We start from the raw sequence: 57671 nt of genomic DNA, 5'->3' as shown, positions 1-57671 counted from the left end.
GCTCGCTGATGGCGATGCGCTGGGGAGCGATAGCTTCCGGCACGTTGCGGCTGATGTCGATATGCAGCAGCCCGTTATTGAAGGTGGCTCCGGAGACCTCCATATGGTCGGCCAGCGTAAAGCTCAGGCTGAACGGCTGGATCACCAGCCCCTGATGCAGCCACTTCGGCTCGTTGGCCGGTTTTTCCGGCGTGCCTTTGACGCTGAGGCGCGTGCCCTCCAGCTGGATCTCCAGATCGTCCTGACGGAAACCGGCCAGCGCAAGGGTAATGCGGTAGTGGTTATCGTCGCTCTTCTCAATGTTATAGGGCGGGAAGGTCTGGCCTTCGCTGGCGTTTTGCAGGGCGTTGGCCAGTTTGTCAAAACCGATCCATTGACGCAGCAGCGGGGATAAATCGTAGTTACGCATGGTGTTTCTCCTTCTTTGAAGCAAGAAATATTCTACGCATCATGCGACGCGCATCTGCTCCCTGACGGCGAGCAAGGTGTAATCTGGGCCGCCGTGGCGACCCGGGGAATTAGTTAATTTCGATACGGCGCGGTTTTTTCTCTTCCGGAATGACGCGTTCCAGTTCGATAAACAGCAGGCCGTTGACCAGGTTAGCGCCACGAACGTGAATGTTCTCAGCGATCTGGAATTTACGTTCGAAGTTACGTTCGGCGATACCCTGATAGAGATAGCTACGCTCTTTCTGCTCGGTCGCGCGAGCGCCTTTCACCACCAGCAGGTTGTCCTGAGCGGTGATCTCCAGTTCGCTTTCGGCAAAGCCGGCTACGGCAATCGCGATGCGATAGTGGTTTTCGTCAACGAGTTCAACGTTGTACGGAGGATAGCCGCCGTTACTCTGGCTCTGATTGTTTTCTAACAGGTTAAACAGGCGGTCAAAACCAATGGCAGAACGATAAAGCGGAGAGAGATCGAAGTTACGCATACAATAAGCTCCTGAAATCAGCGAGAAATTTTTGAACCTTCCACCATGGACAGGCTCTTAGAACCAGAACACCCCGCAGGCATGTTCTTCCGGCTACGTTGTAAAAATGGGTGCAGCGGTCGGTTTTTCAAGGGCGAAAGTCTGACTTTTTTTTGCACTTTCTCACTCAGTGCTTAGACTGGATTACGACACTTAACGTTAAATTACGATTGCCGCCACAGAGCGGCACACGAAAGCTATTCATTTCCCTTAAGGGTCGCTATAAGCAAGGAGTGCACGATGATAAGAAAAAAACCATCATGAAAAATATTCTGTTAAAAGTGGCGATTGTCAGCGGAATGGTGACGCTGGGCGGCTGCTCCAGCGTGATGTCGCATACCGGCGGCAAAGAGGGACTCTACCCCGGCACACGCGCCAGCTCAAAAATGCTGATGGATGACGACGCGAACCTGGCGGTGAAATCGTTCGTGGTGCTGGATATGCCATTTACTGCCGTAGCCGATACGCTGCTGCTGCCCTGGGATATGTTCCGCAAAGACAGCTCGGTAAAATCTCGCGTCGAGAAGGCGGAGGAGGCCAACCTGGCAACCAACTCCGTTATTCCACCTGCGGCCATGCCCGCACCTTAAATTCGCTCTTACTGATTAGAGGCCGGTATCGGCCACCCAGAGCTGGCGGAAGCCTGCGGCCAGTGCCATCCACGCGATCTTCTTACCATCTGGCGAGAAGACTACCGCATCGGTCGAGGGCTGGTGCTCGGGGTTATCATCGGTTAAAAACATGATTGCGCCAGTCGCGCTATCGCAAAGCACCAGCCGATTCTCCAGCACAAAGCCAAGCGCTGCGCCGGAGGGGTGCCAGTTAAACGCCGACTGGATGTCCGTTGCATTATGGGTTAGCTGACGCGGCTCGCCACCCTCTGCGGCAATCAGCCAGAGCTGCACCACTCCTGCATCGTCACGCATTAAAAAGGCAATCTCGGTGCCCTGCGGGTTGCTGCGCACCCAGTGGCGCGGCACGCTGACCAGCCCAGGATAACGACGCGAGTGGGTAAAGGTGAGACGTCGCTGCTGCACGCCCGCAGGTGGCGACGGCATCGTGTCTGGCGTTCCAGCCAGCGGGGCATCTCCCGCCTGCTTCCAGCCCTGCTCGTCAGTGGGCAGGTCGACGATAAACAGCTCAGGCACTTTTTCACCGTTCAGCGCCAGCGTGTCGCCAATAAAGGCGAGCCGACTGCTACCTACCCAGCCCTCCTCATAGGCGCGGTTGATCTCGTCGCTGCCGGGTGCAGGCGTTGGCGTCGTGCGGCTGACCAGCACGCACCAGTGGCTGCCAGCGTACTCACGCGGATGGTTGCCCCCAGGCGTGACCGGGCCAAAGGGCACGGCAACGCCAACGTTGCGCAGATCCAGCCTTGGGTCGCGCTCGTGCAGCACGTGATCGTTATAGGTAAAGCTGACCTTGTCGCCGTCCGGACTGAAGACATGCACATGGCTGCCACCGCGTAGCGCGCCAGGCGTATAGGGTTCGGTGATATCCAGCGCATCAAGGTTGCTCGCCCTGCCGTTTTGCACAATAACGCCCTGGCGATGGTGAAAATCGTACTGCCAGCTCTCATCCGGATTTTGCGGCCCGTGGATAAAGACATATTTCTCTTCGGCCGGATGAACGGTCACCACGCCAACGTGCGCGTCCTGGGTCGCGGTGTAGAGCGTCTCTACCTCTCCGGTCTCCACGTTGACCCGCTCGATGGTCGCCCCGGTAAAGGAGGCTCCTGAGGGACGCACATCAAACACCAGCCACTGGCTGTCGGGGGTCCAGGTATTGATATTGGTAAGCTGATGATTGCGGAGAGCGAAGGTGATTTGTTTCATGAGGATACCCTGATGCGCAGATGTCGCATCAGGGTATAGCATTGCGGGGGTTTAGCCTACGCGTTTCACCTCACCCACCAGCAGGATGTAGGAGAGCGCGCCGAGCAGCGCTACGGCGGAGATATAGACCAGCGCCGGGGCAAAACCGTAACCCTGCGCCAGATAGCCCACTACCAGCGGCACGGTAATACCACCCAGGCCGCCAACAAAGTTAAATACGCCGCCGGTAAGGCCAATCAGACGCATCGGCGCAAGGGAGGAGACCAGCGACCAGGTGATCGACGCAAAACCATTGCCGAAGAACGCAATCGCCATCAGGGTCATAATCCACACCGGATCGTTGGTGTAGTTGGCTCCCATGATGCAGGTGGAGATCAGCAGCCCGCAGATGATCGGCGTTTTACGTGCCGCGCCGAGGGAGAAGCCTTTTTTCACCAGCTTATCAGCCAGCCAACCGGAGAGGAGCACCCCTACGAAGGCGGCAAGGAACGGTACGGTGGTCATAAAGCCCGCCTTCAGCGCGGTGATGCCCTTCTCCTGGGTCAGATAGTTCGGGAACCAGGTGAGGAAGAACCACAGCGTGGAAGTTACGGCGAACTGACCGAGATAGACACCCACCAGCTTGCGGTTGAATACCAGCTTCCAGTCTGCCTTAGTCAGAGGCTGACGCGCCTCTTTTTTAACCGGGGCATCGCCATCTACCAGACCGCCGCCGTCACGAATGTAGTCCAGCTCCGCGGTGCTGATACCTTTGGTCAGGCGCGGCGGTTGATAGACTTTCAGCCAGATCAGCGACCAGATAATGCCTATCCCGCCGGTGATGATAAACACCCAGTGCCAGCTCAGCATCTCCTGGATCCAGATCAGCATCGGCGTCAGGAACGCCAGACCCACAAACTGCCCGGAAGTGTAGAAGCCCACCGCCGAGGCGCGCTCATGCTCAGGGAACCAGCTGGTCACCATCCGGTTATTGGTTGGGAATGCCGGGGCCTCAAACACGCCGGTGATAGCACGCAGGCCAATCAGCGACATCAAGCCGGTAGCAAAGCCCTGGAACAGGGTCGCAACCGACCAGCCCATGATGGCGATAAAGTAGGTGAGGCGTGAGCCAACACGGTCAAGGAACCAGCCGCCGGGGATCTGACACAGGGTATAGAGCCACGCAAAGGCAGAGAAGACGTAGCCCATCTCCGCTTTGGTGATGCCAAACTCCTCCTGAATATGGGCTGATGCCACCGCCAGGTTGGCGCGGTCAACGTAGCAAATCACTACGGTAACAAAGATCATGAACAGCGTCAGATAACGACGACGTCCGGGTTTTGCAGCAGTAACTGAAATATCCATCGTAATCTGTCTCCAGATTTTGGGCATAGCGAGGCCGCTCACCATGCCCTGTAAATTACAGAGGGTGTATTTGATTTTTTAATTAAAAACTTAATTGGAATGCGTTAAATAATTCGTGCTGAGGGAAGGCGGCAAGTTTTCTTATCCCCGGGAGCATACAAAAGTATGTGACCGGGGTAAGGAAACGCAGCCAACGCACCATCAGTGCGAAGTATGACGCGCATTTACCACTCCGCTACGCTGCCATCTTCATGGCGCCACAGCGGATTACGCCAGTCGGTCACGTCTTTACTGCGGGCAATAACCTGCTCTTCGTCAATCTCTACGCCCAGGCCTGGCTTCATCAGCGGTTTAAAGAAGCCGCCTTCCATGTTGAAGTCCTCTTTGTTTTTCACAAAGTCGAGCAGCTCCGCGCCCTGGTTATAGTGAATCCCCATGCTCTGCTCCTGGAACACCGCGTTGTGGGAGACAAAGTCCACGTGCAGGCAGGCCGCCAGCGCAATCGGGCCAAGCGGGCAGTGTGGGGCCAGCGCCACGTCATACGCTTCCGCCATACCGGCAATTTTGTAGCACTCGGTGATGCCCCCAGCGTGGGAGAGATCGGGCTGGAGAATGGCCAGACCGCCCGCTTCCAGCACGCGCTTGAACTCGAAGCGTGAGAACATACGCTCCCCGGCAGCAATCGGAATATGGGTCTGCGCAGCCAGCTTCGGATAGTATTCCGCCTGCTCGGCCAGCACCGGCTCTTCAATAAACAGCGGACGGTACGGCTCCAGCTCTTTAATTAAAATTTTCGCCATTGGCGCGCTGACGCGGCCGTGGAAATCGAGGCCAAATTCAATCTTATTGCCAAAGGCTTCGCGGATCTGCGCGGCGGTATTTACCGCGGTTTCGACTTTACGGAAGTCGTCGATGATCGCCAGCTCTTCACAGCCGTTTAATTTAAAGGTATCGAAGCCAATTTCGCGCAGCTTACTAATTCCGTTAATCGCGTCCGCCGGGCGATCGCCGCCCACCCAGCTGTAGGCCTTAATTTTATCGCGCACCAGGCCACCCATCAGCTGCCAGACCGGCGCATTCAGCACTTTACCCTTGATGTCCCAGAGCGCCTGGTCAATACCGGCAATGGCGCTCATCAGGATCGGGCCGCCACGGTAGAAGCCCGCGCGGTACATCACCTGCCACAGGTCGTTGATACGGGAGGGATCCTGGCCAATCAGGTACTCGCCCAGCTCGTGAACGGCAGCCTCAACGGTACGCGCCCGGCCTTCGATCACCGGTTCACCCCAGCCCACTACGCCTTCGTCGGTTTCGATTTTCAGGAACATCCAACGCGGAGGTAAACGGTAGGTGGTTAGTTTAGTAATTTTCATTGCACTGCCTCTCGATACGCTTTTACAAATGCGGCTGCCTGCTGCGCGGTGCGCTCCACGGATTGTCCGGCACGGTAGAGATCGCTGCCCAGTCCGGCACCGGCACAGCCTGCCTTGATCCACTGGGACAGGTTGTCCGGCGTGACGCCACCCACGGCGAACACAGGGATTTCCGGCGGAAGCACGGCCTTCAGGGCTTTGATGTAGTCCGGACCAAACGCGGAAGACGGGAATATTTTCAGCGACTGAGCACCGGCCTCAATCGCCGTAAAGGCTTCGGTCGCCGTGGCACAGCCAGGGCTGACCGCCATGCCGTATGCCACCGCCCGGCGGATAATTTCCGGATTGATGTTGGGGGTCACTAGCAGAGTGCAGCCCATTTCGGCGAGCGTATCGACCTGCTCGGGCTTTAATACCGTGCCCGCGCCAATTAAGGCTTTATCACCAAAGGCTTTCACCATCGCCGGAATGCTCTCTTCCCAGCGCGGGGAGTTAAGCGGAATTTCGACCGCTTCAAACCCGGCCTCGATCACCGCCGCCACGTGGGCGTGCGCCTCTTCTGGCGTGATGCCGCGCAGAATTGCGATCAGCGGGAGTTTATTTTGCCACTGCATGAGCGATGCTCCTTATACCTGCCTGAAATGCGTCGTCGCCGCGTAGCGCCTGCGTATCGTGGCCCAGCAGGGCAAACGCCTGCTGATAGCGCGCGGTCAGCGAGGGGTTGGCGACGAGAGTGATGGTCTGCTGCGGCGCGATCCAGGCTTTCATACTCGCCACTTCGCTGCCTATCAGCAGGCCGGAAAGAAATTCGCTCACCTGTTCCCGCGCCAGCGTGCCGAGCACGTGGGAAGCGCGGACCTCAAACAGGCGAGGCAGCAGATCGGGGGCATCAAGACCGCGGGTTAAACCGGCGGTAAAGGCGTCCGGAGAGGCAACCTGCTCAGGCAGGCCCGCGCCTACCAGCGTATGGTTGAGCAGCACGTGGTGCAGCTCGCCGGTCATCACGGTGCGGAAATCACTCACCTGCTCACTATCTGCCAGCACCCATTTGCAGTGGGTACCGGGCATGACGTAAACCTGGGCAGGCTGAAGATCGCGCGCGCCGAGCAGCTGGGTCTCTTCGCCGCGCATCACGTTGTGATTATCTTCCCGATTGACGCACAGTCCGGGAACGATCCAGATATTGTCGGCAACGGCGGTAAGCTGCTGGCCAATGTCGTCAAAGCGGGCCGGGCAAGGCAGATACGGGACGTTAACCCAGCCGGCATTGCTGCCGACCATGCCTGCCATCACCACGGGGGTATTTTCCTGCGCCCAACCCTCGGTGATCTGCGCTAATACCGCCTCGAAGGTTCGCCCGTTCAGGCGGGTTACGCCCGCTTCGGATTGCCTGCTCTCCAGGCACTCATCGCCCTGATAGAGCCAGGCGCGAAGATTGGTAGAGCCCCAGTCGATAGCGATATAGCGTGATGTCATGTTATTTCCTTGAGCCTTTGGGTTGAGCTGGCGATCATAGTTAGCGCCGCCTGCTCTGCTGCATCGCCGTCCTGATGCCGGATCGCATCAAACAGCGCCTTATGTTCCTGAAGCGTCTTCGGCATGTTGGCTTCGTCACCGCGCCAGGTCTGTTCAAAAACTGCCCGCTGCAGGGAGCCAATCGCTACCGTCAGCTGCTGGAGTACCGGGTTGTGCACCGACTGCAGCACGGCGTCGTGATAGCGAATATCCGCTTCGTTGAACGCCTCCCGGTTCTGGTTATTGGCGATCATGTCGTTGAGCGCCGCCTCAATCTGAGCCAGGTCGCTGGAGGTGGCTCGCTCGGCCGCCCAGCGGGCAATGGCCGGTTCGACCAGGTTACGCACCTCGCTCATCGCGCTGATCAGCCGAGGGTCGTAGTCGTTCTCTAATACCCACTGCAACACCTCGGTGTCGAGGTAGTTCCACTGGTTGCGTGCCGCGACAAACGCCCCGCGATAGCGCTTCATCTCAATGAGCCGCTTCGCCATCAGGGAGCGAAAGACCTCCCTGATAATGTTGCGCGAGGTTTCAAACTCTTCGCACAGGTCAGCCTCGGAAGGCAGCCCTGCGCCAGGGACATATTTGCCGCTGACAATCTGCCGCCCAAGGGTGGCGATGATGCGGTCCGTTTTGGTAATGGTCATCTCAGATCCTTTAAGGAGTTGCTTTACCACTACTTTATCCCCGTTGGCGTAAAAGTCCGCACTATTGAAGTACAAATATGCGAGCCGTTCGCCATACCGTGAGCCGATAGTAGTACAATCGCTTTGAGTTGTACTACAATCCAGATCACAAAAACGACAACTGGTAAATAAAATGTGAAAAGCGGGTGACAATAAAAAACCCGCAGCGAGGTGCGGGCTTATGGCAGGCGGGAAAAGCTAAATTTAGTTCAGGACAAACTTCTCGATAGCGTAAGCCACGCCGTCTTCGATATTGGTTTTGGTCACGAAATTGGCGACCTCTTTCACCGACGGGATGGCATTGTCCATGGCAACGCCCATACCAGCATACTCCAGCATGGCGATGTCGTTCTCCTGATCGCCAATCGCCATGATCTCTTCCGGCTTGATGTCCAGCGCATCGGCCAGGGATTTCACGCCGGTGCCTTTGGTGACGCTTTTATTGAGGATCTCAAGGAAGTAAGGCGCGCTTTTCAGCACGGTGTACTTCTCTTTTACCTCGGCCGGAATGCGGGATATTGCCTGGTCGAGGATCGCCGGTTCGTCAATCATCATCACCTTCAGCAGCTCGATGGCTGGATCCATCTTCTCGGCCTCGCAGAACACCAGCGGAATGGTGGCAACGTAGGATTCGTGCACCGTGTAGTAGCTGATGTCGCGGTTGGCGGTATAGAGCGTGTTGCGATCGAGAGCGTGGAAGTGCGAGCCAACCTCGCGGGAGAGCTGCTCGAGGTAGCGGTAGTCGTCATAGCTGAGCGTGGTTTGCGCCACGGTGCTGCCGTCGCTGGCTTTCTGCACCAGCGCGCCGTTATAGGTGATGCAGTAGTCACCCGGCCTGTCCATATGCAGCTCTTTCAGGTAGGTGTGCACGCCAGCATAGGGACGCCCGGTCGTCAGCACCACGTTGACCCCACGCTCGCGCGCGGCGGCAATCGCATTTTTAACGGCAGGTGAAATGGTATGGTCCGGCAGCAACAAAGTGCCGTCCATGTCGATTGCAATGAGTTTGATAGCCATGGGTTCCCCAGCGTAAAAGAGTTAACTCTTATGCTAGCGTGATTCTGCTCAAAAGACAGTAAGCGCGTCGGGGGAAAAGGGGGACAGGAGCGGGGCGATATATTCCCCATTTACAAGAAGGGTAGCCCCGGCAGGCGTAGCGCCGCCGGGGTACAAACCGATTAGATATCGATATTGGCCGCTTTCAGGGCGTTCTCTTCGATAAACGCACGACGCGGTTCAACGGCGTCGCCCATCAGGGTAGTGAAGAGCTGGTCGGCTGCGATCGCATCCTTCACGGTCACGCGCAGCATGCGGCGGCTCTCCGGATCCATCGTGGTTTCCCACAGCTGCTCCGGGTTCATCTCGCCCAGACCTTTGTAGCGCTGAATAGCGAGGCCACGGCGCGACTCTTTCACCAGCCACTCCAGCGCCTGCTCAAAGCTGTCTACCGGCTGACGGCGCTCGCCACGTTCAATAAAGGCATCATCCTCAATCACATCTTCCAGCTGCTTACCCAGAGAGCGAATGCGACGGTATTCACCACCGGTCACAAACTCACGATCCAGCGGGTAGTCGGAATCCACGCCGTGGGTGCGCACGCGGATCACCGGCTCGAACAGTTGCTGTTCCGCATTTTCGCTGATATCGAACTTCCACTGGCTGCCGTGCTGCTCTTTTTCGTTCAGATCGCTTACCAGCGCGTTGACCCAGCGCGTGACCGCTTGCTCATCCGCCAGGTTCTCTTCCGTCAGCGTCGGCTGGTAAACCAGCTCCTTCAGCAGAGCTTTCGGGAAGCGGCGCTCCATACGGTTGATCATCTTCTGCGTCGTGTTGTACTCAGACACCAGCTTCTCTAACGCTTCGCCGGACAGAGCAGGCGCCTGGGCATTGGAGTGCAGGGTAGCGCCATCCAGCGCGATGGAGATCTGGTACTGATCCATCGCCTCGTCATCTTTGATGTACTGCTCCTGCTTGCCCTTTTTCACCTTATAGAGCGGCGGCTGGGCAATGTAGACGTGACCGCGTTCGATGATCTCTGGCATCTGGCGGTAGAAGAAGGTCAGCAGCAGCGTACGGATGTGCGAGCCATCGACGTCCGCATCGGTCATGATGATGATGCTGTGATAGCGCAGCTTATCCGGGTTGTACTCGTCACGGCCAATGCCGCAGCCCAGAGCAGTGATCAGCGTCGCCACTTCCTGAGAGGCCAGCATCTTGTCGAAACGGGCTTTCTCAACGTTAAGGATTTTACCCTTCAGCGGCAGAATAGCCTGGTTCTTACGGTTACGACCCTGTTTCGCCGAGCCGCCCGCCGAGTCCCCTTCCACCAGGTAGAGTTCAGAGTGGGCCGGGTCGCGCTCCTGACAGTCCGCCAGCTTGCCCGGCAGGCCTGCGAGATCGAGCGCGCCTTTACGGCGGGTCATCTCACGGGCGCGGCGTGCCGCTTCACGGGCGCGGGCAGCGTCGATAATTTTACCGACCACGATTTTGGCATCGGACGGGTTTTCCAGCAGGTATTCGGACAGCAGCTCGTTCATCTGCTGTTCAACCGCCGACTTCACCTCGGAGGAGACCAGCTTGTCTTTGGTCTGGGAGGAGAACTTCGGATCCGGCACCTTCACCGAGACCACGGCGATCAGGCCTTCACGGGCGTCATCACCGGTGGCGCTAACCTTGGCTTTCTTGCTGTAGCCCTCTTTGTCCATGTAGGCGTTCAGGGTACGGGTCATCGCCGCACGGAAGCCCGCAAGGTGGGTACCGCCGTCGCGCTGCGGAATGTTGTTGGTAAAGCAGTAGATGTTTTCCTGGAAGCCATCGTTCCACTGCAGGGCCACTTCCACGCCAATCCCATCTTTTTCGGTAGAGAAGTAGAAGATGCTCGGGTGGATCGGCGTTTTGTTTTTGTTGAGGTACTCAACAAACGCCTTGATGCCGCCCTCGTAGTGGAAGTGATCCTCTTTGCCGTCGCGCTTATCCACAAGGCGAATAGAGACGCCAGAGTTCAGGAACGACAGCTCGCGCAGGCGCTTGGCCAGGATCTCATACTCAAATTCGGTGACGTTGGTGAAGGTCTCAAGGCTAGGCCAGAAACGCACCACGGTCCCGGTGACGTCAGTGTCGCCGGTGATCGCCAGCGGTGCCTGCGGCACGCCGTGCACGTAGGTCTGCTGGTGCACTTTGCCTTCGCGGCGGATCAGCAGCTCAAGCTTCTGCGACAGGGCGTTAACCACGGAGACGCCCACGCCATGCAGGCCGCCGGACACTTTATAGGAGTTATCATCAAATTTACCGCCTGCGTGCAGCACGGTCATAATAACTTCGGCGGCAGAGACGCCCTCTTCCGGGTGAATACCGGTGGGGATCCCACGGCCATCATCCGAGACCGACACGGAGTTATCGGCGTGGATCGTCACGACGATATCTTTACAGTGACCCGCGAGCGCCTCGTCGATAGCGTTATCTACCACCTCAAATACCATATGGTGCAGGCCGGTACCGTCATCCGTGTCGCCGATATACATACCCGGGCGCTTACGCACCGCATCCAGCCCTTTCAGGACTTTGATACTGGAGGAGTCATAAGAATTCGACATCAACGTTTCTCGCTCAATTTGTCTTGGATTAGTCTGCTATTTTACCCTTTTCCACGGTGAACATCTTCGAATTTTTGTCCGACATGTCCATTACGTGTTCAGCGCTAATTGCGCTGACAAAGACCTGTGACTGGGTAGCTTTTAAGCGGCTCGCCAGTAGCGCGCGCCGCCTGTCATCAAGCTCTGAGGCAAAATCATCTATCAGGTATAAACAGCGCCGCCCGCTCTCGCGGGTCAGGAACTCCCCCTGCGCCAGGCGCAGGGCGCACATCAGTAGCTTAAGCTGCCCACGGGAGAGGGTATCCTCTACCGGCGCGCCGTCGGCACGAATGCGGAAATCCGCCTTGTGCGGGCCATGGGCGGTGTAGGTCAACGCCCTGTCACGCTCAAAGCTACGCGCCAGTACCTCGCCGTAATCGGCCTCTTTCTCCCAGCCGCGCTGGAAGGAGAAGCTCAGGGAGAACTCCGGCAGAAACTGCTTACAGGTGTCCGCCATGTCCTGGGCGATGGCGGTACTGTAGTCGGCCCGCCAGCGGCTGATCTGCTCCGCCAGCGGGATCAGCTCCTTGTCCCATGGACGGAGCTGGGAGTATTGCGTCACCTGCCGCAGGGCAGCGTTGCGCTGCTTCAGGAGTCGCTTCAGATTGCTCCAGGCAGTGAAGAACCCGGCTTCGTTATGGAAGCACCCCCAGTCGAGGAAGGCTCTTCTGTATTTGGGGCCGCCGTTGAGTAAAGTAAACCCCTCGGGGGTAATCAGCTGCATCGGCATCAGCAGCGCCAGCTCAGCCACCTTATGGCCGTCGGTGCCGTCAATGCGGACAGTGCTGTCCCCGTGCTTATCTTTGGTCAGGCCGATGGAGGTTTCACGCTCCTCACCCTGCAAACGGCCATGCAGGATAAACGACTCCTGCTCGTGGCGGATGACGCGACCAATCTGCAAGCTGCGAAACGCCCGGCCGTGACCGAGCGTATAGATCGCTTCCAGCACGCTAGTCTTGCCGCTGCCGTTAGCGCCAACCAGGAAGTTAAAGCCGGGGGAGAGAGCAAGATCCGCGCTTTCGATATTGCGAAAGTCGCGGATCAACAGGCGGGTGAGCGACATTACAGTCTCATTGGCATAACAACGTAAGCCGCACTCTGGCTGGCCGCATCTTCTATCTGCACGCTCGAAACCGAATCGGTCAGCAGGATACGCACGTTTTCGCACTTCAGCGCGTTGAGCACGTCCAGCACATAGCTGACGTTAAAGCCGATCTCCATCTCCGTCCCGGCATAGGTGACATCGAGGATCTCTTCGGCCTCTTCCTGCTCTGGGTTGTTAGCGGTGATTTTGAGCTGGTTTTCGCTAACGTAGAGGCGCACGCCACGGAACTTCTCGTTAGAGAGAATAGCGGCGCGGGCGAAGGCCTGCTTGAGAATATCGCAGCCGGCGTCGAGGTGCTTATCCGGATTCTTCGGCAGCACGCGGCGGTAGTCCGGGAAGCGACCATCCACCAGCTTGGAGGTGAAGATAAAGTCGCCCACGTGTGCGCGGATGTTATTGCTGCCGATCTGCACCTGCAGCGGCGTCTCCCCGCCGTCGAGCATACGCATCAGCTCAATTACGCCTTTACGCGGCACGATCACCGAATGGTTCGGCAGCGACTGCCCTACCGGCATGGAACAGACCGCCAGACGGTGACCGTCGGTCGCCACGGTACGCAGCTCTTCGCCTTCGGTTTCAAACAGCATACCGTTCAGGTAGTAGCGCACGTCCTGATGGGCCATTGAGAATTGGGTCGCCTCGATCAGGCGCTTCATGGTCGCCTGCGGCAGGGTAAACTCTACTTCGCTCTGCCAGTCGTCGAGGTTCGGGAAGTCCGCTGCTGGCAAGGTAGACAGCGAGAAGCGGCTACGCCCGGAGCGCACCAGCATCCGATCGCCCTCCAGCTGCACGGCGATCTCTGCGCCTTCCGGCAGGCCGCGGCAAATATCAAAGAATTTGCGCGCCGGGACGGTAGTTGCGCCTGGCTCATGCGGCTGGGCCAGCACGACGCGGGCGACCATCTCCATCTCCAGATCGGTACCAGTGAGGGACAGCGCGCCATCAGCCACCTGCAACAGCAGGTTGCCCAGGATCGGCAGCGTAGGACGGCCACCCAGCGGGCCACTGACCTGCTGAAGCGGTTTTAATAGGTGTTCACGTTCAACGGTAAATTTCATAGCATCACGACGATAGAGTTCGGATTAAATTGGAGAAATCTTCTTTGATATCATGGCTCTCTTCACGCAGCTGCTCGATTTTACGGCAGGCGTGGAGCACGGTCGTATGGTCGCGGCCGCCAAACGCATCGCCGATCTCCGGCAGGCTGTGGTTGGTCAGCTCTTTGGCCAGCGCCATTGCCATCTGGCGCGGACGCGCTACCGAGCGGGATCGGCGCTTGGAGAGCAGATCCGCCACTTTAATTTTGTAGTACTCCGCCACCGTCTTCTGAATATTGTCGATGGTGACCAGCTTTTCCTGGAGCGCCAGCAGATCGCGCAGCGCTTCACGAACGAAATCGATAGTGATGGCGCGGCCGGTGAAGTTGGCGTTGGCGATCACGCGATTCAGCGCCCCCTCCAGCTCACGCACGTTGGAGCGCAGACGCTTGGCAATAAAGAACGCCACCTCACCCGGCAGACGAATGTCGTTTTCGTCGGCCTTTTTCATCAGGATCGCTACGCGGGTTTCCAGCTCCGGCGGCTCGATCGCCACGGTCAACCCCCAGCCGAAGCGCGACTTCAGACGATCCTCGACGCCGTTGATCTCTTTTGGATAACGATCCGAGGTGAGGATGATCTGTTGGTTGCCTTCCAGCAGAGCGTTGAAGGTGTGGAAAAACTCCTCCTGGGAGCGCTCTTTATTGGCAAAGAACTGGATGTCATCGATCAGCAGGGCGTCCACGGAGCGGTAGTAGCGTTTAAACTCTTCGATGGCGTTGTTCTGCAGGGCTTTTACCATGTCCTGTACGAAGCGCTCGGAGTGCATATAGACCACTTTGGCATTGGGCTTGCGTGCCACGATGCCGTTACCCACTGCGTGCAGCAGGTGCGTCTTACCAAGACCCGTGCCGCCGTAAAGAAACAGCGGGTTATACGCCCCGCCTGGGTTATCGGCTACCTGGCGAGCCGCCGCGCGGGCCAGCTGGTTCGATTTACCTTCGACGAAGTTATCAAACGTGTGTTTAACGTTAACGTTAGAGCGGTAGGTAGGCTCAGCCGGGGCGGGAACGTTGTCCCAGCCCGCGCGCGGCGCAGGCGCTACGCGCGGCATCTGCACCGCCGCCACCTGGGCAGGCGCGGCAACGCTTGCCGGCTCCTTTAGGGTATGGGCGACCGGCCTGGTACCCACTTCAAAGCGCAGCTGTGGCGTATCCGAGCCACAGAACTCGTTCAGCAGTCCGTTGATATTATTGAGGTACTTGTCCCTGACCCAATCGAGTACAAAACGGTTTGGCGCATACAAAGCCAGCGTGTTGTCACTCAGTTCCGCCTGCAACGGGCGGATCCACATACTGAATTCTGTGGCTGGTAACTCATCCTGCAGTCGGGCAAGACACTGCTGCCAAAGCGAAAGTGACACGGCGGACTCCACTCGAACAAAAGTCGATAATAAAAGACGAAAGCTGAAATTAATGATTGTAGACACACGTCGAAAAGACCCCTGAAGGGTGACGTGCGAACCGCTATTTGCGGTTTTTTGCCCCGATCCGGATCCGGGATGCAGGATCGGGACCGCGGATCATAACGTAAACCGCCGAAGAGATCTTCTGTTTCTCACAGATTCTTCACGATTTATCCACAGGACGATCCGAATCGGCTAAGTGTAAACGATCCTGACGCCGGTGCGGCACGATTTAGGCCGCATATTGGAAAAATTAATGAGGATCGATAAAAATTTACGTAAAGGATCTCATGTTGATCCTGGAGGATCCTTGCGCTTTGGCCCTCAGCCCGTATAATCCTCCACCCGGCGCGCGCTGCTCGATTTCTTGCGTCGACTATCGTCTACTTTTCATGCGAAAACGGTGGAATTTAGGCGGTATATAAGGAAAGAGAATTGACTCCGGAGTGTACAATTATTACAATCCGGCCTCTTTAATCATCAACACTGAGGCGTAAGACGTTGGCACTGCCCAGCGGACCGACGCGAAATTCAGTGAATTCATTCAAGTTTAGGTAGAAATCGCCATGAAACGCACTTTTCAACCGTCTGTACTGAAGCGCAACCGTTCTCACGGCTTCCGTGCTCGTATGGCTACTAAAAATGGTCGTCAGGTTCTGGCACGTCGTCGTGCTAAAGGCCGCGCTCGTCTGACCGTTTCCAAGTAATAAAGCTAACCCTGAGTGGTTAAGCTCGCATTTCCCAGGGAGTTACGCTTGTTAACTCCCAATCATTTCACATTCGTCTTCCAGCAGCCACAACGGGCTGGCACGCCGCAAATCACCATCCTCGGCCGCCTGAATTCGCTGGGGCATCCCCGTATCGGTCTTACCGTCGCCAAGAAAAATGTTAAGCGTGCGCATGAACGCAACCGGATCAAACGTCTGACGCGTGAAAGCTTCCGCTTACGCCAGCATGAACTGCCAGCAATGGATTTCGTGGTGGTGGCGAAGAAGGGGGTTGCTGACCTCGATAACCGTGCTCTCACGGAAGCGTTGGAAAAACTATGGCGCCGCCACTGTCGCCTGGCTCACGGCTCCTGATAGCCCTCATCCGGGTATATCAGCGCCTGATCAGTCCGCTGCTTGGGCCGCACTGTCGTTTCACACCGACCTGTTCGCAATATGGAATTGAGGCATTGCGCAGGTTCGGGGTGATAAAAGGCAGTTGGTTGACGGTGAAACGCGTATTAAAATGCCACCCTTTACACCCGGGTGGTGACGACCCCGTCCCGCCAGGACCTTTTAATACCAGAGAACACTAACGATGGATTCGCAACGCAATCTTTTTGTCATCGCTTTGTTGTTCGTGTCTTTCATGATCTGGCAAGCCTGGGAGCAGGATAAAAATCCTCAGCCTCAGACGCAGCAGACCACGCAGACTACGACCACCGCAGCGGGTAGTGCCGCAGACCAGGGCGTACCGGCCAGTGGCCAGGGGAAACTCATTACCGTTAAGACCGACGTGCTGGAGCTGGTCATCAACACCCGTGGTGGTGATGTTGAGCAGGCCCTGCTGTTGGGCTACCCGAAAGAGCTGAAGTCTACCGAGCCGTTCCAGCTGCTGGAAACCACGCCAGAGTTCATCTATCAGGCACAGAGCGGCCTGACCGGTCGTGACGGCCCGGATAACCCGGCAAACGGCGCGCGTCCGCTGTATAACGTCAACAGTGACACCTTTGTGATGGCCGACGGCCAGAACGAACTGGCGATCCCGCTGACCTACACCGACGCGGCAGGCAACACCTTCACCAAAACCTTCACTCTGAAACGCGGTGATTATGCGGTGAGCGTGGGCTACAACGTGGCGAACAGCAGCACGAAGCCGCTGGAGATCTCCACCTTTGGCCAGCTGAAGCAGTCCATCAATCTGCCAGCCCATCGTGATACCGGCAGCAGCAACTTTGCCCTGCATACCTTCCGCGGTGCGGCCTACTCTACGCCGGACGAGAAGTACGAAAAATATAAATTCGATACTATCGCCGACAACGAGAACCTGAACGTCTCCTCTAACGGCGGCTGGGTCGCCATGCTGCAGCAGTATTTTGCCACCGCATGGATCCCGCGTAGCGACGTCGCGAACAACTTCTATACCGCTAACCTGGGCAACGGTGTAGCTGCTATCGGCTACAAATCTGCGCCGGTACTGGTACAGCCTGGGCAGACCGCGGCGCTGACCAGCACCCTGTGGGTCGGCCCGGAAATTCAGGACAAGATGGCTGCCGTTGCGCCGCATCTGGATCTGACCGTGGATTACGGCTGGCTGTGGTTTATCTCTCAGCCGCTGTTCAAGCTGCTGAAGTGGATCCATAGCTTCCTGGGCAACTGGGGCTTCTCCATCATCATCATCACCTTTATCGTTCGTGGCATCATGTACCCGCTGACCAAGGCGCAGTACACCTCCATGGCGAAGATGCGTATGCTGCAGCCGAAGATTCAGGCCATGCGTGAGCGTCTGGGCGATGATAAGCAGCGTCAGAGCCAGGAGATGATGGCCCTGTATAAAGCTGAGAAGGTTAACCCGCTGGGCGGCTGCTTACCGCTGGTTATCCAGATGCCTATCTTCCTTGCGCTGTACTACATGCTGATGGGCTCCATTGAGCTGCGCCATGCGCCGTTCGCCCTGTGGATCCATGACCTGTCTGCACAGGACCCGTACTACATCCTGCCGATCCTGATGGGCGTGACGATGTTCTTCATCCAGAAGATGTCGCCGACCACCGTGACCGACCCGATGCAGCAGAAGATCATGACCTTTATGCCGGTCATCTTTACGGTCTTCTTCCTGTGGTTCCCGTCTGGTCTGGTGCTGTACTATATCGTCAGCAACCTGGTGACCATTCTGCAGCAGCAGCTGATCTACCGCGGTCTGGAGAAACGTGGCCTGCATAGCCGCGAGAAGAAGAGCTCCTAATACGCTTCATTCTTTAGACAAGGCGGTCAAATGACCGCCTTTTTTATTTTGAAATTTCGGAAAACTATCATGAGCCATAACGACACTATCGTCGCCCAGGCAACCCCACCGGGACGCGGTGGTGTGGGCATTCTGCGCATCTCCGGCCTCAAGGCCCGCGAGGTAGCGCAGGCTGTGCTGGGCAAGCTGCCTAAACCGCGCTACGCCGACTATCTGCCGTTTAACGATGCGGACGGCACGGCGCTGGACCAGGGCATCGCCCTCTGGTTCCCCGGCCCGAACTCCTTTACCGGCGAAGACGTGCTGGAGCTGCAGGGGCACGGCGGGCCGGTGATCCTCGACCTGCTGCTAAAGCGCATCCTCACCCTGCCCGGCCTGCGCATCGCTCGCCCCGGCGAGTTTTCCGAACGCGCGTTTCTCAACGACAAGCTGGACCTGGCCCAGGCTGAAGCGATTGCCGACCTGATCGACGCCAGCTCCGAGCAGGCCGCACGCTCGGCGCTAAACTCGCTACAGGGGGCGTTCTCCACCCGCGTTAACCATCTGGTGGAAGCACTCACTCACCTGCGCATCTATGTGGAAGCCGCAATTGATTTCCCGGACGAAGAGATCGACTTCCTCTCCGATGGCAAAATCGAAGCGCAGCTTAACGGTGTGATGACCGATCTCGAGGCCGTACGAGCGGAAGCACGTCAGGGTAGCCTGCTGCGTGAAGGGATGAAGGTGGTCATCGCCGGTCGCCCGAACGCCGGGAAATCGAGCCTGCTGAACGCGCTGGCCGGGCGCGAGGCGGCCATTGTTACCGATATCGCCGGTACGACCCGCGACGTGCTGCGTGAGCATATCCACATCGACGGCATGCCGCTGCATATCATTGATACCGCCGGGCTGCGTGACGCCAGCGACGAGGTAGAGCGCATTGGGATTGAGCGCGCCTGGCAGGAGATCGAGCAGGCCGACCGGGTGCTGTTTATGGTCGATGGCACCACCACCGACGCCGTCGATCCGGCGGATATCTGGCCGGACTTTATTGCCCGTCTACCCGCGAATCTGCCGATCACCGTGGTACGTAATAAAGCCGATTTGACCGGCGAGACGCTGGGTATCAGCGAGGTGAATGGTCACTCACTGGTTCGCCTCTCCGCCTACACGGGCGAAGGCGTTGACGTGCTGCGTAACCATCTCAAGCAGAGCATGGGCTTTGATACGCAAATGGAAGGTGGCTTCCTGGCCCGTCGTCGCCATCTGCAGGCGCTTGAGCTGGCGGCAGAGCATTTACAGCAGGGTAAAGCGCAGCTGCTGGGTGCGTGGGCGGGCGAACTGCTGGCGGAAGAGCTGCGTCTGGCCCAGCAGAGCCTGAGCGAGATCACCGGCGAGTTTACCTCCGATGACCTGTTAGGACGGATCTTCTCGAGCTTCTGTATTGGGAAGTAAGCGTTATATAGACACGTGAAGAGTTGTTAACCCGCATTGACTGGTGTTGATGCGGGTTTTTTAATATCTCCTTAGTCATCACCCAGTTTGAAAATAATCCTCCCTGTCCCCATTTTAGTTTCTGAATCCTGTGAAAACTGTTTTACCGATATATCACCATCATCAGACAAACGAGGAAATCCTGGCCTGAATGTGATTCTGATTACACACGATGAATATTCACCTGATTTATTTTTCTGTCCTGCGACGCCAAAGCCACCCTCCAGAACTGCTTTTATCATCCACACAGATGATTCACTGTCGTAAAGGATATCAACCCGATCGCCTATCTCGATTCCTGTTGTATCCATTGCACTTCGACTGATTCTGAAGCCCAGCTCAATAGAACCAGCAGTGCGTCTGCGCTGAGTAACAGTGACATAGTTGCTTTGTACCACACGGCCGCTTTTCGCTGCCATTGTAGATAAAGACACGAAAGCCATAAAAACCTCTTAAGATATTTGTTTAATCGCATTGTACGACCGATTAATTTTCAATGACAATTCTTTTTGTGTGGTTTTGCTCCCCACCATTCACTTTAATTTTACCTACACCGATAAATTTAAAATTTAGCCTCGCTTGAATCCCGCACTAAAAAATATAAGTAAACGCTTACCAATTTGTATTTTATATAATTAATCTTCACTGGTTTTTAACTTCCTAAATATTAGAAACAGTATAAAAAGAGCATTGATAGGGGGAGCTTATGCCATAGCAAAGGCGCTGATGCGTGTCGCTTGCTTCTGCCCGCTCCTTACCCGAATTGTAAAAATCCCGCAGAGTCCTTTTTACCCCCTTTTTTCCGTGTTAAAACCTGCACACAATAGGCAATACTGCTTTACCGTGGCGAGCAGGCTAACCATTATCAAGGAGTGAAAAATGGCGACACACTTTGCAAGAGGGATCCTTACCGATGGACAGCTGGTCTCCGTCCGCCTGCCCTCGTCCTGTCACGATCGGGCCAGAGCGTTGCCGGAACACCACCGCACCCGCTATTTAGCCTCGCGCGCTCTGCTCGCTGAACTGATATTTATGCTCTACGGTTTAAGCGAGCTACCTGAAATCATCACCCAGCCCAATGGTCGCCCGGTCTTTGCCGATCGTAGCCTGCCCCACTTTTCGCTGGCCTATGCCGGGAATATGGTGGGCGTGGCGATCGCCACCAGCGGCATCTGCGGTCTGGATATGGAGTTGCAGCGGGCAACGCGCAGCTTTCACACGCCTCATGCTCCGGAGCGCCAGGTCTTCACCAGCAACGAAAGGCTGTGGATCAACAACCAGAGCGATCCCAACGAGGCGCAGGCGCAAATCATCACCCTGCGGCAGAGCATGCTAAAGATGGCCGGCCAGCCCCAAGATACCTCGGGTTTTCTACAGCTGCTGCCCGGCTCCGGCAAGCTGCGCGCGGCGCAGCCTGAACCCATTGAGGCGCTCTGTGATGCGGAGGACGTGCTAATCTGGTCGGTGGCGGTTTCACCCGCCATTGAAAGCCTGAAGATTTGGGAGTTTGATACGAAGCGGGGCTGGCGTTGCCTGCCAGATATACAAACCCGAGCAAACAATCCCGCCACTCGCCTGATGCGTTTTACCAGCCTGCCTGCGTAACTCGCTTCACTACACTTACCGGTAAGGAGTAGAGATGTCTGATTCACTGCACGTCGTTACGTTACTTGGCAGCCTGCGTAAAGGCTCATTCAATGCGATGGTAGCCCGCACGCTGCCGAAGGTTGCGCCGGAAGGCATGACGGTGGTACCGCTGCCGACCATTGCCGACATCCCGCTGTACGATGCCGATATCCAGCAGGAGGAGGGTTTCCCGCAGAGCGTTGAGGCCATTGCCGAGCAGATCCGCAACGCCGACGGCGTGGTAATTGTGACGCCGGAATATAACTACTCCGTACCGGGCGGCCTGAAGAACGCTATCGACTGGCTGTCACGTCTGCCTGCGCAGCCGCTGGCAGGTAAGCCGGTGCTGATCCAGACCAGCTCTATGGGCGCAATCGGTGGCGCACGCTGCCAGTATCATCTGCGACAGATTCTGGTATTCCTCGACGCGATGGTAATGAACAAGCCGGAGTTTATGGGCGGGGTGATCCAGAACAAGGTGGACCCGCAGACGGGCGAGGTTATCGATCAGAGCACGCTGGACCATCTGACCGGCCAGCTGACGGCGTTTGGCGATTACATCAAGAAAGTCAGGGCATAAAAAAAGCCCGGCAGCGCGAAGCCTGCCGGGCCAGTTTTTAGCGGTTAGTGCGCGTCGATAAACACAATCTTCAGCACAAACAGCAGCGCAACGATAATCACGCACGGGCTGAGATCGCGGAAACGTCCGGTACCGATCTTCATGATGCAGTAGGAGATAAAGCCCAGCGCAATGCCTTCGGTAATCGAGAAGCTAAACGGCATCATCACGGCGGTGATAAACGCTGGCACGGCTTCGGTCAGATCGTCCCACTTCACGCGGGAGAGGCTGGAGGTCATCAGCACGCCGACGTAGATCAGCGCACCCGCAGCAGCATACGGCGGTACCATCCCGGCCAGCGGCGACAGGAAAATCACCAGCAGGAACAGCACGCCCACAACGACAGCGGTGAGGCCGGTGCGCCCGCCGACGGAGACGCCGGAAGAGGATTCGATATAGGCGGTGACCGACGAGGTACCGATAAAGGAGCCTGCCACGGAGGAGACGCTGTCAACAAACAGGGCCTGCTTCATACGCGGGAACTTACCCTTCTCATCTGCCAGACCGGCTTTATCGGTCACGCCAATCAGCGTCCCGGAGGAGTCGAACAGGTTAACCAGCATAAACGAGAAGATCACGCCTGCAAGGCCAAGGTTAAACGAGCCTGCCAGATCAACGTGACCGACAACGCTGGTCACGCTCGGCGGCGCAGAGACAATCCCGCTGTAGTGCACATCGCCCAGCCACCAGCCCAACAGGGTAGTTACCACGATAGAGACCAGCACCGCCGCATGGACGTTACGCGAGGCCAGAATGGCGATGATAAAGAAGCCCAGCACACCCAGCAGCACGCTGTGGGAGGTCAGATTGCCGATGGTCACCAGCGTCTCCGGGTTCGCCACAATCACACCCGCATTTTTCAGACCCATCATGCCGATGAACAGACCGATGCCGCTGGTGATGCCGACGCGCAGGCTCACCGGGATATTTGCGATCATCCAGTAGCGGACGCGGAAGATAGTTAGCAGCAGCAGGCCGATAGCGCCCCAGAAGATAGCGCCCATTCCCACCTGCCACGGCAGGCCCATTGCGCCAACCACCACAAAGGCGAAGAAGGCGTTCAGCCCCATCGCGGGCGCAAGCGCCACCGGCAGGTTAGCAAAGAGTCCCATCAGAATGCTGCCAAAGGCGGCGATCAGACAGGTGGTAACGAATACCGCGCTGGTATCCATGCCAGCAACACCCAGAATCTGTGGGTTAACAAAGACGATGTAGACCATCGTCAGGAAGGTGGTAAAACCGGCGATCACCTCGGTGCGTGCCGTGGTGCCATGCTCGCGCAGTTTAAACACGCGGTCGAGCAACCCCTGGCCCGCGGCCTGGGTAGTGTGTTGTTGGCTCATTATCTATTTCCGAACAGGGAAGGAAAATTCGTCGCTATCCTATACCAAAATGCGACAATGTTGACGGTTATCACACACTTTTTTTCATTGATTTTGCTTATACGGCATCGATTGCGCGGAGAAATCTGCGTTAAGTAAACGTTAAACTTGCAATAAACAGGAAACGGCATGTCCCAAATAGAAGCGATTTTTTTCGACTGTGATGGCACGCTGGTCGACAGCGAGGTGATCTGTTCCCGTGCGTACGTGCATATGTTCGCGCAGTTTGGCATTACGCTCGATCTGGCGGAGATTTTTAAGCGCTTTAAAGGCGTTAAGCTGTACGAAATCATCGACATTATTAACGCCGAGCATGGCGTTAATCTGGCCAAAGCCGAGCTGGAGCCGATCTACCGCGCCGAGGTCGCACGCCTGTTCGATGCCGAGCTGGAGATTATCGCCGGGGCGGATGCGCTGCTAGAGTCCGTCAGCGTGCCGATGTGCGTGGTCTCGAACGGCCCGGTCAGCAAAATGCAGCACTCTCTTGGCAAGCTTGGGATGCTGCACCATTTCCCGGATCTGCTCTTCAGCGGCTACGACATTCAGCGCTGGAAGCCAGACCCGGCCCTGATGTTCCATGCCGCCAGCGCGCTGGACGTCGATCCGACGAGGTGCATTCTGGTGGATGACTCCGCGGCTGGTGCGCAGTCGGGGATTGATGCGGGAATGGAGGTGTTCTATTTCTGTGCCGATCCGCACAACCAGCCGATCGACCACCCGAAGGTGACTACCTTTACCGATCTGGCTCAGTTACCAGAACTCTGGAAAGCGCGTGGCTGGAACGTCACTCAGAAATAGACGTAGGCCGGATAAGCGTCAGCGCCATCCGGCGAATTGCCCGGTGGCGCAGGCTTACCGGGCCTACAAACGCTACAGAGGCGACAAAGCAGGTTACTCTTTCGGATCTTTACCGGCGAGCAGTTTATCCAGCTCGTCGCCGCCAACGTGACGGAAATCCTGGCCCTTCACGAAGTAGAAGATGTATTCGCAGATGTTCTGGCAGCGGTCGCCGATACGCTCGATAGAGCGAGCGCAGAACAGGGCGGTCAATACGCTTGGGATGGTACGTGAATCTTCCATCATGTAGGTCATCAGCTGACGCACAATGCCTTCGTACTCCTGATCCACCTTCTTGTCTTCACGGTAGATACGCACCGCTTCATCAAGATCCATGCGCGCAAAGGCATCCAGCACGTCGTGCAGCATCTGCACCGTATGGCGGCCCAGCGACTCCAGGCTTACCAGCAGCGGCTGGTGCTGCTGGGAGAACTTCTCCAGCGCCGTGCGGCAGATTTTATCCGCAACATCACCGATACGCTCCAGCTCGGCGATGGTTTTAATGATCGCCATCACCAGCCGCAGGTCGCTCGCCGTAGGCTGGCGCTTGGCGATAATGCGCACGCAGGCCTCATCGATCGCCACTTCCATCATATTGACCTGATGGTCACCGGCAATGACACGCTTGGCCAGCTCGCTGTCCTGATTGTGCATGGCGGTGATCGCATCAGAGAGCTGCTGCTCTACCATCCCGCCCATGGTCATTACCTGAGTGCGGATGCTCTCCAGCTCGGCGTTAAACTGGCCGGAGATATGTTTATTAAGATTGAGACTGTCCATAACGCACTCCTGAATCAGCCGTAGCGGCCAGTGATATAGTCTTCTGTTTGCTTTTTAGCAGGTTTGGTGAACAGATCGTCCGTGTTGCTGAACTCAATCAATTCGCCCAGATACATAAAGGCCGTATGGTCGGAGCAACGTGCAGCCTGCTGCATGTTGTGGGTCACGATCACTACGGTGTAATCCTGCTTCAGCTCGGTGATCAGCTCTTCAATACGCCCGGTAGAGATAGGGTCGAGGGCTGAACACGGCTCATCCAGCAGCAGCACTTCCGGACGAATGGCGATACCGCGCGCAATGCACAGACGTTGCTGCTGACCACCGGAGAGAGAGTATCCGCTCTGGTGCAGTTTATCTTTGGTTTCGTTCCAGAGTGCGGCCTTGGTCAATGCCCACTGCACACGCTCGTCCATGTCGGCGCGGGAGAGCTTCTCAAACAGGCGCACGCCGAAAGCGATGTTGTCATAGATAGACATCGGGAACGGCGTCGGCTTCTGGAAGACCATCCCGACTTTGGCACGCAGCAGGGCAATATCCTGGCTGTGGGTAAGGATGTTCTCGCCATCCAGCAGAATTTCACCCTCGGCACGCTGTTCCGGATAGAGAGAGTACATTTTGTTAAAGGTACGCAGCAGGGTAGATTTACCGCAGCCTGACGGACCGATAAACGCCGTTACCTGATTCTTCGCGATATCCAGGTTGATGTTTTTCAGGGCGTGGAACTTCCCGTAGTAGAAGTTCAAATCACGAACCTGAATCTTGCCGGAGGTGGTTTCAACCATACTCATTTTACTCTTTTCCTCAATCGGGCGCGGCCGGGGCCACGCCGCCTAATTTTAACCGTTCTTCTTCGCGAAGATAACGCGTGCCAGGATGTTCAGCAGCAGCACGCACAGGGTAATCAGCAGTACGCCAGCCCAGGCCAGCTGTTGCCACTCGGCAAACGGGCTCATGGCAAACTTAAATATGGTGACCGGAAGGTTCGCGATAGGCTGCATCATGTCCGTGCTCCAGAACTGATTGGAGAGGGAGGTGAAGAGCAGCGGCGCGGTTTCACCGGCGATACGCGCCACCGCCAGCAGCACGCCGGTCAGGATGCCGGAGATAGAGGCCTTCAGCGTAATCGCGGAGATCATCTTCCATTTCGGCGTGCCCAGCGCATAGGCAGCTTCACGCAGGCTGTCCGGAACCAGCTTCAGCATGTTCTCGGTGGTGCGGATAACAATCGGTACCTGCAGCAGCGCCAGCGCAATCACGCCCGCCCAGCCGGAGAAGTGCTCCATCTGCGCCACTACAATGGTGTAGACAAACAGACCCACCACGATAGAGGGGGCGGAGAGCAGAATATCGTTAATGAAACGGATCACCTCTGCCAGCCAGGACTTGCGTCCATACTCGGCAAGGTAGATGCCCGCCATAATGCCGAGCGGGGTACCAAACACGGTTGCCCAGAGGATCAGCAGGCCGCTGCCCGCCAGGGCGTTTGCCAGCCCACCGCCAGCGGTGTTCGGCGGCGGAGTCATCTCGGTGAACAGCGCCAGCGACATGCCGTCGATACCGCGCGTCACGGTAGAGAAGAGGATCCAGATCAGCCAGAAGAGGCCAAACGCCATGGTTGCCATCGACAGCGTCAGCGCGAGACGGTTTTTCATGCGGCGCTTAGCCTGCATTTTACGGCGCGACTCGGCCAGCTCCGTCGTGGTTTGCATTTCGAGCGTAGCCATTAGCGTGCCCCCTCGTTTTTCGCCAGACGCAGGATCATCACTTTCGAAATCGCCAGCACGATAAAGGTGATTACAAACAGGATCAGGCCCAGCTCCATCAGCGCGGCGACGTGTAGCCCTGACTCCGCTTCGGCAAATTCGTTAGCCAGCGCAGAGGTGATGCTGTTGCCCGGCATATAGAGTGAGGCGCTGTCGAGCTGGTAGGTGTTACCGATAATAAAGGTCACCGCCATGGTTTCACCCAGCGCACGGCCCAGGCCAAGCATCACCCCGCCGATAACACCGTTTTTGGTGAACGGCAGCACGATGCGCCAGATCACCTCCCAGGTGGTGCAGCCGATGCCGTAGGCCGACTCTTTCATCATCACCGGCGTCTGCTCGAATACGTCGCGCATTACCGAGGCAATGTACGGAATGATCATGATGGCGAGAATAATACCCGCCGCGAGGATACCGATACCAAATGCCGGGCCGGAGAAGAGCGCGCCGACAAACGGAATGGCGGAGAGCACGTTGCCTACCGGCTCCTGGAAATAAGTGGCAAACAGCGGAGCGAAGATAAACAGACCCCACATGCCGTAAACGATACTGGGGATAGCGGCGAGCAGCTCAATGGCGATACCCAGCGGACGCTTCAGCCAGCCGGGAGCCAGCTCCGTCAGAAACAGCGCGATACCAAAACTCACCGGAACGGCGATAAGCAGCGCGATAAAGGAGGTCACCAGCGTACCGTAGATCGGCACCAGCGCGCCGTAGATATCGTTCGGTGCGTCCCACTCTTTGGTCCACAGGAAGGAGAAACCAAATTTCTGGATGCTTGGCCAGGAGGAGACAATCAGCGAGATGATGATGCCGCCGAGCAGCAATAGCACAATCAGCGCAGCCAGTTTGACCAGCGCGCCGAAGATCATGTCACCTTGTTTACCCGGTGGGTTAAAAGCAGGCTTGGTTGCAGCCATAAAATACTCTTCTGTTATGTACGTCTTACGAATTTGCCCGGTGGCGCGAACGCTTACCGGGCCTACAGTTTTTATCCGTAGGGCGGGAAGCCTACGCCACCCGCCATCTTCGTTAAAAAGATCCTGTTAGTACAGCGCTTTACCGCTGCTGTCTTTCACATTCGTTTTCCATGCAGCACGAACCTGTTCAACCACGCTGTCCGGTAGGGTTGCGTAATCCAGATCGTTAGCCTGTTTAGCACCGTCTTTATATGCCCAGTCGAAGAACTTCAGCACTTCAGCGCCCTGCTCAGGTTTCTTCTGCTCTTTGTGGATCAGGATGAAGGTGGTGGAGGTGATTGGCCACGCATCGTCACCCTTCTGGTTGGTCAGGTCCTGAGCGAAGCTTTTGCTCCAGTCCACGCCTTTCGCGGCGTTAGAGAAGCTCTCTTCGGTCGGAGAAACCGGTTTGCCATCGGCAGAGACCAGCTTGGTGTAGGCCAGGTTGTTCTGCTTAGCGTAGGCGTACTCAACGTAGCCGATAGAGCCCGGCAGACGCTGTACGAACGCGGCGATACCGTCGTTACCTTTCCCGCCCAGACCAGTCGGCCAGTTCACAGTAGAGCCAGAACCGATTTTCGATTTCCACTCTTCGTTCACTTTCGCCAGGTAACTGGTGAAGACGAAAGAGGTACCGGAGCCGTCAGCACGACGCACTACGGCGATATTCTGTGAAGGCAGCTTCATGCCTGGGTTGAGCTTAGCGATCGCTTCGTCATCCCATTTTTTGATTTTGCCCAGGTAGATGTCACCCAGCGTTTTACCATCCAGCACCAGCTCACCGGATTTCACGCCCGGCAGGTTAACCGCCAGCACCACGCCACCGATAACGGTCGGGAACTGGAACAGGCCTTCCTGATTCAGTTTCTCGTCAGACAGCGGAGCATCAGACGCGCCAAAATCCACGGTGTTAGCAGTGATCTGCTTCACGCCGCCGGAGGAGCCGATACCCTGGTAGTTAACTTTGCTACCGGTCTCTTTCTGATAGGTATCCGCCCATTTGGCATACACTGGCGCTGGGAAGGTTGCACCCGCGCCGGTCAGGCTTGCCGCTGCATTAACAGCGAAAGCGCTCAGGGATAAGGTCGCGGCGACAACAGTAGCGACAGTGGTACGCATGACTTTCATAATGTCTCCTGAGGGATCGTAAATCGTTGTTTGGTTTCTACGATATGCAAAATAGGACAACCAGGTGACAGTTAAATGTACGTATTATGACATTTTTATGACAGGCGTTTATTTGACCGAAAATAGTCTATGGATTGTTTAAAAATAGCACAACGAGGAGAGACGTCCCGCCGGTAGCGACGGGACGTAAGAGGAAGATTACTCTACGGTTACAGATTTCGCGAGGTTACGCGGCTGGTCAACGTCGGTGCCTTTAATAAGCGCGACGTGGTAGGCCAGCAGCTGTAGCGGCACGGTGTAGAAGATCGGCGCAATCACCTCTTCCACATGCGGCAGTTCGATAATGTGCATGTTATCGCTGCTGGTGAAACCGGAATCCTGACCAGCGAAGACATAGAGCACACCGCTACGGGCGCGAACTTCTTCGATGTTGGACTTCAGTTTTTCCAGCAGTTCGTTGTTAGGTGCCACAACGATAACCGGCATATCGGCGTCAATCAGCGCCAGCGGGCCGTGTTTCAGCTCGCCTGCGGCATAGGCTTCAGCGTGGATGTAGGAGATCTCTTTCAGCTTCAGCGCGCCTTCCAGCGCGATAGGGTACTGATCACCACGGCCAAGGAACAGGGCGTGGTGCTTCTCAGAGAAGTCCTCTGCCAGCGCTTCAATGCGTTTATCCTGGGAGAGCATCTGCTCGATACGGTTCGGCAGCGCCTGCAGGCCATGCACGATATCCTGCTCGATAGAAGCATCCAGGCCTTTCAGGCGGCTCAGCTTCGCCACCAGCATCAGCAGCACGGTGAGCTGGGTAGTGAAGGCCTTGGTGGAGGCCACGCCGATCTCGGTTCCGGCGTTGGTCATCAGCGCCAGGTCGGACTCACGCACCAGCGAGGAGCCAGGCACGTTACAGATCGCCAGCGAACCGAGGTAGCCCAGCTCTTTGGAGAGGCGCAGCGCGGCCAGAGTATCCGCCGTCTCTCCGGACTGGGAGAGGGTGATCATCAGGCTGTTGCGGCGCACCGCCGACTTGCGGTAGCGGAACTCAGAGGCGATTTCCACATCGCAAGGGATGCCGGCCAGTGATTCAAACCAGTAGCGAGACACCATCCCGGAGTTGTAGGAGGTACCGCAGGCGATAATCTGGATATGCTCAACCTGAGAGAGCATCTCGTTGGCTTTCTCGCCCAGCTCGCTGAGGTCGATCTCGCCGTGGCTGATACGCCCGGTCAGGGTGTTTTTAATGGCGTTCGGCTGCTCGTAGATCTCTTTCTGCATGTAGTGGCGGTAGATACCTTTATCGCCAGCGTCATATTGCAGGTTAGATTCGATGTCCGGACGTTTCACTTCTTGGCCTGAACGATCAAATACCACGACGCTACGGCGGGTCACTTCCGCGATATCACCCTCTTCGAGGAAGATAAAGCGGCGGGTCACCGGCAGCAGGGCCAGCTGGTCGGAGGCGATGAAGTTTTCGCCCATGCCAAGGCCGATAACCAGCGGGCTACCGGAGCGGGCAGCCAGCAGAGTGTCAGGATCGCGGGTATCCATGATCACCGTACCGTACGCGCCGCGCAGCTGCGGGATAGTACGCAGAACGGCATCACGCAGGGAGCCGCCTTTAGCCAGCTCCCAGTGCACCAGGTGAGCGATCACTTCGGTATCGGTTTCGGAGACAAATTCATAGCCGCGCGATCTTAACTCTTCGCGCAGCGGCTCGTGGTTCTCAATAATGCCGTTATGCACCACCACGATATGTTCAGAGACATGCGGGTGAGCGTTGCCTTCAGACGGTTCACCGTGCGTTGCCCAACGGGTATGGGCAATACCGGTTCCGCCATGCAGCGGATGCTCTTCGGCTGCCTGAGAGAGCATCTGGACTTTACCGAGACGACGCAGGCGGGTCATATGCCCTTCACTGTCGACCACTGCCAGGCCGGCAGAGTCATAGCCACGGTATTCGAGACGACGTAAGCCTTCGAGAAGGATTTCAGCAATATCACGCTGCGCAACTGCGCCAACAATTCCACACATAGTTAGATTTCCTGATTATGGCGTAAGCCATGCGTTGTCGGTCAACCTGCGTTACCCGTTTTCCGGGCGCCCCGAGCCTTGTAGAGAGTGGGGTTATATTTATAGCTACTGCTGGTGGGCGGGAGATCTATATTGACCTCCTCATCCCTGTTTGCCGGACGGCGTTGCCACCTGCCCGGCTTACAAAAACGTTACTTCTTCTTGACCGGACGCTTCCAGCCTTTGATATGGGTCTGCTTCACACGGCTAATCACCAGCTCGTCTGCGGCGACGTCACGAGTCACCGTGGTTCCCGCCGCGATGGTAACGCCGCTGGCCACGCTCACCGGGGCGATAAACTGTGAATCGGAGCCGACAAAGACATCGTCGCCGATAATAGTTTTATGCTTGTTGGCACCATCGTAGTTACAGGTAATGGTTCCTGCGCCAATGTTAACGTTGTCGCCAATCTCCGCGTCGCCGAGATAGGTGAGATGTCCCGCCTTCGAGCCTTTGCCGAGACGCGCTTTTTTCATCTCAACGAAGTTGCCTACGTGCGCGCCGGCCAGCAGCTCCGCGCCTGGGCGCAGACGGGCAAACGGGCCGATGGTGCAGGCGGCTTCCAGGGTGGCATCTTCAACCACGCTGTAAGGGCTGATCTCGCAGTCATCACCGATGACGCTGTTTTTGATCACGCAGCCCGCGCCAATTTTGACCCGGCTGCCCAGCGTAACGTTACCTTCCAGAATAACGTTGGTGTCGATCTCGATGTCACGACCATGGCTCAGCGTACCGCGCAGGTCAAAGCGTGCCGGATCGCGCAGCATCACGCCCGCCAGTAGCAGCTTCTCTGCCTGCTCGGCCTGATAGACGCGCTCAAGGCGAGCAAGCTGCAGGCGGTTGTTCACGCCCTCGACTTCGCTCAGGCGCTGCGGATGCACCGCCGCGATCTCACGTCCTTCCAGGTAAGCCAGCTCGATAATGTCGGTGATGTAGTATTCACCCTGCGCATTATCGTTGGTGAGCTTGCCCAGCCAGCGCTTCAGATCCGCACCGTTGGCAATCAGGATCCCGGTATTAATCTCCTGAATCTTATGCTGTTCAGGAGTCGCGTCTTTGTGCTCAACGATACCGGTTACCTTCCCATCTTCACGGGTGATACGGCCATAGCCGGTAGGATCGTCAAGTTTCACGGTTAACAATCCAATGCCGCCCTGCGGTTTTGCATCACGCAGGCGCTGCAGTGTCTCAACGGAGATCAGCGGTACGTCGCCGTAGAGCATCAGGATATCTTCGTCGTCGGCGAAGCCAGGGGCTGCCTGCTGCATAGCATGGCCCGTACCCAGCTGTTCCGCCTGCAGGACCCAGTTCAGGTTGTCGTCACGCAGCGTCTGTTTAAGCAGATCGCCACCGTGGCCGTAAACCAGATGAACCCGGCTTGCGCCTAGATTATTTGCGGCATCAATGACATGCTGTACCATCGCTTTCCCGGCGAGAGTATGAAGCACTTTAGGAAGATCCGAATACATACGGGTTCCCTTGCCAGCGGCAAGGATCACCACGCTCATGCTACTGTTTAACATACGCGTCCTGACTCTCATTTGAAGAAGAATTTTTACCTTTCGCCGTTGAAAATACTACATTTTTTTCAACGTGAAATGGGGTGCGTATAAAACATGCGATCGGCCGCTTTTATCCGCTTTTATTCCCCTGGTTTGACCCATCATAAAACGAATTACTGCATAACGCGTACATATTGCTGTGTCTTTACCCGCTATGCTGATGTTTTTACATTTCTTTCGCCTCTTGAATAAAGAGGGCACAGCAAATCAGCTGCCGCTTCGGCGCAAAGTGAGGGTGAGTATAAAGGGATCCGGCAGAGGAGAATCCAGGCCGATCGGGCGATATTTTGTCAGAATATATAAAACACAAAGGCCGCCCTTGGGCAGCCCTTGTTATGCTCTGTTCACGTCGCCAGCGGTTGTGGTTTTAATTGGCGGTATTTCGATGATTACAGATTAAACGTACCAAAAGAAACGTTCATGTTATTGAAGAAAGCGATGATTTTGTTAATCAGTTTCATGATGTTTTCCTGGTCGATGAGTTAATTAGTGTGACTTACTTCACAAAAAGAAGTCTACGCTGTGTTGATTAATCGATCAACTTTTTTGTGATGAATCTCACAAAAAACTTAAAACACCATTTCACAATCTTAGCGAACCCCGTGCGGACATAAAAAAAGCCAGCCTGGAGACCAGACTGGCTTCGTACGTTCAAGCCGGTGTTACATCGCTTTTTTGGTCAACTCGATAACGCGCAGTTTCGCAATAGCTTTGGCCAGCTCCGCAGACGCCTGAGCGTAATCCACGTCGCCGTGCGAGCTCTTAATGTGCTCTTCTGCTTTACGCTTCGACTCCAGGGCTCGCGCTTCGTCGAGATCCTGGCCACGAATCGCGGTATCAGCCAGTACGGTCACGGTGCCCGGCTGTACTTCAAGTACGCCACCAGACAGATAGATAAACTCTTCATGACCGTGCTGTTTCACGATGCGGATCATACCAGGCTTAATGGCGGTGAGCAGCGGGGCGTGACCCGGGTAAATCCCCAGTTCACCTTCGCTACCCGTTACCTGGATTTTCTCGACCAGACCAGAGAACATCTGTTGCTCTGCGCTGACCACGTCCAGGTGGTAAGTCATTGCCATATCACCCTCCGATTAAGGCGTTAAAGTTTTTTGGCTTTTTCCACGGCTTCGTCGATGGAACCCACCATGTAGAACGCCTGCTCCGGCAGGTGATCGTACTCGCCTTCCATAATGCCTTTAAAGCCACGGATAGTGTCTTTCAGGGAGACGTATTTGCCCGGAGAACCGGTAAATACTTCAGCCACGAAGAACGGCTGGGACAGGAAGCGCTGGATCTTACGTGCGCGTGCTACCACCAGTTTGTCTTCTTCAGACAGCTCATCCATACCGAGGATGGCGATGATGTCTTTCAGCTCCTGGTAACGCTGCAGGATAGACTGTACGCCACGTGCGGTGTCGTAGTGCTCCTGGCCAACCACCAGCGGATCCAGCTGACGGCTGGTAGAGTCCAGCGGGTCAACGGCCGGGTAGATACCCAGAGAGGCGATCTGACGGCTCAGTACCACGGTTGCGTCAAGGTGCGCAAAGGTGGTTGCCGGAGACGGGTCAGTCAAGTCATCCGCAGGTACGTATACCGCCTGTACGGAGGTGATAGAACCGGTTTTGGTGGAGGTGATACGCTCCTGCAGAACGCCCATCTCTTCCGCCAGGGTCGGCTGGTAGCCTACCGCTGAAGGCATACGGCCCAGCAGTGCGGATACTTCCGTACCGGCCAGGGTGTAACGGTAGATGTTGTCAACGAACAGCAGTACGTCACGACCTTCGTCACGGAACTTCTCAGCCATGGTCAGGCCGGTCAGCGCAACGCGCAGACGGTTTCCCGGCGGCTCGTTCATCTGGCCGTACACCAGGGATACTTTGTCCAGAACGTTGGAGTCAGTCATCTCGTGGTAGAAGTCGTTACCCTCACGAGTACGCTCACCCACGCCAGCAAACACGGAGTAACCGGAGTGCTCGATCGCGATGTTACGGATCAGCTCCATCATGTTTACGGTTTTACCTACGCCCGCGCCGCCGAACAGGCCAACTTTACCGCCTTTGGCGAACGGACACATCAGGTCGATAACCTTGATGCCGGTTTCCAGCAGTTCCTGAGAGCTGGAGAGCTCTTCGTAGGACGGTGCTGCGCGGTGGATAGCCCAACGCTCTTCTTCACCGATGTCGCCTTTCATATCGATCGGCTGACCCAGTACGTTCATGATACGACCCAGGGTCGCTTTACCTACCGGTACTTCGATCGGGTGCTCGAGGTCCTGAACTTCCAGACCACGACGCAGACCGTCGGAAGAACCCATAGCGATGGTACGTACGATACCGCCGCCGAGCTGCTGCTGAACTTCCAGCACCAGACGCTCATTACCATTTGTCACTTCGAGGGCGTCGTACACGTTCGGTACGGCGTCCTGCGGGAACTCGACGTCCACCACGGCGCCGATTACCTGGACAACTTTTCCAGTAGCCATCTTGAATCCTCTACGAATTTCCTAAACCTGGTTAAACCGCAGACGCGCCACCGACGATTTCGGTGAGTTCCTGAGTTATGCTGGCCTGACGAGCTTTGTTGTAAACCAACTGCAACTCTTTAATCAGGCTACCGCCGTTATCGGTTGCGGCTTTCATCGCCACCATACGCGCGGCCTGCTCGCTGGCCAGGTTTTCTACAACACCCTGATACACCTGCGACTCGACGTAACGACGCAGCAGGGTATCCAGCAGCGCTTTCGGATCGGGTTCGTACAGGTAATCCCATGCTTTATGTTTCAGATCGTCATCCTCTGATGCCGGCAGCGGCAGCAGCTGGGTGATGGTCGGAGACTGGGACATGGTGTTGATAAATTTGTTGCTGACGATGTAAAGCTTGTCCAGACGACCTTCGTCGTAGGCCTGCAACATCACTTTTACCGGGCCGATCAGTTCGGACAGGGAAGGGTTATCCCCCATGCCGGTTACCTGAGCAACAACGTTGCCGCCTACGGAGTTGAAGAACGAGACGCCCTTCGAGCCGATCATCGCGAGTTCGCTCTGAACGCCCTTATCGGACCACGCTTTCATATCCGCCAGCAGTTTTTTGAACAGGTTAATGTTCAAGCCACCGCACAGGCCACGGTCGGTAGACACCACCAGGTAGCCCACGCGCTTAACGTCGCGTTCTTCCAGGTAAGGGTGCTTATATTCCAGATTACCGTGAGCAAGGTGACCAATCACTTTGCGCATGGTGTCTGCATAAGGACGGCTGGCTGCCATTCTGTCCTGCGATTTACGCATTTTGGAAGCGGCGACCATCTCCATCGCTTTAGTGATCTTCTGCGTGTTCTGGACGCTTGCGATCTTACTACGTATCTCTTTTGCGCCGGCCATGAGCTTCTCCTCAATGCCTTGCGGTCTGCCCTAAGACAGACCGCCAGACGTTACCAGGACTGGGTTGCTTTGAAGGAATCGAGGATGCCTTTCAGCTTGCCTTCGATTTCGTCGTTATAGCCACCGGACTGGTTGATCTCTTGCATCAGCGGAGCGTGGTCACGGTCAACGTAAGCCAGCAGAGCGGCTTCGAAGCTACCGATTTTCGCCAGTTCCACATCTTCGAGGTAACCGCGTTCAGCCGCGAACAGCACCAGGCCCTGCTGCGCAACAGACATTGGAGCGTACTGTTTCTGCTTCAGCAGCTCGGTCACTTTCTGACCGTGGCTCAGCTGTTTACGGGTTGCTTCATCCAGATCGGATGCAAACTGGGAGAACGCTGCCAGTTCACGATACTGTGCCAGCGCGGTACGGATACCACCGGACAGTTTCTTGATGATCTTGGTCTGAGCTGCACCACCCACACGGGATACGGAGATACCCGGGTTAACCGCCGGACGAATACCGGAGTTAAACAGGTTGGTTTCCAGGAAGATCTGACCATCGGTAATCGAGATTACGTTGGTCGGAACGAACGCAGAAACGTCACCCGCCTGGGTTTCGATGATCGGCAGCGCGGTCAGGGAGCCGGTTTTACCTTTCACTTCACCTTTGGTGAAGTTCTCAACGTACTCAGCGTTTACGCGGGATGCGCGCTCCAGCAGACGGGAGTGGAGGTAGAACACGTCGCCCGGGAATGCTTCACGTCCTGGCGGACGGCGCAGCAGCAGGGAGACCTGACGGTAAGCAACGGCCTGTTTAGACAGGTCATCGTACACGATCAGTGCATCTTCACCGCGGTCGCGGAAGTATTCGCCCATGGCGCAGCCGGCATACGGAGCCAGGTACTGCAGCGCAGCGGATTCAGAAGCGGTCGCCACTACAACGATAGTGTTGGAGAGAGCACCGTGCTCTTCCAGCTTACGCACTACGTTAGCAATGGTGGACGCTTTCTGGCCGATAGCCACGTACACGCACTTAATGCCGGAGTCGCGCTGGTTGATGATCGCATCGATTGCCATCGCGGTTTTACCGGTCTGACGGTCACCGATGATCAGCTCACGCTGGCCACGGCCGATTGGGATCATGGCATCAACGGACTTATAACCGGTCTGTACCGGCTGGTCGACGGACTGACGATCGATTACGCCTGGTGCGATAACTTCGATTGGCGAGAAGCCATCGTTATCAACCGGACCTTTACCGTCGATTGGCGCACCCAGGGTGTTCACCACGCGGCCCAGCAGGCCACGGCCGACCGGCACTTCCAGAATACGGCCAGTACACTTCACCTTCATGCCTTCGGCGAGGTCAGCGTACGGACCCATTACTACGGCACCTACGGAGTCGCGCTCCAGGTTCAGTGCGATAGCGTAACGGTTACCCGGCAGGGAGATCATCTCACCCTGCATACAATCGGCCAGGCCGTGGATACGGATAACACCGTCACTTACAGAAACAATAGTACCTTCGTTGTGAGCTTCACTCACAACACTGAACTGAGCAATGCGCTGCTTGATCAGTTCGCTGATTTCGGTGGAATTCAGTTGCATGCTCCAGTCCCCTTAAGACTGCAAGACGTCTGCGAGGCGTTCAAGACGGCCGCGTACGCTGCCATCAATGACCATATCACCCGCACGGATGATAACGCCTGCCATTACAGACTTATCGATTTTGCAATTCAGCTTCACTTTGCGTGACAGACGTTTTTCCATCGCGACGCTGATTTTCGAAAGCTGTTCTTCACTCAGTGCGGTTGCCGAGGTGACTTCAACCTCAGCGGTAGCCTCGCTGGCTGCACGCAATTGAATAAACTGCTCAAGAACATCAGGAAGCGCATTCAGACGACCGTTCTCTGCCATCACCCTAATCAGGTTCTGGCCGTTGGTGTCCAGCTGCTCTCCACATACTGCGATAAACGACTCAGCGAGCGTTTCCGGTGCCATCGCACCGGAGAGAAGCTCTGCCATTTGTTCGTTTTTTGTCACCTCGGCGGCAAACGCCAGCATATCCTGCCAGCGCTCGACGCTCTGGTGTTCGACGGCAAAGTCAAAAGCTGCTTTGGCGTAGGGGCGAGCTACCGTAACAAATTCAGACATCAGCCCCTCCCTCCTTACAGTTCAGCGACAAGTTTGTCCACGATGTCGCTGTTAGCAGCTTCATCCACGGAACGTTCGATGATCTTCTCGGCGCCAGCAACAGCCAGAACGGCGACCTGCTTACGCAGCTCTTCGCGAGCGCGCTTACGTTCGGCATCAATTTCTGCCTGCGCCTGCGCCACGATTTTAGTACGTTCCTGCTCTGCTTCGGTTTTGGCTTCGTCCAGGATCTGAGCACGGCGTTTGTTCGCCTGCTCAATGATTACCTGGGCTTCCGCTTTCGCCTTTTTCAGCTGGTCGGTCGCGTTGGCCTGTGCAAGGTCCAGATCCTTTTTAGCTCGTTCAGCAGAAGCAAGACCGTCAGCAATCTCTTTTTGACGTTTTTCGATGGCAGCAATCAACGGCGGCCATACATACTTCATGCAGAACAGAACGAAAAGGACAAACGCGATGGCCTGGCCGAGGATTGTTGCGTTAAGATTCACAGCACAATGCCTCTTATCTAGTTAACGTTCTGATATTGCCCGTAAAAATCAAGCAACGCTTACTACGCGACAGCAAACATCACGTACAGACCCAGACCTACAGCGATCATTGGGATAGCATCCACCAGACCCATAACGATAAAGAACTGAGTACGCAGCAGAGGGATCAGATCCGGTTGACGCGCTGCGCCTTCCAGGAATTTACCTCCGAGGATGCCGATACCGATCGCAGCACCGATTGCCGCCAGACCCATCATCACAGCGGCAGCCATGTACAGCAGATCCATATTCAGGTTTTCCATGACAGTCTCCAGTTTGTTTCAGTTAAAACGTAGTAGTGTTGGTAAAAAAATCAGTGCTCTTCAGACGCCATCGACAGATAGACGATCGTCAGAACCATGAAGATGAAGGCTTGCAGCGTAATGATCAGGATGTGGAAAATGGCCCACGGCACATTCAGAACCCACTGTGACCACCACGGCAACAGACCAGCAATCAGAATGAAAATCAACTCACCGGCATACATGTTGCCGAACAGTCGCAGACCGAGCGAAACCGGTTTAGACAGCAGGCTTACCCCTTCAAGGATTAAGTTGACAGGAATAAATGCCCAGTGGTTGAACGGCTGCAGCGTCAGCTCTTTCGCGAAGCCGCCAATGCCTTTCATTTTGATGCTGTAGAACAGAATGAGGATAAATACGCCCAGCGCCATCGACAGGGTGATGTTCACGTCCGCAGACGGTACCACACGCAGTGCCGGCAGGCCGAAGATGTGCTCGCCGATGTACGGCAGCAGATCGATTGGCAGCAGATCCATCAGGTTCATCAGGAATACCCAGACGAAAATCGTCAGGGCCAGCGGCGCGATCACCTTGCTCTTGCCGTGGTACATGTCTTTCACGCTACCGTGGACAAAACCAATGACCAGCTCGATCGCCGTCTGGAATTTTCCTGGGACGCCGCTGGTTGCTTTTTTGGCAACGCTGCGGAACATCATCAGGAACAACAGGCCCAGAACCACCGAGAAGAACATGGAGTCGATGTTCAGCGTCCAGAATGTGGCCGGGGGGTTATGCGGATCCACCAGCGAGAACGTACGCAGGTCAATCTGAAGGTTATTCAGATGGTGACCGATGTACTCCTGCGGTGTTGAGATTTCTCCTGCAGACATGATGCCTCTTACCCTTTGTTGTTAATTACAGCGGGTGCCAGTATCTGTACAACCAGCACCGAAACCCACGTCACGATCAGCGGCAAAAACACCGCCTTCAAAACCGCCAACGCCACCACCAGCAACACGAAGGTTGCTAACACCTTGAACGCTTCACCGAAGGCGAAGGACCAGGCCATGCGGCCTTTAGCAGGTGTATGCGCCTGATGACGCCAGGCAAAAATCATAAACAACATATTTGGCAGCACAACTGCCAGTCCACCGCATAACGCGGAGACGCCCCAGAAGGGGTCTTTGAGGCTAAATAGTAAACCACTTACTATCACAGCCAGAAACTGAATGAACAGAAGCTTACGAGCAACGTTTCTACTCAAGAGCGACAAAGACATCACGTTTTTACTCCTGCTCACTTCGAGGTATGTCGCGTGTCGTATAAAACGTTCTTTATGGCTCAGAGTCAAGCAGCAAAAAGCGAGCAAATTATACGGTGCGGCCTCGTGATTTCAAACAATAAGTAGCAAAAAGGTGAATAAATGTTTAAATAAATTTCCCGAGCGCTATTTTTCCACTTTCAGACAAACTGTGAGCGCTAGTGCAAATTTGCTAATTGCGCGCCAATGCTGACGTTAAAGCGTGCATCAGATCACAATTTGCGCATTTGCGGTCAGGACATATTATTCATGATAAGAAATTCTATTGACTCATCTTTTTGATATTTTTGATGAATCTTATCCACTCTTTTTAAAACAGCCCGATATACAATAAAAACGTTTTATTGACATTCTTAATAAATATTTAACATCTCTGTAAAAAAGATTTTGCTGATTTTTAGCAGACTGATATTTTCCATGTTGATTATTTTCATGGTTAAGTAAACATGGAGGTTAACGACCGGAAAAGTCACAGTAAATTTATGGTTAAATACTGAAAAATCTTCCGCTGCTCTGTTTCGCTTTTTTTAACAGATTCTCTACAGCGGAAAATTGCCATTTTTTGATAAAAATTAAAGTGCGTTTGCCTTAACGATCACTAAATGTCGCTCCCCTTCCAACTGTGGAACACGAAGTTTTACTACCGACTCCACGCTGAATTCAGCTGGCAGCTGAGCAATTTCATCGTCAGGCAGCTGGCCCTTCAGAGCATAGAAACGCCCCTCCCCTGCCGGCAGGTGATGACACCAGCTGACCATATCATTGAGCGAGGCAAAAGCGCGACTGATAACGCCATCGAACGGCGGCTCGGCCGGGAACTCTTCTACGCGGCTCTGTACTGGCGCAATGTTGTCAATCTTCAGCTCATGCTGCACCTGGCGCAGGAAGCGGATGCGTTTGCCAAGGCTGTCCAGCAGCGTGAAGTGCGCCTGAGGCAGAACGATAGCTAAAGGCACGCCCGGCAGCCCCGGCCCCGTTCCTACGTCGATAAAGCGCGTTCTGGTCAGGTGAGGCGCAACCACCACGCTGTCCAGAATGTGGCGAATCAGCATCTCGTTCGGATCGCGTACCGAGGTAAGGTTATACGCTTTGTTCCATTTGTGGAGCATATCGACATAGGCCACCAGCTGCTGTTTCTGGTGATCGGTGAGCGAAATGCCTGCGTCATTAAGCAGACGAGAGAGTTTGTTGAGCACGGTGATACCTGTCTTTGATGATTTGCCCGGCGGCGCTCGCGCTTGCCGGGCCTACAAATGCTATGGGTTCGCCAGGCCCGGTAAGCGCAGCGCCACCGGGCGTTAGCCATGATAAATCAGGCGCTGCGGCGCAGCATACCCTGTTTTTTCAGCCAGACCAGCAGAATGGAGATGGCCGCCGGGGTGATGCCCGAGATACGCGACGCCTGGCCAATAGACGACGGTTTATGATCGTTAAGCTTGGCGATCACCTCGTTGGAGAGGCCGCTTACCTGACGGTAGTCGAGGGTCGCTGGCAGAATAGCGCTTTCGTTACGCAGCTGCTTTTCAATCTCATCCTGCTGGCGAGCGATGTAGCCTTCGTATTTGACCTGGATCTCTACCTGCTCAGCGGCCTGCGGATCGTCAAGGCCTGGCGCGAACGGCGAGAGGTTCACCATACCGCTGTAGGTCATCTCTGGACGGCGCAGCAGATCCTCACCGTTTGCTTCGCGTGACAGCGGCGCGCTGAGGATAGCGTTCACTTCGTCGACCTGCTCAGAGTGCGGGTGCACCCAAATATCCTTCAGGCGCTGACGCTCACGCTCAATACGCTCCAGCTTCTCGTTGAAACGCGCCCAGCGCAGATCGTCGACAAGACCCAGCTCGCGCCCTGCGGCAGTCAGACGCAGGTCGGCGTTATCTTCACGCAGCATCAGACGGTATTCCGCGCGGGAAGTAAACATCCGGTACGGCTCTTTGGTGCCAAGGGTACAGAGATCGTCCACCAGCACGCCCAGGTAAGCCTGATCGCGACGCGGCGCCCAGCCCTCTTTCTCGGCAGAGAAGCGGGCGGCGTTGAGACCGGCCAGCAGTCCCTGCGCAGCAGCCTCTTCGTAGCCGGTAGTGCCGTTAATCTGTCCAGCAAAGAACAGGCCCTGGATAAACTTGCTCTCCAGGGTCGGCTTCAGGTCACGCGGATCGAAGAAGTCATACTCAATGGCATAGCCCGGACGGACAATTTTTGCGTTCTCCATCCCTTGCATAGAGCGGACAATCTGCATCTGTACGTCAAACGGCAGGCTGGTGGAGATGCCATTCGGATAGATTTCGTTTGAGGTCAGCCCTTCCGGCTCAAGGAAGATCTGGTGCTGGTTACGATCGGCAAAGCGCATTACTTTGTCTTCGATCGATGGGCAGTAGCGTGGCCCGATCCCTTCGATCACCCCGGCGTACATCGGGCTGCGATCGAGGTTATTACGGATCACGTCATGGGTTTTCTCATTGGTGTAGGTGATGTAGCACGGCACCTGGCGCGGATGCTGGTCAACGCTACCCATGAACGAGAAGACCGGCAGCGGGTTATCGCCATGCTGCTGGGCAAGAACGCTGAAGTCGATAGTCCGGGCGTCAATACGCGGCGGAGTACCAGTTTTCAGGCGGTTTACGCGCAGCGGCAGTTCACGCAGACGGCGCGAGAGTGAAATGGACGGCGGATCGCCCGCCCGGCCGCCGCTGTAGTTATCCAGCCCGATGTGAATTTTGCCGTCGAGGAAGGTACCGACCGTCAGCACCACCGACTTCGCGCGGAATCTGAGACCCATCTGGGTCACCGCACCGACAACGCGATCGTTTTCGACGATCAGATCCTCGACCGCCTGCTGGAAGATCATCAGGTTTGGCTGGTTTTCCAGCGCGGTGCGTACCGCCTGGCGATAGAGCACGCGATCCGCCTGAGCGCGAGTCGCTCGTACAGCGGGGCCTTTGCTCGCGTTTAGTATCCTAAACTGAATACCGGCATGGTCGATCGCGGTACCCATCAGCCCGCCCAGCGCGTCCACTTCTTTTACCAGGTGTCCTTTCCCAATACCACCGATCGCCGGGTTGCAGGACATCTGCCCCAGCGTGTCGATATTGTGTGTCAGAAGGAGGGTCTGCTGACCCATACGTGCAGCGGCCATTGCAGCCTCGGTACCTGCATGACCCCCGCCAATGATGATGACGTCAAAAGGATCCTGATAAAACATGGTGATTTGCCTCGCGTAGAGCGGTTAGAAAGTGGATTGGGGTCCGGGCGGTGGATTCTACTCAACTTTAGCCCATCGAGAAAGTGCCGGGATCCTGACTATTAAAAAGAAGATCTTTTTTATTTAAGATCTGTTTTATTATGATCTCTTATTAGGATCGCCATGCCCTGTGGATAAGGCGGATCCTCTTATGAAGATCAACGTGTTATTAAGGATCGTTTGCTGTGAAAGATCGGTGATCCCACACCGTATAAGCTGGGATCAAAAAGGCGGGTTATACACAGGTGAAACTTTAAACAAACCTTATACCGTGGATAACTACCGGTTGATCAACGCTTTTAACCAGAGTTACCCACAGCTGATCGCACGATCTTTACACTTCTTTCAGTAAATTGATCCACGATCCCAGCCAAATTTCGGCCGGATCCTCCGGAATCTCATGTTCGAGGACGTTGATCCTTAGCGTTTCGCCGATCTGTTTTGCCTGGCAGCCTTTCAATACCTCTTCCAGCTTCTCGATAGCGCCACAGAAGGTATCGTACTCACGGCTACCGAGACCCACCGCGCCAAAGCGAACCTGGGAGAGATCCGGCTGCTGCTCCTGCAACTCTTCATATAAAGGCAGGATGTTGTCAGGCAGATCCCCCGCGCCATGGGTGGAGGAGATCAGCAGCCATACGCCATCGGTGGGGAGATCCTCAAGCAGGGGGCCATGCAGCGTGCTGGTAGAGAAGCCAGCATCTTCCAGCTTCTCAGCCAGATGTTCTGCAACGTATTCCGCGCCGCCCAGCGTACTTCCACTGATGAGAGTAATGTCTGCCATGATGATCCGCTCCGATGAATAAGAGCGGTATTGTACGCTGTGAATGAGCTGGGATCTACCTGTGGAAAATGTGGTGATTGTTTTGCCCGCTTAGGGGCGGATGGTGCGCATGATCGGGTTCTGCAGGGAGATCAGCGTCTCGGTGGACTGGATCTCATCGATTGTTTGGATCTTGTTGATAAGTACCTGTTGCAGGGCGTCGATCGAGCGGCACATCACCTTAATAAAGATGCTGTAGTGACCGGTGGTGTAGTAGGCCTCGGTGACCTCTTCCAGACTCTCGAGCTTCGCCAGCGCCGACGGATAGTCCTTAGCGCTCTTCAGAATGATGCCGATAAAGCAGCAGACGTCATAGCCGAGCTGTTTCGGGCTAACGTCAATGCGCGCGCCGGTGATAATGCCCGCCTGTTTCATCTTCTCTACCCGGACGTGGATGGTCCCAGGGCTAACGCCAAACTGCTTCGCCAGTTCGGCATAGGCCGTGCGGGCATTGGCCATCAGCGCCTCCAGAATGCCCCGGTCGAGGTTGTCGATCTGGTAACTTTCCATAATTTTTTAGCCGTTATAGTTCTGTATTAAGTTGAGATTAACGCTTCCAGCGACGCAGCAGGCGGCTGCGCATGCCGGTATCAAAGCGCCAGATATGATCGAAAATACGCATGATCCCCGGCTTGCCGTGAGCGGACATTGCCACCGCATGAAAACGGTGCTGATGCACCTGCTGTAGCGTTTTGATCTGATTGACTACCTCGTCAGGCAAGCGCTGGGCGATAAAGTCTGAGATTACCACCGCATCGGCATCCGCCCACTCGCCGCCCTGCATCCGCTCAATCACGGCGCGAAAGCAGCTGGCGAGATCGGTACCGCCGCGAAAACGCTGGCTTAAAAAGCGGATCGCCTCCTCTAACCCCTGCGATCCCGACAGCTCATAGCGTACCACCTCGCTGGAAAACAGCATGATATAGCAGCGGCGGTTATCCGCCAGCGCCACGCGCATTAGCGCCAGACAGAACGCCTTCGCACACTGCTCGTTAAAACCGCCCATTGAGCCTGAGGTATCGACACAGATAATAAATGGTCCGCGTGGCTGCTCATCGACGCTCTGATGCACCACCGGGCGCTGGGTGACCTTCTCCCGCCAGGCTTCACCGTGCAGGCGGTAGGTGAGAAGCTGCTTCTCCACCAGCCGACGGTAGAACTCATATTCCAGCTCGGTAATGCCCAGGGTAGCCAGCTCGGGCGGCAGCAGGCGCAGAATATCATCGCTCTGTTGGAGGCCATCTACCTGCTCCGGCACCGAAGCAGGCTCGCGCACCAGCGTGCGGAAGGTCTCCATCGGCGAATCTTTTTTCGGTACCGACTTTGCCTCCCGGGAGCGGCCAAGCTGTTCGGCCAGCTGTTTCAGCTCCGGCTGCTCGGCAAGAAAGTCACCGTAGCGAACGATAAGCTGATAGTCACCGCGTTTCAGCTGCCCGGCGCTCATGTCCCACAGCCGTCCGGCGGCGTTTTCATTTTCGATCAGCACCGACTCAAGCTGACCGCTCAGCTTCATGCGATCCTGAACCTCGCTTAAGAGCTGCTCGCGCTCCTCCTCCAGCAGCTGCTGGTTGAGCGTCGTCGCCTGCACCACCAGGCTTAGTCGCCAGCGCTGTAAAAAGAGGGTATGCAGCGCGGGGGTAAGGTCAGGGTTATCGGCGATCAGCTGGCTGGCCTGTTCGGCATAGGGCGAGTGCACCTTCGCCAGCAGGGTGAGGATCTGTGGAAGCTGAACAATAAACTGCGGCGTCGCCAGCAGCTGGGCCTGCTGATAGCAGAGAAACTCTTCGGTAAGCTCCGGCGGGACCGGTGTCTCCTTTAGCCGGCTTCTTAGCGCCTCTCGCCAGCGGGGTACGTCATCGGTAATGGCGCGCCTGAGCCGGGGAAACTTTTCAAAGAACACTGCCAGCTGCGGCGAGGCCAGCAGGGCGACGATCAGCTCCTCAATCAGCCCCTCTTCGCCCACCGCCAGCATCACGTTCAGCGTGTCGAGGGTGATCATTGCCGGGCCTGTTTGATCTGCGCCCCGACGTCCTGCAGGCTGGCTTCAATGCGCCCTAACCAGTCGCTGTGTATAAACAGACACTTCTGCTGTTCGCTGAAGCGGGTGTGCTGCTGGTGCCACGTATTATCCAGCGCCTCGAGCTGCTGCCTGATCTCTTCCGGCACGCTCTCCTGAGAGGTGCCGGGTAGCGCCAGCCGGGAGGCCTGCAGGCTGACATCGCGAACGATCAGGTGCAGGGTGGCATCCACCTCCAGATTAAGCACCTGAGCAAAGCCAATCCCGTTGAGCTTGCCGCGGATCTCTCCGCCCTTTATTAGCCACTGCTCCAGCGGGGCGCGTTCAAGGGTGATGTGCACCACCTGCATATCGTGCAGCTTGAGCGGCTGCTGGAGCAGCAGAGTAAGGGTATCGTCGCTGATGTCAGGGGGCAGCTCATAGTGCGGACGACGGCTGAACATACCGCTCTGACGCTGCACTTTGAGGGCGGTTTTATCGCTCTGCTGCTGCTGAAGCTGGATACGGCGCTGGGCAATGGCCCCCAGTTGAACCAGCATGGCCTGCTGCTGCCAGGCGTGTCCGGTCATCAATATGTCGACCTGCTGGATAAGCAGCTCCCGGCTCTCGGCGTCATGCCACAGGCAATCTTTTAGCAGGATCAGATCGATGGGTGATACCGCATCGCGCCCGCAGAAAAAGGCGCTGGCCTGCAGCAGGCGAATGGCCTTTTTCCAGCGCCGGTCAGAGACGTAGGGCGCGCTGGGAAGATTATCCAGCTGCTGGCGCAGCATAAAGATCAGCTCAAATACCGCGTCGGGCAGGGTGATGTGCCCTATCTCCTGCTGCCACTGCAGATACTCTTCGTCGGTCACCTGTAGCGAGGCCGGAACCGGGTTGTCGTTCTCATCCTGCTGGCTGACCAGCATGGCGCGGAAGTTTCCCTTCTCCTGTACCTTATCCAGCCAGAGACGGATCAGCATACGGTCATAAAGCGCCTCCAGGCTGCTGTCGGCTTCCGGTAGCTCATTAGAAGCCGCCACCAGCAGGCGCATCGGGATCTTCTCTTCGCTGGCCCCGTTGCGGAACCGACGTTCGTTAATAGCCGTCAGCAGGGTGTTCAGGATAGCGGGACCGGCTTTCCATATTTCATCCAGGAAGACGATCTCCGCCTCCGGGAGATAACCGGCGGTCAGGCGCTCGTAGCGCCCTTCATCTTTCAATGCCTGAATCGACAGCGGGCCGAAAACCTCTTCCGGCGTGGAAAAGCGGGTCATCAGGTATTCAAAGGCACGAGCGTGCTGAAAGGCAAACTTTAGTCGGCGGGCGATAAGGCTTTTTGCAATACCGGGCGGGCCAAGAAGAAATACGCTCTCCCCGCTTAGCGCGGCCAGCAGGCACAGGCGGATAGCGTGGCTACGCTCATACAGGCCTTTTTCCAGCGCGCTGCTGAGACGGGAAATTCTTTCTGCTAATAAATGTGAGTGAGCCATAATTGTTCTGCATCCTTTCGCCGCTGTATCGGTGGACAAAAGTGAGTATACGTTTCAACAAGGGCTTGTAATAGACGGAATAATGCCTTCGTTTCTTTGCGCCAGAATAACCCGGTCGCATTTAGGGCTTCGATTTATTGAAGAATCATGCATACTGTGCGCTTTTGTGGGCCAAGGGACGAAGCGCACACTTGTCATCCATACAAAAGATTAGTCTATGAGCACTGATAATAAGCAATCATTGTCTGCGGTTACCCTCGCAGCCATTGGGGTTGTCTACGGTGATATCGGGACCAGCCCGCTTTATACTCTTCGTGAATGTTTGTCCGGTCAGTTTGGTTTTGGCGTCGAACGTGACGCGGTGTTTGGCTTTCTGTCACTCATCTTCTGGCTGCTGGTTTTCGTTGTCTCTATTAAGTACCTGACATTTGTTATGCGCGCCGATAACGCCGGGGAAGGGGGGATTTTAACCCTGATGTCGCTGGCGGGACGTAACACCTCGGCGCGAATGACCTCGGTGCTGGTGATCATGGGGTTGATTGGCGGCAGCTTCTTCTATGGTGAAGTGGTGATCACGCCTGCAATCTCGGTGATGTCGGCGATCGAAGGGCTGGAGATTATCGCCCCCTCGCTGGATAGCTGGGTCGTCCCGCTGGCGATCGTGGTGCTGACGCTGCTGTTTATGATCCAGAAGCACGGTACCGGGCTGGTGGGCAAGCTGTTTGCGCCGATTATGCTGGCGTGGTTTATCATCCTGGCGGTGCTGGGCCTGCGTGGGATTATCTCTAACCCTGAAGTGTTGCAGGCGCTGAACCCAATGTGGGCGGTGCACTTCTTCCTCGAGTATAAAACCGTGTCGTTTGTGGCGCTGGGCGCGGTGGTGCTGTCGATCACCGGCGTAGAGGCGCTGTATGCCGACATGGGCCACTTCGGTAAACTGCCGATCCGTCTGGCGTGGTTCAGCCTGGTGCTGCCGTCGCTGGCGCTGAACTATTTCGGCCAGGGCGCGCTGCTGCTGAAAAATCCGGAGGCGATCAAGAACCCGTTCTTCCTGCTGGCTCCGGAGTGGGCGCTGATCCCAATGCTGCTTCTCGCCACCCTGGCAACGGTTATCGCCTCCCAGGCGGTGATCTCCGGCGTCTTCTCGCTTACCCGGCAGGCGGTGCGTCTGGGCTACCTCTCGCCGATGCGCATTATTCACACCTCGGAGATGGAGTCTGGCCAGATCTACATTCCCTTTGTTAACTGGCTGCTCTACTTTGCCGTGGTGATTGTGATCGTCAGCTTTGAGCGTTCAAGCAACCTGGCGGCGGCGTACGGGATCGCGGTGACCGGCACCATGGTGCTGACCTCTATTCTCTCCACCACCGTAGCGCTCAAAAATTGGCACTGGAATAAGTTCTTCGTAGCGCTGATTCTGGTGGCGTTCCTCTGCATCGACATTCCGCTCTTCTCGGCGAACCTCGACAAGCTGCTCTCCGGCGGCTGGCTGCCGCTGAGCCTTGGCATCGTGATGTTCCTGATTATGACGACGTGGAAAAGCGAGCGCTTCCGCCTGCTGCGGCGTATGCACGAGCACGGTAACTCTCTGGAGGCAATGATCGCCTCACTGGAGAAATCCCCGCCGGTGCGGGTGCCGGGCACGGCAGTCTATATGTCGCGGGCGCTGAACGTGATTCCGTTCGCGATGCTGCACAACCTTAAGCACAACAAGGTCCTGCACGAGCGGGTGATCCTGCTGACCCTGCGCACGGAGGACGCGCCCTATGTGCATAACGTCCGCCGGGTACAGATCGAGCAGCTTTCGCCAACCTTCTGGCGCGTGGTAGCCAGCTACGGCTGGCGCGAGACGCCGAACGTGGAGGAGGTCTTCCACCGCTGCGGACTGGAGGGGCTGAGCTGTCGCATGATGGAGACCTCGTTCTTTATGTCTCACGAGTCGCTGATCGTGGGCAAACGTCCATGGTATCTGCGCCTGCGCGGCAAGCTCTATCTGGTGCTGCAGCGTAACGCCCTGCGCGCTCCGGATCAGTTCGAGATCCCACCCAACCGGGTGATTGAGCTAGGTACCCAGGTAGAAATTTAAACCTGCCAAATGCCGGGTGGCGCTTCGCTTACCCGGCCTACTCTTTTCATCGACATTTGCATTTTAATTTCCGTTAGCGAAACGTTTCGATATCGATCACAGTTCTTTAACGTGGTGATGGTTAAATGAACGCTATCCGGCATACACTGCCCTCAGCGAAACGTTTCGCTAGTGGAGCCAGAAAAAATGAAGAAAGGATCTGTACTGAACTCTGAAATCTCATCGGTTATCTCCCGTCTTGGGCATACCGATACGCTCGTGGTATGTGACGCCGGACTGCCGGTTCCCCACAGCACGCAACGCATCGATATGGCATTAACCCAGGGCGTACCTTCGTTTATGCAGGTACTTGAGGTGGTCACCACCGAGATGCAGGTTGAGGCAGCCATTCTCGCGACGGAAATCAAACAGCATAATCCGCAGCTCCACGAAGCGTTGCTCAACCATATTGAGCAGCTGCAACAGCACCAGGGAAATACCATCGAAGTGCGCTACACCACGCACGAAGAGTTTAAACAACATACCGCAGCAAGCCAGGCGGTTATTCGCAGCGGGGAGTGCTCCCCGTATGCGAATATCATTCTCTGTGCTGGCGTCACCTTCTGAGGCCATCATGGACGCACTACTTCAGCTTAAGGGAATCGACAAAGCGTTCCCCGGCGTAAAAGCCCTCTCCGGCGCCGCGCTCAACGTCTATCCAGGCCGCGTAATGGCGCTGGTGGGCGAGAACGGCGCGGGCAAATCCACCATGATGAAAGTATTGACCGGTATCTATGCGCGTGATGCCGGTTCGCTGCTGTGGCTGGGCCAGGAGACAACCTTTAACGGACCAAAATCGTCGCAGGAGGCGGGGATCGGCATTATCCATCAGGAGCTGAACCTGATCCCGCAGCTGACTATCGCCGAAAACATCTTTTTAGGCCGTGAATTTGTTAACCGCTTTGGCAAAATCGACTGGAAAAAGATGTATGCCGAAGCGGACATTCTGCTGGCGAAACTGAACCTGCGCTTCAAGGGCGACAGGCTGGTGGGGGATCTCTCCATTGGCGACCAGCAGATGGTCGAGATTGCCAAGGTGCTGAGCTTTGAGTCGAAGGTCATCGTCATGGATGAGCCGACCGATGCCCTCACCGATACCGAAACTGACTCCCTGTTCCGCGTGATCCGCGAGCTGAAATCCCAGGGGCGCGGCATTGTCTACATCTCCCACCGCATGAAAGAGATCTTCGAGATCTGCGATGACGTGACCGTCTTCCGTGACGGGCAGTTTATCGCCGAGCGTGAGGTTAGCTCGCTCACTGAAGATACGCTGATTGAGATGATGGTGGGACGCAAGCTGGAAGATCAGTATCCGCACCTTGATAAAGCACCGGGCGAGGTTCGTCTGAAGGTCGACAGCCTGTGCGGCCCAGGGGTGAACGATGTCTCCTTTACCCTGCGCCAGGGCGAAATTCTTGGCGTTGCCGGACTGATGGGCGCAGGGCGTACCGAACTGATGAAGGTGCTGTACGGTGCGCTGTCGCGTACCGGCGGCACCGTTACCCTCGACGGCCGTGAAGTAGTGACCCGTTCGCCGCAGGATGGCCTGGCCAACGGTATCGTCTACATCTCAGAGGATCGTAAGCGCGATGGTTTAGTGCTGGGCATGTCGGTGAAAGAGAACATGTCCCTGACCGCGCTGCGCTACTTTAGCCGTAGCGGCGGCAGCCTGAAGCATAGCGATGAGCAGCAGGCGGTGAGCGACTTTATCCGCCTGTTTAATGTCAAAACGCCCTCTATGGAGCAGCCCATCGGCCTGCTCTCCGGCGGCAATCAGCAAAAAATCGCCATTGCCCGGGGACTGATGACGCGCCCGAAAGTACTCATCCTCGACGAACCCACGCGCGGCGTGGACGTCGGTGCCAAAAAAGAGATCTATCAGCTCATCAACCAGTTTAAAGCGGATGGGCTGAGCATCATTCTGGTGTCGTCAGAAATGCCAGAGGTGCTTGGCATGAGCGATCGCATCATAGTGATGCATGAAGGACATTTGGGTGGCGAGTTCACCCGTGAGCAGGCAACCCAGGAAGTGCTGATGGCCGCCGCCGTCGGCAAGCTAAATCGCGAGACCCAGGAGTCAACGATATGAGTACCCAGACCGTTATCCCCCGCCGCTACTTTAATAAGGCGTGGCTGATGGAACAGAAATCGCTGATTGCCCTGCTGGTGCTGATTGCGATTGTTTCTACGATGAGTCCTAACTTCTTTACCATTAATAACCTGTTCAACATCCTGCAGCAGACCTCGGTGAATGCCATTATGGCAGTGGGGATGACGCTGGTGATCCTGACTTCGGGGATCGATCTCTCCGTGGGCTCGCTGCTGGCGCTGACCGGCGCGGTGGCAGCCTCGATTGTCGGTATGGAAGTTAACGCCCTGGTGGCCATTGCGGCCGCGCTGGCGCTGGGGGCTGCGGTAGGGGCGATGACCGGGGTGATTGTCGCGAAAGGCCGGGTGCAGGCGTTTATTGCCACGCTGGTGATGATGCTGCTGCTGCGCGGTGTGACTATGGTCTATACCAACGGCAGCCCGGTAAATACCGGCTTTACCGATAACGCCGATCTCTTTGGCTGGTTTGGTATTGGCCGCCCGCTGGGTATCCCGACGCCGGTGTGGATCATGGGCATCGTCTTCCTGGCCGCGTGGTATATGCTGCACCATACCCGTCTGGGCCGCTATATCTATGCCCTGGGCGGTAACGAAGCGGCCACGCGCCTCTCCGGCATCAGCGTCAACAAAGTCAAAATTATCGTCTATTCCCTGAGTGGCCTGCTGGCGTCGCTGGCAGGCATCATTGAAGTGGCGCGCCTCTCCTCTGCACAACCCACGGCCGGTACCGGCTATGAGCTGGATGCCATCGCGGCGGTCGTTTTAGGCGGGACCAGCCTCGCGGGTGGTAAAGGCCGCATTGTGGGTACGCTGATCGGTGCGCTAATCCTTGGTTTCCTTAACAACGGACTGAACTTGCTGGGTGTTTCCTCCTATTACCAGATGATCGTTAAGGCAGTGGTGATTTTGCTGGCGGTGCTGGTAGACAACAAAAAGCAGTAATAAATGACATTACAGGACATCTGATTATGAACATGAAAAAACTGGCTACTCTGGTCTCTGCTGTCGCACTGAGTGCAACCGTGAGCGCGAATGCGATGGCGAAAGACACCATTGCGCTGGTGATCTCTACTCTGAACAACCCATTTTTTGTTTCGCTGAAGGATGGCGCACAGAAAGAAGCCGATAAGCTGGGCTATAACCTGGTGGTGCTGGATTCTCAGAACAACCCGGCAAAAGAGCTGGCTAACGTGCAGGACCTGACCGTACGCGGCACGAAAATCCTGCTGATTAACCCGACCGATTCTGATGCAGTCGGTAACGCCGTGAAGATGGCGAACCAGGCTAAAATCCCGGTGATCACCCTGGACCGCGTGGCGGCCAAAGGTGAAGTCGTGAGTCATATCGCGTCTGATAACGTGCTGGGCGGCAAAATCGCTGGCGATTATATCGCGAAGAAAACGGGTGAAAGCGCGAAGGTTATTGAACTGCAGGGCATTGCAGGCACCTCTGCCGCTCGCGAACGCGGCGAGGGTTTCCAGCAAGCCGTGGCAGCGCATAAGTTCAACGTGCTGGCCAGCCAGCCAGCTGATTTCGACCGCACTAAGGGTCTGAACGTGATGCAGAACCTGCTGACCGCGCATCCTGATGTGCAGGCCGTATTTGCCCAGAACGATGAGATGGCGCTGGGTGCGCTGCGCGCGCTGCAGACGGCGGGTAAATCCGACGTGATGGTGGTGGGCTTCGACGGCACGCCGGACGGTGAGAAAGCGGTAAACGACGGCAAACTGGCGGCGACCATCGCTCAGCTGCCGGAGCAGATCGGTGCGAAAGGCGTTGAAACTGCCGATAAGGTACTGAAAGGCGAAAAGGTTCAGGCAAAATACCCGGTTGACCTGAAGCTGGTTATTAAACAGTAAGTACGTTTTAAGGCCTACGCCACCAGAGGGTGGCGTACCTTACAGGATGATCCCACCATGAAAACAGCAGGTAAGCTCGTTGTCCTTGGCAGCATCAATGCCGATCACATTCTCAACCTTGACGCTTTCCCAACGCCTGGTGAAACCGTAACCGGTACCCACTACCAGGTTGCCTTTGGCGGTAAAGGCGCCAACCAGGCAGTGGCCGCCGGGCGCAGCGGGGCGCATATTGCGTTTATCGCCTGTACCGGCAGCGACGATACCGGGGAGCGGATCCGCGCCCAGCTGGTCAACGATAATGTTGACGTTGCGCCCGTGAGCGTGGTTGACGAGGAGTCTACCGGCGTCGCGCTGATCTTTGTCAACGGTGAAGGGGAGAATGTGATCGGTATTCATGCGGGAGCCAACGCCGCGCTCTCTGCGGAGCGGGTTGCTGCTCAGCGGGCGCTGATTACCGACGCGGACGCGCTGCTGATGCAGCTGGAGACGCCGGTCGAGAGCGTATTGGCCGCCGCGAAGATTGCCCATGAAAATCATACCACTGTCGTACTGAACCCGGCTCCGGCACGTGTATTATCTGACGAGCTGCTGGCGCTGGTGGACATTATCACCCCGAATGAAACCGAAGCGGAAAAGCTAACGGGCATTCGCGTCGAGAGCGACAGCGATGCAGAGCGGGCGGCGCGCGCGCTGCACGATAAAGGCATCGGTACGGTGATTATTACCCTTGGCAGCCGCGGCGTATGGGCCAGCGTCAACGGTGAAGGTCACCGTGTACCGGGCTTTAAGGTTAACGCCATTGATACTATCGCGGCGGGTGATACCTTTAACGGCGCACTGGTGACCGCGCTGCTGGAGGATAAGCCGCTTAATGAGGCCATTGTGTTTGCCCATGCGGCAGCGGCGATTGCCGTCACGCGGAAAGGCGCGCAGCCCTCTGTGCCATGGCGTAACGAAATCAACGATTTCTTGAGTCAGCAGGGGTAAAGCGTGGCCACCATGAAGGACGTTGCCCGCCTGGCGGGTGTTTCCACCTCGACGGTTTCGCACGTCATTAATAACGATCGCTTTGTCAGCGATGCGATTCGGGAAAAGGTGGAAGAGGCGATCAAAAGCCTTAACTACGCTCCTTCGGCGCTGGCGCGCAGCCTCAAGCTCAAGCAGACGCGCACCATCGGGATGCTGATCACCGCCAGCTCCAACCCCTTCTTCTCTGAACTGGTGCGCGGCGTAGAACGCAGCTGCTTCGAACGTGGCTACAGTCTGGTGCTCTGCAATACCGAAGGCGATGAAGAACGGATGAACCGCAACCTGGAGACGCTGATGCAAAAACGCGTCGACGGGCTGCTGGTGCTCTGTACCGAGACGCATCAGCTTTCGCGAGAGATTATTCAGCGCTACCCCTCTATTCCCACCGTGATGATGGACTGGGCCCCCTTTGAGGGCGATATCGATATCATTCAGGACAACTCGCTGCTGGGCGGCGATATGGCGACCCAGTATCTGATTGATAAAGGCTTTACCCGTATCGCCTGCATTACCGGGCCGCTGGATAAAACCCCTGCGCGGCTGCGGCTGGAGGGGTATCGGGCAGCGATGGCCCGAGCGGGCCTGCCGGTGCGTGAAGGCGACGAGATTATCGGTGACTTTGAGTTTGGCAGCGGCGTTGCGGCTATGCAGACTCTGCTGGCGCGGCAGGAGCGACCTCAGGCGGTATTTATTGGTAACGATGCGATGGCCGTTGGCGCTTATCAGGCGTTGTATCAGGCGGGACTTAAGGTTCCGGACGATATGGCTATCATCGGCTACGACGATATTGAGCTGGCACGCTACATGACGCCGCCGCTCACCACCGTCCATCAGCCTAAGGATGAACTGGGTGAGCTGGCGATCGATGTTCTGACTCATCGCATTGCCGATCCGACCCTCTCTCAGCAGCGGCTACAGCTGACACCGGTGCTGATGACGCGCGGCTCCGCTTAAGGCTTGTGTCGCTCCTTAATCAGGTTCCGCCCATCTTTCGGTTTGAGCAACAAGAAGACGGAGGCTGAGATCAGGGTGATCACGCCCATGGTAATAAAGGTGTAGTGGAACTGCTCAATGGTATTGGCGCTCTCAAACCCTTCATAAAACCGCAGCACCGCCGCGCTGACCGCGACCCCAAGGCTGATCGATAGCTGCTGAGTGACGGCCAGGACGCTGTTGCCGCTGCTAGCGTTCTCGTCGGTCAGGTCGGCCAGCGTAATGGTGTTCATGGCCGTGAACTGCGTGGACATCGCCATCCCTAATATAAAGAGCGGCAGGATCAGCAGCCATATCTCCATCGACGGCGACTGAAGCGCAAACTGCGCAATCATCACGCCGATAATCACCGTAATGCCGAACAGCGTTTTACGGTAGCCGAACCAGCGCAGTACCTGAGTAACAGTGGATTTCGCCAGAATCGATCCTATCGCGGTAGGCGCAATCATGCAGCCTGCAATAAGTGCCGTATAGCCGAAGCCGACCTGAAGCATCAGCGGCATCAGGAAAGGAACGCAACCGGTACCGAGGCGTGAGGCGATGTTGCCCGCAATGCCAACCGAGAAGGTGCGGGTCTTGAAGATTGGTAGGGCAATCAGCGGCGAGGGATGACGGCGAGCGTGACGGATGTAGGCATAGAACAGCACCACGCTACTGAAGATAATGGTGAGTGCCAGCCAGCTGGCCACCAGTTTTTCACCAAACAGCTCAATACCAATGGAGAAGAGCACAAGGCTTACGCCGAACAGGAGAAAACCGCCCATGTCGAAACGGCGGCGTGGCGTCGTAAAGTCAGGCATATATTTACGCGCGTAGAACAGCCCGGCAATGCCGATAGGAATGTTTATCAGGAATATCCAGTGCCAGCTGGCCCAGGTGACCAGCACCCCACCGAGTACCGGGCCAAGAATGGGTCCTACCAGACCGGGCATGGTGACAAAGTTGAGTACCGGAAGTAATTCACTGCGCGGATAGGCCCGCAACAGCGCAAGGCGTGCAACCGGCATCATCATCGCACCGCCTATCCCCTGCACGACGCGAAAGACAACCAGCATCCCTAACGAATTTGATAGCGCGCAGGCCAGCGACCCGAGAGTGAATAGCGAAACCGCCAGCATAAAGATGCGCCGCGTGCCGAAACGGTCTGCCAGCCAGCCGCTAACCGGGATCAACATAGCGACGGTTAGGGTGTAGCTGATAATCGCCGACTGCATCGCCAGCGGTGAGCGGTTAAGGCTTTGCGCTATGGCCGGTAACGCGGTATTGAGAATAGTGGCGTCCAGCGCCTGCATAAAAAAGGCCATCGCCGCAATCCATGGCAAACCCGCCATGCTGCGCGCTTTCTTCTTTGTCATACTACGTCCTGTTATTTAGCTTCCTGCGGATGTGGCGTATTAAGTAACGCCTGACATGCGTTAAAGGCGCGTTCGCCATCGCTATCCTGAATGGCATCCACAATAGCCTGATGATTTTCAAGTTTAACCACTTCATTATGGGTAATAGAGTTGAAGTAGGTGTGATAAACCGAGTGAAAAAGCGTGGCAAACGACGAAAGGAAGGGATTACTGCTCATGGCATAGATATGTTCGTGCCAGGCGGTATCTACGTCTAACCAACGTTCGCGATGAAAATGTTGCTTTAACTGTACCATCTCTTCCATTAGCGTATTCAGGTGCGCTTTCTGCTCTGCGCTACCCCGCTGAGCGGCCAGCATGCAGGCCTGAGGCTCCAGGGTGCTGCGCAAAACCAGAAAGTGACCGATCACCTCATGGAAGTTGTTGTCCGTCATCCACCATGAGAGCAGCTCCTGATCGAGAAAGTTCCAGCTCCCTTTGGGCATAACGCGGGTACCAATGCGCGGACGCGGCAGTACCATCCCTTTCGCGGTTAACGTTTTTACTGCCTCCCTGACTGCCGTTCGGCTTACGCCAAACTCATCGCCCAGCTCCATCTCAGCGGGTAAAATTGACCCTGGCGCATATTCCCCAGTTAAGATCCGCTGGGCCAGCTTCTCTGCCAGTACATAAGAAAGGTTTTTCTGGGCGGCTAAATGCTGAGCGCTTAACGGCATATATCATATTCCTTCTTCTATTTATCTCTTTCAGTATGCCACCTGACACACGTTATCGGCGCGAAATTCAACAAATGCAGCCAATTGTGATGGTTTTTAGTACGTGTTGATGAAAAATAGTGCGCTTGAAAACTTTTTTGCATTTAAGTCTTGTCAGCCCGGAATAACTCCCTATAATGCGCCACCACTGACACGGAACAACGGCGAATAAGCCGG

At 56.1% G+C, this 57671-nt stretch carries 55 protein-coding genes and 1 other annotated feature (1 of these 56 running past the window's edge); of the genes, 16 read left to right on the top strand and 39 right to left on the bottom strand.

What is annotated here, in order from left to right:
• Together ibpB and ibpA are read right to left on the bottom strand one after the other, a co-directional pair.
• Positions 1 to 409: the 5' portion of a small heat shock chaperone IbpB gene (ibpB, locus tag RTM13_RS08625; protein WP_103820562.1), read on the bottom strand. Its footprint begins 20 nt before the window's first position; the window shows 409 of its 429 coding nt (coding positions 1-409); its start codon is at positions 407 to 409; the stop codon falls past the left edge of the window.
• Between the two features lie 109 nt (positions 410 to 518).
• On the bottom strand, positions 519 to 932 hold the full coding sequence (gene ibpA / locus RTM13_RS08620; protein WP_042393452.1) for a small heat shock chaperone IbpA: 414 nt from the start codon (positions 930 to 932) through the stop codon (positions 519 to 521).
• Positions 926 to 1000 (bottom strand) — a sequence feature (ROSE (Repression Of Heat Shock gene Expression) occurs in the 5'-region of heat shock genes and acts as an RNA thermometer to modulate expression.). Its footprint overlaps the gene before it by 7 nt.
• Before the next feature lie 231 nt (positions 1001 to 1231).
• Here ibpA and RTM13_RS08615 point away from each other — a divergent pair.
• Complete coding sequence (locus RTM13_RS08615) at positions 1232 to 1561, top strand: YceK/YidQ family lipoprotein (RefSeq protein ID WP_312211656.1); 330 nt, start codon at positions 1232 to 1234, stop codon at positions 1559 to 1561.
• 15 nt (positions 1562 to 1576) lie between these two features.
• Here RTM13_RS08615 and RTM13_RS08610 read toward each other — a convergent pair whose 3' ends face one another.
• The 11 genes from RTM13_RS08610 to dnaA form a co-directional block, all read right to left on the bottom strand.
• On the bottom strand, positions 1577 to 2806 hold the full coding sequence (locus RTM13_RS08610; RefSeq protein WP_312211655.1) for a DUF3748 domain-containing protein: 1230 nt from the start codon (positions 2804 to 2806) through the stop codon (positions 1577 to 1579).
• A gap of 51 nt (positions 2807 to 2857) precedes the next feature.
• Positions 2858 to 4195, bottom strand: a complete 1338-nt coding sequence (locus RTM13_RS08605) for an MFS transporter (protein WP_312211654.1) — start codon at positions 4193 to 4195, stop codon at positions 2858 to 2860.
• A gap of 179 nt (positions 4196 to 4374) precedes the next feature.
• Complete coding sequence (dgoD, locus tag RTM13_RS08600; protein WP_312211653.1) at positions 4375 to 5523, bottom strand: galactonate dehydratase; 1149 nt, start codon at positions 5521 to 5523, stop codon at positions 4375 to 4377.
• Positions 5520 to 6137 carry a 2-dehydro-3-deoxy-6-phosphogalactonate aldolase gene (locus RTM13_RS08595; protein ID WP_312211652.1) on the bottom strand — a complete coding sequence of 206 codons (618 nt, stop codon included), beginning with the start codon at positions 6135 to 6137 and terminating at the stop codon, positions 5520 to 5522. Before RTM13_RS08595 ends, dgoD begins: the two co-directional genes overlap by 4 nt.
• Positions 6121 to 6999 carry a 2-dehydro-3-deoxygalactonokinase gene (locus RTM13_RS08590; protein WP_312211651.1) on the bottom strand — a complete coding sequence of 293 codons (879 nt, stop codon included), beginning with the start codon at positions 6997 to 6999 and terminating at the stop codon, positions 6121 to 6123. Before RTM13_RS08590 ends, RTM13_RS08595 begins: the two co-directional genes overlap by 17 nt.
• The gene (gene dgoR / locus RTM13_RS08585; protein WP_312211650.1) at positions 6996 to 7685 is read right to left on the bottom strand and encodes a D-galactonate utilization transcriptional regulator DgoR; all 690 of its coding nucleotides are present in this window, start codon (positions 7683 to 7685) and stop codon (positions 6996 to 6998) included. Before dgoR ends, RTM13_RS08590 begins: the two co-directional genes overlap by 4 nt.
• Positions 7686 to 7928: 243 nt before the next feature.
• Complete coding sequence (yidA, locus tag RTM13_RS08580) at positions 7929 to 8741, bottom strand: sugar-phosphatase (protein ID WP_312211649.1); 813 nt, start codon at positions 8739 to 8741, stop codon at positions 7929 to 7931.
• Between the two features lie 161 nt (positions 8742 to 8902).
• Complete coding sequence (gene gyrB, locus RTM13_RS08575; RefSeq protein WP_312211648.1) at positions 8903 to 11317, bottom strand: DNA topoisomerase (ATP-hydrolyzing) subunit B; 2415 nt, start codon at positions 11315 to 11317, stop codon at positions 8903 to 8905.
• A gap of 28 nt (positions 11318 to 11345) precedes the next feature.
• Positions 11346 to 12419 (bottom strand): DNA replication/repair protein RecF, encoded by a 1074-nt coding sequence (gene recF / locus RTM13_RS08570; RefSeq protein WP_312211647.1) that lies wholly within the window; start codon positions 12417 to 12419, stop codon positions 11346 to 11348.
• Positions 12419 to 13519: a DNA polymerase III subunit beta gene (gene dnaN / locus RTM13_RS08565; RefSeq protein ID WP_312211646.1), complete on the bottom strand. Its 1101-nt coding sequence runs from the start codon at positions 13517 to 13519 to the stop codon at positions 12419 to 12421. The genes recF and dnaN overlap by 1 nt, the downstream gene beginning before the upstream one ends.
• 4 nt (positions 13520 to 13523) lie before the next feature.
• Entirely contained in the window at positions 13524 to 14921 is a 1398-nt protein-coding gene (gene dnaA / locus RTM13_RS08560) for a chromosomal replication initiator protein DnaA (RefSeq protein ID WP_103820573.1), read from the bottom strand.
• Positions 14922 to 15529: 608 nt separating this feature from the next.
• On the opposite strand from dnaA, the gene rpmH reads away from it, so the two are divergent.
• The 5 genes from rpmH to mnmE all read left to right on the top strand — a co-directional run bounded on the left by rpmH (position 15530) and on the right by mnmE (position 19349).
• Positions 15530 to 15670, top strand: a complete 141-nt coding sequence (rpmH, locus tag RTM13_RS08555; protein WP_000831330.1) for a 50S ribosomal protein L34 — start codon at positions 15530 to 15532, stop codon at positions 15668 to 15670.
• Between the two features lie 15 nt (positions 15671 to 15685).
• Positions 15686 to 16045, top strand: coding sequence for a ribonuclease P protein component (gene rnpA, locus RTM13_RS08550; RefSeq protein ID WP_042393473.1), 360 nt, complete (start codon positions 15686 to 15688; stop codon positions 16043 to 16045).
• Positions 16009 to 16266, top strand: a complete 258-nt coding sequence (gene yidD / locus RTM13_RS08545; protein WP_015966614.1) for a membrane protein insertion efficiency factor YidD — start codon at positions 16009 to 16011, stop codon at positions 16264 to 16266. Before rnpA ends, yidD begins: the two co-directional genes overlap by 37 nt.
• Before the next feature lie 2 nt (positions 16267 to 16268).
• Positions 16269 to 17915: a membrane protein insertase YidC gene (gene yidC, locus RTM13_RS08540; protein ID WP_312211645.1), complete on the top strand. Its 1647-nt coding sequence runs from the start codon at positions 16269 to 16271 to the stop codon at positions 17913 to 17915.
• A gap of 69 nt (positions 17916 to 17984) precedes the next feature.
• Positions 17985 to 19349 carry a tRNA uridine-5-carboxymethylaminomethyl(34) synthesis GTPase MnmE gene (gene mnmE / locus RTM13_RS08535; protein WP_312211644.1) on the top strand — a complete coding sequence of 455 codons (1365 nt, stop codon included), beginning with the start codon at positions 17985 to 17987 and terminating at the stop codon, positions 19347 to 19349.
• Between the two features lie 71 nt (positions 19350 to 19420).
• Here mnmE and RTM13_RS08530 read toward each other — a convergent pair whose 3' ends face one another.
• Positions 19421 to 19831, bottom strand: coding sequence for a hypothetical protein (locus tag RTM13_RS08530; protein WP_312211643.1), 411 nt, complete (start codon positions 19829 to 19831; stop codon positions 19421 to 19423).
• A gap of 436 nt (positions 19832 to 20267) precedes the next feature.
• On the opposite strand from RTM13_RS08530, the gene RTM13_RS08525 reads away from it, so the two are divergent.
• Both RTM13_RS08525 and RTM13_RS08520 read left to right on the top strand, forming a co-directional pair.
• Positions 20268 to 20993 (top strand): hypothetical protein, encoded by a 726-nt coding sequence (locus RTM13_RS08525; RefSeq protein ID WP_312211642.1) that lies wholly within the window; start codon positions 20268 to 20270, stop codon positions 20991 to 20993.
• Between the two features lie 34 nt (positions 20994 to 21027).
• The gene (locus RTM13_RS08520) at positions 21028 to 21594 is read left to right on the top strand and encodes an NADPH-dependent FMN reductase (protein WP_312211641.1); all 567 of its coding nucleotides are present in this window, start codon (positions 21028 to 21030) and stop codon (positions 21592 to 21594) included.
• 44 nt (positions 21595 to 21638) lie between these two features.
• Here the strand turns inward: RTM13_RS08520 and adeP are convergent, their stop codons facing one another.
• Entirely contained in the window at positions 21639 to 22976 is a 1338-nt protein-coding gene (adeP, locus tag RTM13_RS08515) for an adenine permease AdeP (RefSeq protein WP_141092966.1), read from the bottom strand.
• Positions 22977 to 23144: 168 nt separating this feature from the next.
• Here adeP and yieH point away from each other — a divergent pair, with 168 nt between their 5' ends.
• Positions 23145 to 23813 (top strand): 6-phosphogluconate phosphatase, encoded by a 669-nt coding sequence (yieH, locus tag RTM13_RS08510; RefSeq protein WP_312211640.1) that lies wholly within the window; start codon positions 23145 to 23147, stop codon positions 23811 to 23813.
• A gap of 93 nt (positions 23814 to 23906) precedes the next feature.
• On the opposite strand, the gene phoU is transcribed toward yieH, so the two are convergent.
• The 22 genes from phoU to ravA form a co-directional block, all read right to left on the bottom strand.
• On the bottom strand, positions 23907 to 24632 hold the full coding sequence (gene phoU / locus RTM13_RS08505) for a phosphate signaling complex protein PhoU (protein ID WP_312211639.1): 726 nt from the start codon (positions 24630 to 24632) through the stop codon (positions 23907 to 23909).
• A 14-nt stretch (positions 24633 to 24646) separates the two neighbouring features.
• Positions 24647 to 25420 (bottom strand): phosphate ABC transporter ATP-binding protein PstB, encoded by a 774-nt coding sequence (gene pstB, locus RTM13_RS08500; RefSeq protein ID WP_312211638.1) that lies wholly within the window; start codon positions 25418 to 25420, stop codon positions 24647 to 24649.
• A 48-nt stretch (positions 25421 to 25468) separates the two neighbouring features.
• The gene (gene pstA / locus RTM13_RS08495; RefSeq protein WP_312211637.1) at positions 25469 to 26356 is read right to left on the bottom strand and encodes a phosphate ABC transporter permease PstA; all 888 of its coding nucleotides are present in this window, start codon (positions 26354 to 26356) and stop codon (positions 25469 to 25471) included.
• Positions 26356 to 27315, bottom strand: coding sequence for a phosphate ABC transporter permease PstC (pstC, locus tag RTM13_RS08490; protein ID WP_103820584.1), 960 nt, complete (start codon positions 27313 to 27315; stop codon positions 26356 to 26358). The genes pstA and pstC overlap by 1 nt, the downstream gene beginning before the upstream one ends.
• Before the next feature lie 126 nt (positions 27316 to 27441).
• Positions 27442 to 28482, bottom strand: a complete 1041-nt coding sequence (gene pstS, locus RTM13_RS08485) for a phosphate ABC transporter substrate-binding protein PstS (protein WP_312211636.1) — start codon at positions 28480 to 28482, stop codon at positions 27442 to 27444.
• Between the two features lie 198 nt (positions 28483 to 28680).
• Positions 28681 to 30510, bottom strand: a complete 1830-nt coding sequence (gene glmS, locus RTM13_RS08480; RefSeq protein WP_312211635.1) for a glutamine--fructose-6-phosphate transaminase (isomerizing) — start codon at positions 30508 to 30510, stop codon at positions 28681 to 28683.
• A 191-nt stretch (positions 30511 to 30701) separates the two neighbouring features.
• Positions 30702 to 32072, bottom strand: coding sequence for a bifunctional UDP-N-acetylglucosamine diphosphorylase/glucosamine-1-phosphate N-acetyltransferase GlmU (gene glmU, locus RTM13_RS08475; protein WP_312211634.1), 1371 nt, complete (start codon positions 32070 to 32072; stop codon positions 30702 to 30704).
• A 701-nt stretch (positions 32073 to 32773) separates the two neighbouring features.
• Entirely contained in the window at positions 32774 to 33193 is a 420-nt protein-coding gene (locus RTM13_RS08470) for a F0F1 ATP synthase subunit epsilon (RefSeq protein WP_103820588.1), read from the bottom strand.
• 20 nt (positions 33194 to 33213) lie between these two features.
• Positions 33214 to 34596 carry a F0F1 ATP synthase subunit beta gene (gene atpD, locus RTM13_RS08465; RefSeq protein ID WP_042393505.1) on the bottom strand — a complete coding sequence of 461 codons (1383 nt, stop codon included), beginning with the start codon at positions 34594 to 34596 and terminating at the stop codon, positions 33214 to 33216.
• A gap of 31 nt (positions 34597 to 34627) precedes the next feature.
• Entirely contained in the window at positions 34628 to 35491 is an 864-nt protein-coding gene (gene atpG / locus RTM13_RS08460) for a F0F1 ATP synthase subunit gamma (protein WP_042393507.1), read from the bottom strand.
• Positions 35492 to 35541: 50 nt separating this feature from the next.
• Entirely contained in the window at positions 35542 to 37083 is a 1542-nt protein-coding gene (gene atpA, locus RTM13_RS08455) for a F0F1 ATP synthase subunit alpha (protein WP_312211633.1), read from the bottom strand.
• Positions 37084 to 37095: 12 nt separating this feature from the next.
• Complete coding sequence (gene atpH, locus RTM13_RS08450; protein WP_312211632.1) at positions 37096 to 37629, bottom strand: F0F1 ATP synthase subunit delta; 534 nt, start codon at positions 37627 to 37629, stop codon at positions 37096 to 37098.
• A 14-nt stretch (positions 37630 to 37643) separates the two neighbouring features.
• Positions 37644 to 38114, bottom strand: a complete 471-nt coding sequence (gene atpF, locus RTM13_RS08445; protein ID WP_042393514.1) for a F0F1 ATP synthase subunit B — start codon at positions 38112 to 38114, stop codon at positions 37644 to 37646.
• A gap of 62 nt (positions 38115 to 38176) precedes the next feature.
• Positions 38177 to 38416, bottom strand: coding sequence for a F0F1 ATP synthase subunit C (gene atpE / locus RTM13_RS08440; RefSeq protein ID WP_000429386.1), 240 nt, complete (start codon positions 38414 to 38416; stop codon positions 38177 to 38179).
• A gap of 50 nt (positions 38417 to 38466) precedes the next feature.
• Positions 38467 to 39285: a F0F1 ATP synthase subunit A gene (gene atpB / locus RTM13_RS08435; protein WP_268106301.1), complete on the bottom strand. Its 819-nt coding sequence runs from the start codon at positions 39283 to 39285 to the stop codon at positions 38467 to 38469.
• 8 nt (positions 39286 to 39293) lie between these two features.
• Positions 39294 to 39674: a F0F1 ATP synthase subunit I gene (atpI, locus tag RTM13_RS08430; protein ID WP_042393520.1), complete on the bottom strand. Its 381-nt coding sequence runs from the start codon at positions 39672 to 39674 to the stop codon at positions 39294 to 39296.
• A gap of 614 nt (positions 39675 to 40288) precedes the next feature.
• The gene (gene rsmG, locus RTM13_RS08425) at positions 40289 to 40912 is read right to left on the bottom strand and encodes a 16S rRNA (guanine(527)-N(7))-methyltransferase RsmG (RefSeq protein ID WP_312211631.1); all 624 of its coding nucleotides are present in this window, start codon (positions 40910 to 40912) and stop codon (positions 40289 to 40291) included.
• Between the two features lie 116 nt (positions 40913 to 41028).
• Positions 41029 to 42918: a tRNA uridine-5-carboxymethylaminomethyl(34) synthesis enzyme MnmG gene (mnmG, locus tag RTM13_RS08420; RefSeq protein WP_312211630.1), complete on the bottom strand. Its 1890-nt coding sequence runs from the start codon at positions 42916 to 42918 to the stop codon at positions 41029 to 41031.
• 373 nt (positions 42919 to 43291) lie between these two features.
• Positions 43292 to 43741 (bottom strand): FMN-binding protein MioC, encoded by a 450-nt coding sequence (gene mioC, locus RTM13_RS08415; RefSeq protein ID WP_144818256.1) that lies wholly within the window; start codon positions 43739 to 43741, stop codon positions 43292 to 43294.
• A gap of 90 nt (positions 43742 to 43831) precedes the next feature.
• Positions 43832 to 44290 carry a transcriptional regulator AsnC gene (gene asnC / locus RTM13_RS08410; protein ID WP_042393528.1) on the bottom strand — a complete coding sequence of 153 codons (459 nt, stop codon included), beginning with the start codon at positions 44288 to 44290 and terminating at the stop codon, positions 43832 to 43834.
• A 37-nt stretch (positions 44291 to 44327) separates the two neighbouring features.
• On the bottom strand, positions 44328 to 45779 hold the full coding sequence (viaA, locus tag RTM13_RS08405; protein WP_312211629.1) for an ATPase RavA stimulator ViaA: 1452 nt from the start codon (positions 45777 to 45779) through the stop codon (positions 44328 to 44330).
• Entirely contained in the window at positions 45776 to 47269 is a 1494-nt protein-coding gene (ravA, locus tag RTM13_RS08400; protein WP_312211628.1) for an ATPase RavA, read from the bottom strand. Before ravA ends, viaA begins: the two co-directional genes overlap by 4 nt.
• A 217-nt stretch (positions 47270 to 47486) precedes the next feature.
• Here ravA and kup point away from each other — a divergent pair, with 217 nt between their 5' ends.
• From kup to rbsR, 7 genes are all read left to right on the top strand, one after another.
• Positions 47487 to 49355: a low affinity potassium transporter Kup gene (gene kup, locus RTM13_RS08395; RefSeq protein WP_312211627.1), complete on the top strand. Its 1869-nt coding sequence runs from the start codon at positions 47487 to 47489 to the stop codon at positions 49353 to 49355.
• A 186-nt stretch (positions 49356 to 49541) separates the two neighbouring features.
• Complete coding sequence (rbsD, locus tag RTM13_RS08390) at positions 49542 to 49961, top strand: D-ribose pyranase (RefSeq protein WP_312211626.1); 420 nt, start codon at positions 49542 to 49544, stop codon at positions 49959 to 49961.
• 7 nt (positions 49962 to 49968) lie between these two features.
• Positions 49969 to 51483: a ribose ABC transporter ATP-binding protein RbsA gene (gene rbsA, locus RTM13_RS08385; RefSeq protein ID WP_312211625.1), complete on the top strand. Its 1515-nt coding sequence runs from the start codon at positions 49969 to 49971 to the stop codon at positions 51481 to 51483.
• Positions 51480 to 52445 (top strand): ribose ABC transporter permease, encoded by a 966-nt coding sequence (gene rbsC, locus RTM13_RS08380; RefSeq protein WP_312211624.1) that lies wholly within the window; start codon positions 51480 to 51482, stop codon positions 52443 to 52445. Before rbsA ends, rbsC begins: the two co-directional genes overlap by 4 nt.
• A gap of 26 nt (positions 52446 to 52471) precedes the next feature.
• Entirely contained in the window at positions 52472 to 53362 is an 891-nt protein-coding gene (rbsB, locus tag RTM13_RS08375) for a ribose ABC transporter substrate-binding protein RbsB (protein ID WP_312211623.1), read from the top strand.
• Positions 53363 to 53419: 57 nt separating this feature from the next.
• On the top strand, positions 53420 to 54349 hold the full coding sequence (gene rbsK / locus RTM13_RS08370; protein ID WP_312211622.1) for a ribokinase: 930 nt from the start codon (positions 53420 to 53422) through the stop codon (positions 54347 to 54349).
• Between the two features lie 3 nt (positions 54350 to 54352).
• A complete protein-coding gene (gene rbsR, locus RTM13_RS08365) occupies positions 54353 to 55345 on the top strand; it encodes a ribose operon transcriptional repressor RbsR (RefSeq protein WP_312211621.1) in 993 nt (330 codons plus the stop codon).
• On the opposite strand, the gene mdtD is transcribed toward rbsR, so the two are convergent.
• Both mdtD and RTM13_RS08355 read right to left on the bottom strand, forming a co-directional pair.
• Positions 55342 to 56739 (bottom strand): multidrug transporter subunit MdtD, encoded by a 1398-nt coding sequence (mdtD, locus tag RTM13_RS08360; RefSeq protein ID WP_312211620.1) that lies wholly within the window; start codon positions 56737 to 56739, stop codon positions 55342 to 55344. The two genes, rbsR and mdtD, sit on opposite strands and share 4 nt — an antisense overlap.
• 11 nt (positions 56740 to 56750) lie before the next feature.
• Positions 56751 to 57455, bottom strand: a complete 705-nt coding sequence (locus tag RTM13_RS08355; RefSeq protein ID WP_312211619.1) for a FadR/GntR family transcriptional regulator — start codon at positions 57453 to 57455, stop codon at positions 56751 to 56753.
• Between the last annotated feature and the right edge of the window lie 216 nt (positions 57456 to 57671).

This window comes from Pseudescherichia sp. (assembly GCF_031979925.1).
Classification (GTDB): domain Bacteria; phylum Pseudomonadota; class Gammaproteobacteria; order Enterobacterales; family Enterobacteriaceae; genus Pseudescherichia.
Note: the sequence above shows the minus strand (reverse complement) of the source record. Positions and strands in the feature narration are given on the sequence as shown.

Coding starts and splice junctions, on each gene's coding strand:
- ibpA (WP_042393452.1), bottom strand. CDS start 932: ATGCGTAACTTCGATCTCTCTCCGCTTTATCGTTCTGCCATTGGTTTT.
- RTM13_RS08615 (WP_312211656.1), top strand. CDS start 1,232: ATGAAAAATATTCTGTTAAAAGTGGCGATTGTCAGCGGAATGGTGACG.
- RTM13_RS08610 (WP_312211655.1), bottom strand. CDS start 2,806: ATGAAACAAATCACCTTCGCTCTCCGCAATCATCAGCTTACCAATATC.
- RTM13_RS08605 (WP_312211654.1), bottom strand. CDS start 4,195: ATGGTGAGCGGCCTCGCTATGCCCAAAATCTGGAGACAGATTACGATG.
- dgoD (WP_312211653.1), bottom strand. CDS start 5,523: ATGAAAATTACTAAACTAACCACCTACCGTTTACCTCCGCGTTGGATG.
- RTM13_RS08595 (WP_312211652.1), bottom strand. CDS start 6,137: ATGCAGTGGCAAAATAAACTCCCGCTGATCGCAATTCTGCGCGGCATC.
- RTM13_RS08590 (WP_312211651.1), bottom strand. CDS start 6,999: ATGACATCACGCTATATCGCTATCGACTGGGGCTCTACCAATCTTCGC.
- dgoR (WP_312211650.1), bottom strand. CDS start 7,685: ATGACCATTACCAAAACGGACCGCATCATCGCCACCCTTGGGCGGCAG.
- yidA (WP_312211649.1), bottom strand. CDS start 8,741: ATGGCTATCAAACTCATTGCAATCGACATGGACGGCACTTTGTTGCTG.
- gyrB (WP_312211648.1), bottom strand. CDS start 11,317: ATGTCGAATTCTTATGACTCCTCCAGTATCAAAGTCCTGAAAGGGCTG.
- recF (WP_312211647.1), bottom strand. CDS start 12,419: ATGTCGCTCACCCGCCTGTTGATCCGCGACTTTCGCAATATCGAAAGC.
- dnaN (WP_312211646.1), bottom strand. CDS start 13,519: ATGAAATTTACCGTTGAACGTGAACACCTATTAAAACCGCTTCAGCAG.
- rpmH (WP_000831330.1), top strand. CDS start 15,530: ATGAAACGCACTTTTCAACCGTCTGTACTGAAGCGCAACCGTTCTCAC.
- yidD (WP_015966614.1), top strand. CDS start 16,009: ATGGCGCCGCCACTGTCGCCTGGCTCACGGCTCCTGATAGCCCTCATC.
- yidC (WP_312211645.1), top strand. CDS start 16,269: ATGGATTCGCAACGCAATCTTTTTGTCATCGCTTTGTTGTTCGTGTCT.
- mnmE (WP_312211644.1), top strand. CDS start 17,985: ATGAGCCATAACGACACTATCGTCGCCCAGGCAACCCCACCGGGACGC.
- RTM13_RS08530 (WP_312211643.1), bottom strand. CDS start 19,831: ATGGCTTTCGTGTCTTTATCTACAATGGCAGCGAAAAGCGGCCGTGTG.
- RTM13_RS08525 (WP_312211642.1), top strand. CDS start 20,268: ATGGCGACACACTTTGCAAGAGGGATCCTTACCGATGGACAGCTGGTC.
- RTM13_RS08520 (WP_312211641.1), top strand. CDS start 21,028: ATGTCTGATTCACTGCACGTCGTTACGTTACTTGGCAGCCTGCGTAAA.
- adeP (WP_141092966.1), bottom strand. CDS start 22,976: ATGAGCCAACAACACACTACCCAGGCCGCGGGCCAGGGGTTGCTCGAC.
- yieH (WP_312211640.1), top strand. CDS start 23,145: ATGTCCCAAATAGAAGCGATTTTTTTCGACTGTGATGGCACGCTGGTC.
- phoU (WP_312211639.1), bottom strand. CDS start 24,632: ATGGACAGTCTCAATCTTAATAAACATATCTCCGGCCAGTTTAACGCC.
- pstB (WP_312211638.1), bottom strand. CDS start 25,420: ATGAGTATGGTTGAAACCACCTCCGGCAAGATTCAGGTTCGTGATTTG.
- pstA (WP_312211637.1), bottom strand. CDS start 26,356: ATGGCTACGCTCGAAATGCAAACCACGACGGAGCTGGCCGAGTCGCGC.
- pstC (WP_103820584.1), bottom strand. CDS start 27,315: ATGGCTGCAACCAAGCCTGCTTTTAACCCACCGGGTAAACAAGGTGAC.
- pstS (WP_312211636.1), bottom strand. CDS start 28,482: ATGAAAGTCATGCGTACCACTGTCGCTACTGTTGTCGCCGCGACCTTA.
- glmS (WP_312211635.1), bottom strand. CDS start 30,510: ATGTGTGGAATTGTTGGCGCAGTTGCGCAGCGTGATATTGCTGAAATC.
- glmU (WP_312211634.1), bottom strand. CDS start 32,072: ATGTTAAACAGTAGCATGAGCGTGGTGATCCTTGCCGCTGGCAAGGGA.
- RTM13_RS08470 (WP_103820588.1), bottom strand. CDS start 33,193: ATGGCAATGACTTACCACCTGGACGTGGTCAGCGCAGAGCAACAGATG.
- atpD (WP_042393505.1), bottom strand. CDS start 34,596: ATGGCTACTGGAAAAGTTGTCCAGGTAATCGGCGCCGTGGTGGACGTC.
- atpG (WP_042393507.1), bottom strand. CDS start 35,491: ATGGCCGGCGCAAAAGAGATACGTAGTAAGATCGCAAGCGTCCAGAAC.
- atpA (WP_312211633.1), bottom strand. CDS start 37,083: ATGCAACTGAATTCCACCGAAATCAGCGAACTGATCAAGCAGCGCATT.
- atpH (WP_312211632.1), bottom strand. CDS start 37,629: ATGTCTGAATTTGTTACGGTAGCTCGCCCCTACGCCAAAGCAGCTTTT.
- atpE (WP_000429386.1), bottom strand. CDS start 38,416: ATGGAAAACCTGAATATGGATCTGCTGTACATGGCTGCCGCTGTGATG.
- atpB (WP_268106301.1), bottom strand. CDS start 39,285: ATGTCTGCAGGAGAAATCTCAACACCGCAGGAGTACATCGGTCACCAT.
- atpI (WP_042393520.1), bottom strand. CDS start 39,674: ATGTCTTTGTCGCTCTTGAGTAGAAACGTTGCTCGTAAGCTTCTGTTC.
- mnmG (WP_312211630.1), bottom strand. CDS start 42,918: ATGTTTTATCAGGATCCTTTTGACGTCATCATCATTGGCGGGGGTCAT.
- mioC (WP_144818256.1), bottom strand. CDS start 43,741: ATGGCAGACATTACTCTCATCAGTGGAAGTACGCTGGGCGGCGCGGAA.
- asnC (WP_042393528.1), bottom strand. CDS start 44,290: ATGGAAAGTTACCAGATCGACAACCTCGACCGGGGCATTCTGGAGGCG.
- viaA (WP_312211629.1), bottom strand. CDS start 45,779: ATGATCACCCTCGACACGCTGAACGTGATGCTGGCGGTGGGCGAAGAG.
- ravA (WP_312211628.1), bottom strand. CDS start 47,269: ATGGCTCACTCACATTTATTAGCAGAAAGAATTTCCCGTCTCAGCAGC.
- kup (WP_312211627.1), top strand. CDS start 47,487: ATGAGCACTGATAATAAGCAATCATTGTCTGCGGTTACCCTCGCAGCC.
- rbsD (WP_312211626.1), top strand. CDS start 49,542: ATGAAGAAAGGATCTGTACTGAACTCTGAAATCTCATCGGTTATCTCC.
- rbsA (WP_312211625.1), top strand. CDS start 49,969: ATGGACGCACTACTTCAGCTTAAGGGAATCGACAAAGCGTTCCCCGGC.
- rbsC (WP_312211624.1), top strand. CDS start 51,480: ATGAGTACCCAGACCGTTATCCCCCGCCGCTACTTTAATAAGGCGTGG.
- rbsB (WP_312211623.1), top strand. CDS start 52,472: ATGAACATGAAAAAACTGGCTACTCTGGTCTCTGCTGTCGCACTGAGT.
- rbsK (WP_312211622.1), top strand. CDS start 53,420: ATGAAAACAGCAGGTAAGCTCGTTGTCCTTGGCAGCATCAATGCCGAT.
- mdtD (WP_312211620.1), bottom strand. CDS start 56,739: ATGACAAAGAAGAAAGCGCGCAGCATGGCGGGTTTGCCATGGATTGCG.
- RTM13_RS08355 (WP_312211619.1), bottom strand. CDS start 57,455: ATGCCGTTAAGCGCTCAGCATTTAGCCGCCCAGAAAAACCTTTCTTAT.